The organism is Kumtagia ephedrae, assembly GCF_003012745.1.
Lineage (GTDB): Bacteria > Pseudomonadota > Alphaproteobacteria > Rhizobiales > Rhizobiaceae > Kumtagia > Kumtagia ephedrae.
Window position 1 is genome coordinate 57367 of the sequence record NZ_PXYK01000015.1, and the last position, 55899, is coordinate 113265.

At 67.1% G+C, this 55899-nt stretch carries 51 protein-coding genes and 1 pseudogene (2 of these 52 cut by a window edge); 16 read left to right on the forward strand and 36 right to left on the reverse strand.

Annotation, left to right across the window (positions count from 1 at the left end):
• The 6 genes from C7I84_RS16270 to C7I84_RS16295 all read right to left on the reverse strand — a co-directional run.
• Positions 1–897: the 5' portion of a tripartite tricarboxylate transporter substrate binding protein gene (locus tag C7I84_RS16270; RefSeq protein WP_106773259.1), read on the reverse strand. It extends 84 nt beyond the left edge of the window; 897 of the gene's 981 nt are visible here — the first part of the coding sequence; its start codon is at positions 895–897; the stop codon falls past the left edge of the window.
• A gap of 73 nt (positions 898–970) precedes the next feature.
• A complete protein-coding gene (locus tag C7I84_RS16275) occupies positions 971–2143 on the reverse strand; it encodes a mandelate racemase/muconate lactonizing enzyme family protein (protein WP_106773260.1) in 1173 nt (390 codons plus the stop codon).
• A 25-nt stretch (positions 2144–2168) separates the two neighbouring features.
• Positions 2169–2846, reverse strand: a complete 678-nt coding sequence (locus C7I84_RS16280) for a GntR family transcriptional regulator (protein WP_106773261.1) — start codon at positions 2844–2846, stop codon at positions 2169–2171.
• Entirely contained in the window at positions 2843–3964 is a 1122-nt protein-coding gene (locus C7I84_RS16285; RefSeq protein ID WP_106773262.1) for an Ldh family oxidoreductase, read from the reverse strand. Before C7I84_RS16285 ends, C7I84_RS16280 begins: the two co-directional genes overlap by 4 nt.
• A 262-nt stretch (positions 3965–4226) precedes the next feature.
• Positions 4227–7400 carry an efflux RND transporter permease subunit gene (locus C7I84_RS16290; RefSeq protein WP_106773263.1) on the reverse strand — a complete coding sequence of 1058 codons (3174 nt, stop codon included), beginning with the start codon at positions 7398–7400 and terminating at the stop codon, positions 4227–4229.
• Positions 7397–8503: an efflux RND transporter periplasmic adaptor subunit gene (locus C7I84_RS16295; RefSeq protein ID WP_106773354.1), complete on the reverse strand. Its 1107-nt coding sequence runs from the start codon at positions 8501–8503 to the stop codon at positions 7397–7399. The genes C7I84_RS16290 and C7I84_RS16295 overlap by 4 nt, the downstream gene beginning before the upstream one ends.
• A 310-nt stretch (positions 8504–8813) precedes the next feature.
• Between C7I84_RS16295 and C7I84_RS16300 the strand changes: the two are divergent.
• Positions 8814–8936 (forward strand): annotated as a pseudogene (locus tag C7I84_RS16300) (cysteine rich repeat-containing protein); the annotation flags it as partial.
• A gap of 170 nt (positions 8937–9106) precedes the next feature.
• Here the strand turns inward: C7I84_RS16300 and C7I84_RS16305 are convergent.
• The 4 genes from C7I84_RS16305 to C7I84_RS16320 form a co-directional block, all read right to left on the reverse strand.
• Entirely contained in the window at positions 9107–9337 is a 231-nt protein-coding gene (locus tag C7I84_RS16305; protein WP_106773264.1) for a hypothetical protein, read from the reverse strand.
• Between the two features lie 121 nt (positions 9338–9458).
• The gene (locus C7I84_RS16310) at positions 9459–9668 is read right to left on the reverse strand and encodes a cold-shock protein (RefSeq protein WP_106773265.1); all 210 of its coding nucleotides are present in this window, start codon (positions 9666–9668) and stop codon (positions 9459–9461) included.
• Positions 9669–9951: 283 nt separating this feature from the next.
• A complete protein-coding gene (locus tag C7I84_RS16315) occupies positions 9952–11139 on the reverse strand; it encodes a Gfo/Idh/MocA family protein (RefSeq protein ID WP_106773266.1) in 1188 nt (395 codons plus the stop codon).
• A 109-nt stretch (positions 11140–11248) separates the two neighbouring features.
• A complete protein-coding gene (locus C7I84_RS16320) occupies positions 11249–12313 on the reverse strand; it encodes a sugar phosphate isomerase/epimerase family protein (protein WP_106773267.1) in 1065 nt (354 codons plus the stop codon).
• Between the two features lie 372 nt (positions 12314–12685).
• On the opposite strand from C7I84_RS16320, the gene C7I84_RS16325 reads away from it, so the two are divergent.
• The 4 genes from C7I84_RS16325 to C7I84_RS16340 all read left to right on the forward strand — a co-directional run bounded on the left by C7I84_RS16325 (position 12686) and on the right by C7I84_RS16340 (position 16873).
• Positions 12686–13573, forward strand: a complete 888-nt coding sequence (locus C7I84_RS16325; RefSeq protein WP_106773268.1) for a sugar phosphate isomerase/epimerase family protein — start codon at positions 12686–12688, stop codon at positions 13571–13573.
• 81 nt (positions 13574–13654) lie between these two features.
• Complete coding sequence (locus C7I84_RS16330) at positions 13655–14824, forward strand: mandelate racemase/muconate lactonizing enzyme family protein (RefSeq protein WP_106773269.1); 1170 nt, start codon at positions 13655–13657, stop codon at positions 14822–14824.
• A 5-nt stretch (positions 14825–14829) separates the two neighbouring features.
• Positions 14830–15540, forward strand: coding sequence for a FadR/GntR family transcriptional regulator (locus C7I84_RS16335; protein ID WP_106773270.1), 711 nt, complete (start codon positions 14830–14832; stop codon positions 15538–15540).
• A gap of 358 nt (positions 15541–15898) precedes the next feature.
• Positions 15899–16873 carry an NAD(P)-dependent oxidoreductase gene (locus C7I84_RS16340; protein ID WP_106773271.1) on the forward strand — a complete coding sequence of 325 codons (975 nt, stop codon included), beginning with the start codon at positions 15899–15901 and terminating at the stop codon, positions 16871–16873.
• Between the two features lie 94 nt (positions 16874–16967).
• Here the strand turns inward: C7I84_RS16340 and C7I84_RS16345 are convergent, their stop codons facing one another.
• A complete protein-coding gene (locus C7I84_RS16345; protein ID WP_106773272.1) occupies positions 16968–18503 on the reverse strand; it encodes a GMC family oxidoreductase in 1536 nt (511 codons plus the stop codon).
• Between the two features lie 247 nt (positions 18504–18750).
• On the opposite strand from C7I84_RS16345, the gene C7I84_RS16350 reads away from it, so the two are divergent.
• Entirely contained in the window at positions 18751–19200 is a 450-nt protein-coding gene (locus tag C7I84_RS16350; RefSeq protein WP_106773273.1) for a DUF2214 family protein, read from the forward strand.
• Here C7I84_RS16350 and nth read toward each other — a convergent pair.
• Positions 19194–19973 (reverse strand): endonuclease III, encoded by a 780-nt coding sequence (gene nth / locus C7I84_RS16355; protein WP_106773274.1) that lies wholly within the window; start codon positions 19971–19973, stop codon positions 19194–19196. The two genes, C7I84_RS16350 and nth, sit on opposite strands and share 7 nt — an antisense overlap.
• A gap of 22 nt (positions 19974–19995) precedes the next feature.
• On the opposite strand from nth, the gene C7I84_RS16360 reads away from it, so the two are divergent.
• Positions 19996–20490 (forward strand): DUF2244 domain-containing protein, encoded by a 495-nt coding sequence (locus C7I84_RS16360; protein WP_106773275.1) that lies wholly within the window; start codon positions 19996–19998, stop codon positions 20488–20490.
• Positions 20491–20516: 26 nt separating this feature from the next.
• Here C7I84_RS16360 and C7I84_RS16365 read toward each other — a convergent pair whose 3' ends face one another.
• Positions 20517–21332 carry a class I SAM-dependent methyltransferase gene (locus C7I84_RS16365; RefSeq protein WP_106773276.1) on the reverse strand — a complete coding sequence of 272 codons (816 nt, stop codon included), beginning with the start codon at positions 21330–21332 and terminating at the stop codon, positions 20517–20519.
• 128 nt (positions 21333–21460) lie between these two features.
• Here C7I84_RS16365 and C7I84_RS16370 point away from each other — a divergent pair, with 128 nt between their 5' ends.
• Positions 21461–22357 carry a methylated-DNA--[protein]-cysteine S-methyltransferase gene (locus tag C7I84_RS16370; protein ID WP_106773277.1) on the forward strand — a complete coding sequence of 299 codons (897 nt, stop codon included), beginning with the start codon at positions 21461–21463 and terminating at the stop codon, positions 22355–22357.
• Between the two features lie 75 nt (positions 22358–22432).
• Here C7I84_RS16370 and C7I84_RS16375 read toward each other — a convergent pair whose 3' ends face one another.
• The 5 genes from C7I84_RS16375 to C7I84_RS16395 all read right to left on the reverse strand — a co-directional run bounded on the left by C7I84_RS16375 (position 22433) and on the right by C7I84_RS16395 (position 26294).
• On the reverse strand, positions 22433–22729 hold the full coding sequence (locus C7I84_RS16375; RefSeq protein ID WP_106773278.1) for an HPr family phosphocarrier protein: 297 nt from the start codon (positions 22727–22729) through the stop codon (positions 22433–22435).
• On the reverse strand, positions 22726–23127 hold the full coding sequence (locus tag C7I84_RS16380; RefSeq protein ID WP_106773279.1) for a PTS sugar transporter subunit IIA: 402 nt from the start codon (positions 23125–23127) through the stop codon (positions 22726–22728). The genes C7I84_RS16375 and C7I84_RS16380 overlap by 4 nt, the downstream gene beginning before the upstream one ends.
• A gap of 156 nt (positions 23128–23283) precedes the next feature.
• Positions 23284–23748 (reverse strand): HPr kinase/phosphorylase, encoded by a 465-nt coding sequence (locus tag C7I84_RS16385; protein WP_106773280.1) that lies wholly within the window; start codon positions 23746–23748, stop codon positions 23284–23286.
• A gap of 35 nt (positions 23749–23783) precedes the next feature.
• Positions 23784–25565: a sensor histidine kinase gene (locus tag C7I84_RS16390; protein WP_106773281.1), complete on the reverse strand. Its 1782-nt coding sequence runs from the start codon at positions 25563–25565 to the stop codon at positions 23784–23786.
• Positions 25566–25592: 27 nt separating this feature from the next.
• Positions 25593–26294, reverse strand: coding sequence for a response regulator transcription factor (locus C7I84_RS16395; protein ID WP_106773282.1), 702 nt, complete (start codon positions 26292–26294; stop codon positions 25593–25595).
• A 358-nt stretch (positions 26295–26652) separates the two neighbouring features.
• On the opposite strand from C7I84_RS16395, the gene C7I84_RS16400 reads away from it, so the two are divergent.
• Positions 26653–28263 carry a phosphoenolpyruvate carboxykinase gene (locus tag C7I84_RS16400; protein ID WP_106773283.1) on the forward strand — a complete coding sequence of 537 codons (1611 nt, stop codon included), beginning with the start codon at positions 26653–26655 and terminating at the stop codon, positions 28261–28263.
• Between the two features lie 161 nt (positions 28264–28424).
• Complete coding sequence (locus tag C7I84_RS16405) at positions 28425–29561, forward strand: flavin-containing monooxygenase (protein WP_106773284.1); 1137 nt, start codon at positions 28425–28427, stop codon at positions 29559–29561.
• Between the two features lie 60 nt (positions 29562–29621).
• On the opposite strand, the gene C7I84_RS16410 is transcribed toward C7I84_RS16405, so the two are convergent.
• From C7I84_RS16410 to dnaK, 10 genes are all read right to left on the reverse strand, one after another.
• Positions 29622–30245 (reverse strand): transglutaminase-like cysteine peptidase, encoded by a 624-nt coding sequence (locus C7I84_RS16410; protein WP_106773285.1) that lies wholly within the window; start codon positions 30243–30245, stop codon positions 29622–29624.
• Positions 30246–30423: 178 nt separating this feature from the next.
• Complete coding sequence (locus C7I84_RS16415; RefSeq protein ID WP_106773286.1) at positions 30424–31701, reverse strand: polyhydroxyalkanoate depolymerase; 1278 nt, start codon at positions 31699–31701, stop codon at positions 30424–30426.
• Positions 31702–31859: 158 nt separating this feature from the next.
• Complete coding sequence (locus tag C7I84_RS16420) at positions 31860–32147, reverse strand: DUF1330 domain-containing protein (protein WP_106773287.1); 288 nt, start codon at positions 32145–32147, stop codon at positions 31860–31862.
• A 20-nt stretch (positions 32148–32167) separates the two neighbouring features.
• Entirely contained in the window at positions 32168–32866 is a 699-nt protein-coding gene (gene pyrF, locus C7I84_RS16425; protein WP_106773355.1) for an orotidine-5'-phosphate decarboxylase, read from the reverse strand.
• A 53-nt stretch (positions 32867–32919) separates the two neighbouring features.
• Positions 32920–33513, reverse strand: coding sequence for an NADPH-dependent FMN reductase (locus C7I84_RS16430; RefSeq protein WP_106773288.1), 594 nt, complete (start codon positions 33511–33513; stop codon positions 32920–32922).
• A 38-nt stretch (positions 33514–33551) separates the two neighbouring features.
• Positions 33552–33764: a type II toxin-antitoxin system Phd/YefM family antitoxin gene (locus C7I84_RS16435; protein WP_106773289.1), complete on the reverse strand. Its 213-nt coding sequence runs from the start codon at positions 33762–33764 to the stop codon at positions 33552–33554.
• A 66-nt stretch (positions 33765–33830) separates the two neighbouring features.
• A complete protein-coding gene (pmtA, locus tag C7I84_RS16440; protein ID WP_106773290.1) occupies positions 33831–34439 on the reverse strand; it encodes a phospholipid N-methyltransferase PmtA in 609 nt (202 codons plus the stop codon).
• A gap of 130 nt (positions 34440–34569) precedes the next feature.
• Positions 34570–35700: a molecular chaperone DnaJ gene (gene dnaJ, locus C7I84_RS16445; RefSeq protein WP_106773291.1), complete on the reverse strand. Its 1131-nt coding sequence runs from the start codon at positions 35698–35700 to the stop codon at positions 34570–34572.
• Between the two features lie 160 nt (positions 35701–35860).
• Positions 35861–36973, reverse strand: coding sequence for an acyltransferase family protein (locus C7I84_RS16450; protein ID WP_106773292.1), 1113 nt, complete (start codon positions 36971–36973; stop codon positions 35861–35863).
• Positions 36974–37155: 182 nt separating this feature from the next.
• Complete coding sequence (dnaK, locus tag C7I84_RS16455) at positions 37156–39072, reverse strand: molecular chaperone DnaK (RefSeq protein ID WP_106773293.1); 1917 nt, start codon at positions 39070–39072, stop codon at positions 37156–37158.
• Positions 39073–39252: 180 nt separating this feature from the next.
• Between dnaK and C7I84_RS16460 the strand changes: the two genes are divergently transcribed.
• Positions 39253–40407, forward strand: a complete 1155-nt coding sequence (locus C7I84_RS16460; protein ID WP_245428464.1) for a zinc metalloprotease HtpX — start codon at positions 39253–39255, stop codon at positions 40405–40407.
• Between the two features lie 23 nt (positions 40408–40430).
• On the opposite strand, the gene C7I84_RS16465 is transcribed toward C7I84_RS16460, so the two are convergent.
• Positions 40431–41417, reverse strand: coding sequence for a Gfo/Idh/MocA family protein (locus C7I84_RS16465; protein WP_106773295.1), 987 nt, complete (start codon positions 41415–41417; stop codon positions 40431–40433).
• A 212-nt stretch (positions 41418–41629) separates the two neighbouring features.
• Positions 41630–42532 (reverse strand): ribokinase, encoded by a 903-nt coding sequence (locus C7I84_RS16470; protein ID WP_106773296.1) that lies wholly within the window; start codon positions 42530–42532, stop codon positions 41630–41632.
• A 323-nt stretch (positions 42533–42855) separates the two neighbouring features.
• Between C7I84_RS16470 and ahcY the strand changes: the two genes are divergently transcribed.
• From ahcY to C7I84_RS16495, 5 genes are all read left to right on the forward strand, one after another.
• A complete protein-coding gene (gene ahcY / locus C7I84_RS16475; RefSeq protein ID WP_106773297.1) occupies positions 42856–44253 on the forward strand; it encodes an adenosylhomocysteinase in 1398 nt (465 codons plus the stop codon).
• Between the two features lie 188 nt (positions 44254–44441).
• The gene (locus tag C7I84_RS16480; RefSeq protein WP_106773298.1) at positions 44442–46982 is read left to right on the forward strand and encodes a sensor histidine kinase; all 2541 of its coding nucleotides are present in this window, start codon (positions 44442–44444) and stop codon (positions 46980–46982) included.
• Between the two features lie 11 nt (positions 46983–46993).
• Entirely contained in the window at positions 46994–48490 is a 1497-nt protein-coding gene (tsaE, locus tag C7I84_RS16485) for a tRNA (adenosine(37)-N6)-threonylcarbamoyltransferase complex ATPase subunit type 1 TsaE (RefSeq protein WP_106773299.1), read from the forward strand.
• Entirely contained in the window at positions 48490–49218 is a 729-nt protein-coding gene (locus tag C7I84_RS16490) for a nucleotidyltransferase family protein (RefSeq protein ID WP_106773300.1), read from the forward strand. The genes tsaE and C7I84_RS16490 overlap by 1 nt, the downstream gene beginning before the upstream one ends.
• 181 nt (positions 49219–49399) lie before the next feature.
• Entirely contained in the window at positions 49400–50221 is an 822-nt protein-coding gene (locus tag C7I84_RS16495; protein WP_106773301.1) for a DUF1236 domain-containing protein, read from the forward strand.
• 88 nt (positions 50222–50309) lie between these two features.
• On the opposite strand, the gene C7I84_RS16500 is transcribed toward C7I84_RS16495, so the two are convergent.
• The 6 genes from C7I84_RS16500 to miaB all read right to left on the reverse strand — a co-directional run.
• Complete coding sequence (locus C7I84_RS16500) at positions 50310–50801, reverse strand: GNAT family N-acetyltransferase (protein ID WP_106773302.1); 492 nt, start codon at positions 50799–50801, stop codon at positions 50310–50312.
• Positions 50798–51559: a molybdopterin-synthase adenylyltransferase MoeB gene (moeB, locus tag C7I84_RS16505; protein ID WP_106773303.1), complete on the reverse strand. Its 762-nt coding sequence runs from the start codon at positions 51557–51559 to the stop codon at positions 50798–50800. The genes C7I84_RS16500 and moeB overlap by 4 nt, the downstream gene beginning before the upstream one ends.
• 291 nt (positions 51560–51850) lie before the next feature.
• Positions 51851–52918, reverse strand: coding sequence for a hemolysin family protein (locus C7I84_RS16510; protein ID WP_106773304.1), 1068 nt, complete (start codon positions 52916–52918; stop codon positions 51851–51853).
• Between the two features lie 28 nt (positions 52919–52946).
• The gene (gene ybeY / locus C7I84_RS16515; RefSeq protein ID WP_106773305.1) at positions 52947–53450 is read right to left on the reverse strand and encodes an rRNA maturation RNase YbeY; all 504 of its coding nucleotides are present in this window, start codon (positions 53448–53450) and stop codon (positions 52947–52949) included.
• Positions 53451–53479: 29 nt separating this feature from the next.
• Positions 53480–54475, reverse strand: coding sequence for a PhoH family protein (locus tag C7I84_RS16520; protein ID WP_106773356.1), 996 nt, complete (start codon positions 54473–54475; stop codon positions 53480–53482).
• Positions 54476–54546: 71 nt separating this feature from the next.
• A protein-coding gene (miaB, locus tag C7I84_RS16525) for a tRNA (N6-isopentenyl adenosine(37)-C2)-methylthiotransferase MiaB (RefSeq protein WP_106773306.1) crosses the window boundary here: on the reverse strand, positions 54547–55899 show its 3' portion. Its footprint extends 51 nt past the window's final position; 1353 of the gene's 1404 nt are visible here — the last part of the coding sequence; its start codon lies beyond the right edge, outside the window — the gene reads right to left on this strand; it ends in the stop codon at positions 54547–54549.

Below are 55899 nucleotides of genomic sequence, written 5' to 3' on the forward strand. Positions count from 1 at the left end.
GACGTAGTCAGGGACGTCGTAGAAGCGATCGATATACTGCTTTTTCCACTGCTCGCTGGTCGCGACTTTCTCTAGCACACCCTCCCAGTAGGTCACGACCTCCTGCGGAACGTCGGCAGGCATGACCAGCCCCCGCAACTGGGTATGGACGATGTCGCCGTAGCCCAGTTCCTTGAAGGTCGGAATGTCGGGGAAGGCCGGCGAGCGCTCGGCCGAGGTGATCGCCAGCGGCCGCAGCTTGCCGGCCGTCATCTGCGTCATCGCCTCGGACGGGTTGAGAAAGCCGACGTTGACATGGCCGCCGAGCAGCGCCGCCATCACCTCGCCCTCCCCGTCGAACGGCACCGAGTCGATCTGGATGCCGAGCGCGTTGGACGTCATCTTGGCCAGCAGCGCCGCGTCGGAGACGACGCCCGTGGTGCCGGTGGTGAAGCGTGGCGTCTTCTTCAGGTCGTCGAGCTTCTGGTACTCGCTGGAAGACGGGACGACCATGATGTAAGGCGACTGCGCGATCGCGGCGAGGGGCGTGAAGTCCTTGTAGCTTACCGGCGAGCCGCCAAGCAGCGGCGTCGTGAAGAAGCTGACGCTGACGGTCGCCAGATAATGGGGATTGCCTTTCTCCTTCGCGACGGCACTGTAGCCGATCGCGCCGGAGCCGCCGGTGCGGTTCTCGGGCAGGATCTTCACCGGGATCAGCTTCATCTCCTCGATCACGCCGGCGATGGTGCGGGCCAGCGTGTCGCTGCCGCCGCCGGCGCCGAACGGGATGATCATGGTGATGTCCCTTTCCGGATAGTCGGCCGCCGCCGCGGGGGTGACGGCAAGGGCCGCAGCCGCGAGCAGGCCGAGGCCGGCGACACGGCCGCGGCCGATAAGATTGCAGAGTCCGTAGGTCATGGTTCGTTTCCTCCCAGTTTAAATTGGATCGCGCCGGGACCGCCGGCCGTCCGGCGGCCCCGGACTGCGTTCGTCAGGCGCGCTTGTTCTCAATGGTTTCGCGCAACAGGTAGCCGTGCGCGTCACGGCCGGTGAACTGGCTGCCCTTGGGATCCTTGACCCGGCCGTCCTTCAGCGCCTCGTAGTTCGGCGTGAAGCCGAGGCCCGGCGCGTCGGGGATCGTCATCTTGCCGTTCACCGGGTCGGGGGTGCCGTGGAAGAAATGCTTGCCGGTCATCCACATGCCGTAGTGGAACTCGACCGGGCCGCCGTTCATCACGCCCGCCAGGATATGCATGTTGAAGATCGGCCAGCCGCCGCCATTAGCCAACGGCAGGTTGAAGGCCTGGGCGAGATGCGCCGCCTTGAGGGCTTCCGTGTAGCCGCCATTGTAAAGAACGTTCGGCTGCAGCACGTCGACCGCGTGGTGGACGACAAGCTCGCGGAAGCGCCAGCGATTGCCTTCCATCTGGCCGGCGGCGATCGGCACCTTGACGCGGTTGCGCAGGTCGGCCAGCGCGCGCGCGTCGTTCTGCTGGATGGGCTCTTCGAACCACTTCAGGTTCGCGTCCTCCACGGCCTTCGCCAGCATGAAGGCGTCATGCGGGTTGAAGTAGCAGTTGGCGTCGATCATGAGATCGACGTCCGGGCCGATCGCCTCGCGGGCGGCATAGACGCGGCGCACGTCGTCCTTCCAGGTGCGGGTCGGCTCGCCGCCGACGACCATCTTCAGCATGGTGTGTCCGTCGGCCAGGAACTTCCTGGCATAGTCGGCGATCTGCTGCTCGTCGAAGAACGGGTAGCCGAAGGTCGCGTAGGTGTAGGCTTCGCGGGAATAGCCGCCCAGCAGCTCCGAAACCGACTTGCCGACGATCTTGCCCTGGATATCCCACAGCGCGATGTCGATCGCCGAGAGGGCGTTGGAGATGACGCCGGTGTAGGCGCGGTTGTTGAGCTGCTTCCATATCCTGGAATGGATCGCCTCGGTGTGGAACACATCCATGCCCTTGATCAGCGGGAAGATGTGGTCCTCGATGCAGGGCATGGTCGACCAGGGCAGGAACTGGCCGGTGCAGCCAAGGCCTTTGACGCCCGTGTCGGTCTCGACCTCGACGAAGACGAACATGCGGGATTCGATGGATTCGCCGATGCCGGGCAGGTCGATCTCGTGGCGATGCAGGCTGGCGGTGATGTTTGCGATTTTCAAGTGAGGTCTCCCTGGGATGGATGAATCATGTGGCGGCCGCGACGGACGCCGCATTTTCGATGGATGCCTTCCAGCGTGCCTTGCCGTTGAGGACATGCTCGAGCCCGCGCTGCCGAGCGAGCTCGGCGTCGCCGCGCTCGATCGCCTCGGCGATGCTGCGATGCTCCAGATTGGTCTGCTCCGGCGATGACAGCGACCGCCGCAGGAAATGGGTTTCCCGGATCAGGTCGTTGTAGACGCGACGCGCGCAGGAATGGTCGGCGATGCGGCCGATCAGATCGTGAAACGCAAGGTTGATCTCGTAGTAGCGCGCGATCCTGCCGGCGGCGATCGCCGCATCCATGTCGGTGATCAGGCGGTTGAGCTTCGCCGCTTCGGCTCCGGTACGCCGTTCCGCTGCCTGCGCGCACATCAGGCCGGTGAGCAGCGAGCGCACGTCGTAGTTTTCGGCGATCTCGCGGTGGGACATTTCGCGGACGAAGACGCCGCGCGCCGGAATGAAGACGAGAAGACCGGCCTCGACCAGCGCCCGCGTCGCCTCCCGCACCGGCGCTCGGCTCACGGCCATCTGCCCGGCAAGCACCGCCTCCTTGATCCTGCTGCCGGGCTGCATGTCTCCCGTGAGGATCATCCGTTCGATTTCACTGTAGACGCGAGCGCTCAGGCTTTCGGATCGTTCAATCGGTCTTGCTGCAAATGTCACGTGTTCGCCCCCGGTTCACTGTCGCCAGTCAACTGTAAACTGTCGACAGAATCAACGGGCGAAAGCACCCAGTCGGCGCCGCATTCCTGCGCTATCCGATGGAGACGGCGGTGCACGCCGGGCCCGATGGGAATGCCGGTCTTCTCACGCTCGGCGCGGACTTTGCGCTCGGGGTCGCCGGCCACCTGGACGGGCTTCGCCGGGTCCACCGGCGGCGTTGCGCGCAGGTCGTTGCAGAAGCGGGCTACATCGGCGCGGAAATCCGCAATCGGCCGGAACAGGGCGGGATTGATGGCCATGAAGAAGTGGCCGACATCGAGGCCCCATGGCTGTTTCGAGTGGTTGGGATCGGTGATCAGCGTGGAGCCGGACAGGCACGAGGCGAGGATGTTGACCATCGCAGCCAGCCCGTAACCCTTGTAGCCGGCGCTCTCCGCCGCACCGCCCAGCGGCGACAGGAAGCCTCCCTCCATCACCGCCTTCGGGTCGAGCGTCGGCACGCCCTTGCCGTCCATGCCCCAGCCCGGCGGCATGAGTTGGCCTTCGACGATCTTGTTGCGGACCTTGCCGGACGCCACGGTCGTCGTGGCCATGTCGAGCACGAAAGGCCGGCCGGGCTCGGCGGGGGCGGCGAAGGACCACGGGTCGGTACCGAAGCGGGCCGCCGCGCCGCCGGTCGGGGGAACGCGGATGCCGAATACGCTGGTGGCGGCGATGCCGATCAGATCGTGATCGGTGGCCTTGGTGGTGAAGTAGCCCAGCGCGCCGAAATGACCGGAATTGCGGACCGACACCACCCCGACGCCGGCTGCCGTCGCCTTGGCGATCGCGGTTTCCATGGCCCGTATGGCGGGATCGTGGCCGAGGCCGCCGTCTCCGTCGAGCAGGGCGCTGACCGCCGTCTCCTGCACGAGCACGGGCTTCGACTGGAAATTGATCGGCCTCGTCTGCCGCCGTTCGTTGTATTCGACCAACAACGCGATGCCGTGGCTTTCGAGGCCATGGAGATCGGCCCAGGCCAGCACGTCCGCCGATTTCCCGGCCTTCTCCGCAGGCATGCCCCAGGCGCGGAAAATGCTCATCGCCTGACGGCGGTGCGTCTCGAAATCATGCCTCATCCTGACCTCCCGCGAAGGCTGCGACATGATCGGCAGCCATCGACGATCAAGGATAAGAATTTGACCGGTCGAAAAACAATGTCAGCTTCGATTGATTCAAACGATAGTTTTTCTTGACCTTGCGAGTCGGCGGCGCGCGATGATTTTCCTCGCGCACCAATGGCGCAAGTACCCTGTTCCCGCTGAGACAGAAGGCTGCCGGATCAGGGAGCCTCGCGGTCCAATTCGGCGGCCAGCGCAGCCCATGACCGGCCCGTCGGCGCTATCGGCCGTCCGCGGCCTCCTCGACCGCTTCGGCGCGGGGCGATGGTGCCACCGGCTGCTTGCGCGAGGCGCGCCAATCCTCAAAGCGCTGAAGGACGACGAAGAACGACGGCACGAACAGCACCGCCAGGCAGACCGATGCGGTCATGCCGCTGACCACGGTGACGCCGATCGAGCGGCGGGCGCTGGCGCCGGCGCCGGTGGCGAAAACCAGCGGCAGCACGCCGAGGATGAAGGCGAAGGAGGTCATCAGGATCGGCCGGAACCGCGCCCGAGCGGCTTCCGCCGCGGCCTCCACGACCGGCATGCCCTTGTGGCGCAGCTCGCGCGCCACCTCGACGATCAGAATGGCGTTCTTGGCCGACAGGGCAATCAGCAGGACCAGGCCGATCTGCACATAAAGGTTGATCTCGACGCCCAGCCCCAGCATCACCGCCACGGGGCCTATCAGCGACAACGGCACGGCGAGCAGGACCGAAACCGGCGCGATCCAGCTCTCATACTGCCCGGCCAGCACCAGATAGACCAGCAGCAGCGCCAGCGCGAAGACCAGGTACATCTGGTTTCCGACCAGCTTCTCCTGATAGGAAAGCGCGGTCCAGTCGAAGCCGACGCCCGGCGGCAGCGTCTTTTCGGCGATCTCCTCCATCAGCCGCATCGCCTGGCCCGACGAAAACCCCGGCGCCGGCACGCCGACCAGCGATGCCGAAGGATAGAGATTGTAGAGACTGATCAACGAAGGGCCGACGCTCGGCGTGACGGTCAGCACCGTGCCCAGCGGGATCATGTCGCCGTTCTTGTTGCGCACGGTCAGATTGCCGATGTCGTCCGGCTTCAGGCGGAACTGCGCGTCGCCCTGCACGTAGATCTGGAAGACCCGTCCGAACTTGTTGAACTGGTCGACATAGGTCGAGCCGAGATAGCTCGCCAGCGTAGAGAACACCGCGTCCGTGGTCAGGCCCAGGTTCTCGACCTTCTCGCGGTCGACCTCGACCCGGTACTGCGGCACGCTGGCGCGGAACGGCGCCGATATCCGCTGGATGCCGGACTGGGTCTCGGCGGCAAGCACCATGGCGTTCACCGAGCGCTGCAGCTTGCCGAAATCGAAGCTGCCGTCGCGGACCTCGATCTGCATGGTGAAGCCGCCTGCATTGCCGATGCCCTGGATCGGCGGCGGCGGCAGGACCAGGACGCGCGCGTCCTGGACCGCCTCCAGGCTCTTGCTCAACGTGGCATAGAGCGCCGGAAGGGACTCGGTCCTGCCGCGCTCGCTCCAGTCGTCGAACATGATGTAGGCAATGCCGGCATTGGCCAGCGTCGAGCTGTTGTCGAGCGCCGAGACGCCGGCGATGGTGATCACCTGGCGGACGCCGGGGATCGGCCTGGCGATCTGCTCGACCTGCTGCATCGCCGCTTGCGTGCGCCCGAGCGCGGCGCCGTCGGGAAGCTGCACGGCGGCCAGCACATAACCCTGATCCTCGATCGGCAGGAAGCCGGTCGCCGCCCGCGACATGCCGTAGCCGGCCGCGCCGATGATCGCCAGCGCGATGAGCACCATCGGCACGCTGTGGCGGGCCATGGAGCCGATCAGCCGGGCATAGCCGTTCTCCAGGCGCTGGTAGAGCGCGTTGAAGCCCCGATAGAAGGCGTTGCGCCGCTCCATAGGAACCGAGGGCCTGAGCCACAGGGCGCATTGGGTGGGCTTCAGCGTCGCCGCGTTGACGGCGCTGAGCAGGGCGGTGGCAGCGATGACCAGCGCGAACTGCGCATACATCTGGCCGGTGAGGCCGGGCAGGAAGGAGGCCGGCAGGAACACCGCCATCAGCACCAGCGTGATGCCGACGATCGGGGCGAACAGGGCGTCCATCGCGGCGATGGCGGCGTCGTGGCCGGACATGCCGCGATCGATGTTGTGGGCGGCTCCCTCGACGACGATGATGGCGTCGTCGACGACGATGCCGATGGCGAGCACGATGGCGAACAGCGTCGACAGGTTGATCGAAAAGCCCATTGCCGCCATCGCCGCGAAGGCGCCGATGATCGTCACCGGAACCGTCGTCGCCGGCACCAGCATGGCCCGCCAGTCCTGCAGGAACAGCAGGATGACGATCAGCACCAGGACCGCCGCTTCGATCAGCGTCTTGTAGACCTCGCCGATGGCCTGGCTGACGAACACGGTGGTGTCGAACGGGATGTCGTGGACCACGCCCTGCGGAAACTCGGCGGCGAGCTGGTCCATCTTGGCGCCGACGGCCCTGGCGACATCGAGCGCGTTGGCGTCGGGCGACTGGAAGATCGCCAGTCCGGCGGCCTGCTGGCCGTCGAGGTTGAACACCTGGCCGTAGGTCTGGGCGCCGAGCTCGACGCGGCCGATGTCGCGCACGCGCGTCAGTTCCGCATTGCCGCCGGACTTGACGATGACGCCGGCGAACTGATCGGGATCGTCGAGGCGGCTCGAAACGTCGATCGTGTACTGGAAGGACTGGCCGTCGGGGGTGGGCGGCATGCCGACCTGACCGGCCGTGACTTGCTCGCTCTGCTGCTGCAGCGCCTGCACCACATCCTGCGCGGTCAGGCTGCGCACGCGCATCTTCTCGGCGTCCAGCCAGATGCGCATGGAATACTGGCCGGCACCGAAGACGCCGACATTGCCGACGCCGGGCAGGCGGGCAATCTCGTCCTTCAGCCGGATGGTGGCATAGTTGCTGAGATACAGGCTGTCGTAGCGGCCGTCCGGCGAGGTCAGCGTCACGATCTGCAGGATGGCGGTCGACTTCTTCTGGACGTTGACGCCCTGCACCTGCACCGATTGCGGCAGCGCCGCCATGGCGCTGGAGACGCGGTTCTGCACCAGCACCTGGGCCTGGTCGAGATCGGTGCCGATGGCGAAGGTCACCGTCAACGAATAGCTGCCGTCGGCGGCCGCGTAGGACTGCATGTAGAGCATGTCCTCCACGCCGTTCACCTGCTGCTCGATCGGCAGCGCCACCGTGTCGATGACGGTGCGGGCGCTGGCGCCGGGATAGCGGGTGGTGACCTGCACGGTGGGAGGCACGACGTTCGGGTATTGCGCCACCGGCAGGTTGATGACCGATACGATGCCGATGACCACCATCAGGATGGCGATGACGTTCGCCAGCACCGGCCGCTCGATGAAGAATTTCGAGATCATTGCGCCGAACCGGCGGACTGGGCGGCGAGGGTCCGCACCTGCGGCTCGACCTTCTGGCCGGGCACGACGTCGAGCAGGCCGGAGACGAGGACGCGATCCTCGGCGGCGACGCCCGCGGTGACCACGCGCAGGTCGCCGACCAGTTGGCCGATCTGCACCGTGCGCTGCTCGACCATGTCGTCCTTGCCGGCTACCAGCACATAGCGCCCGGCCTGATCCGCGCCTATGGCGCGATCGGGAACCAGCAGCATTCCCGGCTCGTTGCCGAGCGGCACGCGGACGCGGACGAAATAGCCGGGCAGAAGCTGGCGGTCGGCATTGGCCAGGACGGCGCGGACGCCGAGCGTGCCGGTCGAGACGTCGACGCTCGGATCGGCATAGTCGAGCAGGCCCTTGTGGGGAAAGCCGGTCTCGGTCTGCAGCCCGACCTCGACCTCGACCTTCTTGAGATCGGCCGAGGTCAGTCCGCGCTGCCGCATGGCGGCGCGGATACGCAGCACGTCCTGCTCGCTGATCGTGAAGTTCACATAGATCGGATCGAGCTGGACGATGCTGGCGAGCACGGTGGCTTCCGCCCCGCCGACGAGTTGCCCCATGGAAACCTGCCGTGCGGTGACGATGCCGTCGAACGGCGCCTTCACCTGGGTATAGCTGAGGTCGAGCGCCGCCTTCTTGGTGTCCGCCTCCGTCTGCCGCTGGCGAGCGGCGTCGGCGTCGCGCTGCGCGGTCGCCTGGTCGAGCGAGGACTGCGGGGAGACGCCCTTCTTCACCAGATCCTGCTGGCGGACGAATTCGGCCTGCGAGTTCTTCGCCGTCGCTTCGGCGCTGGCCTGGGCACCCTGTGCGTCCTCCAGGGCCAGCTGATAGGGTTCCGGTTCGATGAGGAAGAGGACCGTGCCGGCCTTCACCTCGTCGCCGTCCTTGTAGTCGATTTCCTGGATGAAGCCCTGGACGCGCGCCACCAGAGTGGTCGAGTTGACGGCCGTGGTGTTGCCGGTTGCCGTCAGATAGGGCGTGACATCCTGCTTCAACGGCAATGCAACGTCCACCTTAGGCGGCGGCGGCGGCACATAGGTGTTCTGCTCGGTGCAGGCGACAAGCATCGCAGCCACTACGACGGCACAGAACCCGCGCGGACCCGCTCTCCTAGCCAGCCGCGTCAAGCCCGATGAGGGGGCTTTCTCCCGGTCCGACGCCCGATCCGCGTCTTCCGGTGCGCAATACTGCTGCGTGATGGAAGCCCCCCTACTCCGTCAATCACAGGAACGCCGAGGAGAGAACTGCTCGACCTCAGGTTTTTCGTTTGACGCTATAGCGATTCCCGTTCGAAGTATAGCTGTCCGGAGAACTCCAAAGGAGGGGTAAGGGCAGGCCAGCGCCCAGACGGCTGAGGAACGCGCCGCCTGCCAGGCTGATTTCGAGAAGTTCTGTCCGGGCGTCATCCCAGGCGGCGGCCGGGTGCTCGAGTGCCTCGCCAAGCAGATGGACAAGCTTTCGCCGGCTTGCCAGAAGGTCGTGCAGACGCACATCAAGTAGGACGCCGGATCGATCCTGGCCGACGGAGCCCGGCTATTGCGTCACCGCCGGGGCCGACACGGCCTTCGTCGGAAGGCTGCCGCGTCGATCGTCCGCGCCGGCCGCAGCCAGCGCACCGGCATCCTCTCCTCGCAGCGGAGGAGAATTCGGAAACCCGTGAACGGGACGATCTAAGCCTTCTTCTTCGCCGGCTTGCGCGAACCGCGTTTTTCCGGCGGCGCGTCGACCTGGAGTGCTTCCCTTGCCAGTCGCGCCTGGCGGAGCTTCGCCGTCTTGGCGTCGCGCTTCGCCGCTTCCGTCGCCACAATGGTCCGGGCGGCGCTGTCGGTCACCTCGGCCTTGGTCTCAGCCCTTGAGCGCGACGTCTTCAGCAGGCTCAGCCGCTCGATCGCCTTGGTCATTTTGCCCTCCGTGATGAAGGTTCGTCCTCGAAAACAAAAGGGCCGGGCGCGAGCCCGGCCTTCATCGTCGTGGCGACGATCCGTGCCAGTACATCCGTGGTCACGGATCGGTGCCGAATAGTCAGACGGCCGTGAGGTTCTCGGCCGCGCTCTTGCCAGAGCGGTTGTCCTTGACGATGTCGAAGCTGATCTTCTGCCCTTCGACGATCGTGCGCATGCCGGCGCGCTCGACGGCCGAGATGTGGACGAACACGTCGGCAGCGCCGTCGTCAGGCTGGATAAAGCCGAAGCCTTTGGTGGAATTGAAGAACTTGACGGTTCCGGTGGTCATGACGGCTTCCTTTTCAATTGGTCATGAAACTACGCTCGCCCGGCCGTATGCAGGGCGACGCAATGCAATCGATTTTGAGAGGGAAGATCGTCGGAAGCGCGTTGGCGCCAGAACAAAGTTCGACAAGCAAGATCGATGGGGCATAACTAACCCTTATTCCGATCCAAATCAAGGTATTGCGAAAATATTCCGACGGCGCCACGCCGGACAGCTCTACCCCGGGGGCGGATTCAGCCGGCCCGGGCGCCGCGGCGCCGCGGAAGAAAGCACCGGCGGAAAGGCGTTACAGCTTCGTCCAGGCACCGTTTTTCTTCGAGGATCGGACGCAGGCCTCGACGAAGGCGACGCCCTCGACGCCATCCTGCACGGTCGGGAAGATCACGTCCTTCGGCGGCTTGCCGCCCTTCTTGCGCATGGCGCGAATGGCGCGTGCCGCCTCCGCATAAATGTTGGCGAAGCCTTCGAGATAGCCTTCGGGGTGCCCGGGCGGCACGCGCGTCATCCTGGCCGCCGCCGGGCCGGAGCCGGCGCCGCCGCGGGTGATGAGCTGCTTCGGCTGGCCGAAGGGCGTCCACCACAGATAGTTCGGGTCTGCCTGCGTCCATTCGAGGCCGCCTTTGGTGCCGTAGACCCTGAGCTTCAGCCCGTTCTCGTTGCCGGGCGCCACCTGGCTCGCCCACAGCATGCCCTTGGCGCCCGGCGCCTTGCCGCGCGGCTTGAAGCGCAGCAGCACATGCGCATTGTCGTCGAGCGCCCGGCCGGGCACGAAGGCGTCGAGGTCGGCGGCCAGGCTGTCCAGCTCCAGCCCGGTGACGAAGCGCAGCAGGTTGTAGGCATGCGTGCCGATGTCGCCGGTCGAGCCGCCGGCGCCCGACTGCTTCGGGTCGGTGCGCCAGGCCGCCTGCTTGGAACCGCTGTCCTCGGCCTTTTCGGTCAGCCAGTCCTGGGGATATTCGGCCTGGACGACGCGGATGTCGCCGAGCTGTCCGGACGCCACCATCTCGCGCGCCTGCCGGATCATCGGATAGCCGGTGTAGTTGTGGGTGAGGACGAACAGCTTGCCGCTCTTTTCGGCCAGCGCCGCCAGCTTCCTGGCGTCGGCCAGGGTCGAGGTCAGCGGCTTGTCACAGATGACGTGGATGCCGGCTTCGAGGAACGCTTTTGCCGCCGGCCAGTGCATGTGGTTGGGCGTGACGATGGCGACCGCCTCGATGCCGTCCGAGCGCTTCGCCTCGGCCTTGGCCATCTCGGCGAAGGAGCCGTAGCTGCGTTCCGGATCGAGGCCGAGCTCCGCCGCGGAAGCCTTGGCTCGCTCTGGGCTGGAGGACAGCGCGCCGGCCACCAGCTCGAACTCTCCGTCGATGCGCGCGGCGATGCGGTGCACCGCGCCGATGAAGGCGCCCTGCCCGCCGCCCACCATGCCGTAGCGGATGGGCCCGGAGCCCGATTCGACCTGCCTACCGGATACCATTGGTGTCTCCCAAATGAGCGAATAGCGAAATAGCGAATAGAGAATAGCGGGTTCGATGCGCGACCGATCGGACGACGTTTCATGTTCGCTATTCGCTATTTCCTAGTCGCTACTCGCTCTCTATCCCCATCATCTTCCTGAGCGCCGCCTTGTCCGACTTGCCCTCCGCAAAATCGTCGAAGGCCCGCTCGGTCACCCGGATGATGTGATGCTGGATAAAAGGCGCGCCTTCGGCGGCGCCGTCTTCCGGGTGCTTCAGGCAGCACTCCCACTCCAGCACCGCCCAGGAATCGTAGTCGTAGGCGGCAAGTTTCGAGAAGATGCCGGAAAAATCGACCTGGCCGTCGCCGAGCGAGCGGAAGCGGCCGGCACGGTTCACCCAGCCCTGATAGCCGGAATAGACGCCCTGGCGGCCGTTCGGGTTGAACTCGGCGTCTTTCACGTGAAAGGCTTTGATGCGCTCGTGATAGATGTCGATGAAGGCGAGGTAGTCGAGCTGCTGCAGCAGGAAGTGCGAGGGGTCGTAGTTGATGTTGCAGCGCCTGTGGCCGCCGACCGCGTCCAAAAACATCTCGAAGGTGGCGCCGTCGAACACGTCCTCGCCCGGATGGATCTCGTAGCCGATGTCGACGCCCGCGTCCTCGTATCTGTCGAGGATCGGCTTCCAGCGCCGGCCGAGTTCGGCGAAGGCCTCCTCGATCAGGCCGGCCGGCCGCTGCGGCCAGGGGTAGAGATAAGGGAAGGCGAGCGCGCCGGAGAAGGAAACAGAGGTCTTCAGCCCGAGGTTCCGCGAGGCTTGCGCGCCGAACGCCATCTGCTCGACGGCCCAGGCCTGCCGCGCCTTCGGGTTGTTGTGGACCGCGGCGGGCGCGAAGCCGTCGAACTGCGCGTCATAGGCGGGGTGCACGGCGACCAACTGGCCCTGCAGATGGGTGGAGAGCTCGGTGATCTCGACGCCGGCATCGGCGCAGATGCCCTTCACCTCGTCGCAATAGGTCTTCGAGGTCGCCGCCTTCTCCAGGTCGAACAGCCTTCCGTCCCAGGTCGGGATCTGGACGCCCTTGTAGCCGAGCCCGGCCGCCCATTTGGCGATGGCGGGAAGGGAATTGAACGGGGCGGCGTCACCCGCGAACTGGGCCAGAAATATCGCCGGGCCCTTCATCGTCTTGGCCATCTGTCTCCTCCTGGATCGCGGCCGCATCCTAGGCATTTCCGCCGCAGCCGCAAGGCTTCGAGGGGAACGGCGACCGCGGTTGGTCTTCGTCGCTCTGGTCATACCAAATCTGAAAACGAGGTCAAGGCCGCGCCGGACGCATGGCAGTGCGTCACTCTTCTTGCAGATCGCCCATTTTTGTAGTGTTTTCATAAACATGTTCTGCATCTCCTTGCTCGACCTGCACCTTCTTGCGACCGGAAGGCAAATGGGCTAGAAATCTTCTAAAGCCCAATTGGTCGAACCAGTTTGCGAAAAAGACTGGACGGCCTTGCGGGAGGAAACGGCTCCGCGCGGCGGAGCGAATTCAAGGCAGGACTGGAGACCTGGATCATGCATCTTTCGACGCACAACTGGATGCGCGCCGAGCCGCTGGAGGTAACGCTGAAGCGCATCAAGCGGTTCGGCTACGAGTCGATCGAGATTTCCGGCGAGCCGGAGCAGTACAAGACCGGCGAGACGCGCGCCCTGCTCAAGGAGCACGGCATCCGCTGCTGGGGCGCGGTCACGCTGATGCTGGGCGAGCGCAATCTTGCCGCCAGGGATCAGGGTCAGCGCGAGCGCTCGGTGCAGTATGTCAAGGACGTGCTCACCATGGTGAGCGAGCTCGACGGCGAGATCATCACCCTGGTGCCGGCGACGGTGGGCAAGGTGGTGCCGGACGGCACCGAGGAGGAGGAGTGGAGCTGGGTGGTCGACGCCACCCGCGAGTGTTTCGGCCATGCCAGAAAGGTCGGGGTGCGGATCGCGGTCGAGCCGCTGAACCGCTTCGAGACTTACCTGTTCAATCGCGGCGAGCAGGCGCTGGCGCTGGCCGACGCGGTGTCGCCCGAATGCGGCGTCTGCCTCGACGCCTATCACCTCAACATGGAGGAGTTCGACGTCCACGAGGCGATCCGCAAGGTCGGCAAACGGCTGTTCGACTTCCATGTGGCCGACAACAACCGCTTCGCGGCGGGGCTCGGCACCATCGACTGGAAGCGGATCGTCGGGACGCTCAGGGAGATCGGCTATGACGGCGCGCTGACCAACGAGTTCGTGGCGCCGGTCGACCGCACCCCGGCCGCCCGCTATCCCGACATGGTCGAGCGCAACCCCGTCGACATCTCGCCGGAGCAGCTGAAGTTCATCCAGGACCACGGTTCCAGCCTGCTCACCGAGACATTCTATACCGACCAGATGCGCATCACAGCAGAGACGCTGCTGCCGCTGATCAAGTAGCGCGCGTCTCGCCGCGCCGGCCGCCACCGGGGGGCGGTGGCCGGCGCGAGCCTCTTCCTCGCAACAGGCAACGGACACCGCATGCGCATCAAGAAGACACAGGCCTGGTGGGTACGCATCCCCATAGAAGCCGCGCGCCAGCACCGCAGCGACTTCGGCCAGGTCCGGACCTTCGACGCGGCGATCCTGCGCATCGAAACCGAGGACGGCCTGGTGGGCTGGGGAGAAGGCAAGAACGCCGCCGGCAGCGCCGGCTCCTACGGCGCTCTGGTGCACATGCTCAACCATGAGATCGGGCCGATGCTGGTCGGCCGCAACGCCGGCGACATCGGACCGATCTGGGACATGCTCTACAACGGCAGCCGCGCCGAGACGGCGGCCAGGCAGGGCCACGCCATGCCGCAGATCGCGCGGCGCGGCATGACGATCGCCGCCATCAGCGCCATCGACATCGCGCTGTGGGACATTCTGGGAAAACATCTCGGCCAGCCCGTGTGGCAGCTCCTCGGCGGCCGCAAGGCCGACCGGCTGCCGGCCTATGCGTCGGGCGGCTGGGCGCCGGCCGAGGCGATCGGAGAGCAACTCAAATCCTACATCGACGCCGGCGGGTTCGGGGCGGTGAAGATGCGGGTGGGGGCGATGGACGGCGCGCCGCACATTTCCGCGGCGCGCGTCCGCGCCGCCCGGCAGGCGCTCGGCGACGGCGTCGACATCATGGTCGACGCGCACGGCACCTATACGGTGGCCGAGGCGAGGCGCTTCGTCGCGCTGATTTCCGACTGCAACCTCGCCTGGTTCGAGGAGCCGGTGATCGCCGACGACAAGGCGGGCATGGCGGAGGTGCGGGCCGCCGGCCCGGTGCCGATCGCCGCCGGCGAGAGCGAGGCCACCCGCTGGGATTTCCGCGATCTCGCCGTGCTCAAGGCCGCCGACATCTTCCAGCCCGACCCGGCCTTCTGCGGCGGCATCAGCGAGGCAATGAAGATCGGGGCATTGGCGAGTGCCTTCAACCTGCGTTTCGCACCGCATCTGTGGGCCGGCGCGCCTTGCTTTTTCGCCGGGCTGCATCTATGCGCGGCCTCGCCGGCGAGCTTCACCGTCGAATATTCGCTCGGCGCCAACCCGATGATCCACGACCTCGTCGAGGAGATGGTCGAGGCGAAGGACGGAATGGTCGCCATTCCGGACAAGCCGGGGCTCGGGTTCACCGTGTCGGAGAAATTCCTGGAGGCGCACGCCCAGCGCGGCTGATCGAAATGAAGGAAAAGGATCTCCTCGCGGAACTGGCCGCCTACCTCTACAGCTATTCCAACGCCGACACCGGCCGCACGCCCTCGGAGCGCGAGCTGGCCGAGCATTTTTGCGTGAGCCGCGGCCAGATCCGCGAGACGCTGGCCGTGCTGGAGGCGATGCGCATCGTCGAGCGGCGGGCCAAGTCCGGCATCTATCTCACCACCAACCAGGCGAGCGTCGAGGCGATGGCGCTGTTCGCCAAGGCCGGCGTGCCGCTCGATCCGATCCAGATCTACGAGACGGTCGAACTGCGCAAGATCCACGAGATCAAGGCGGCGGAGCTGGCCTGCAGCAGGGCCACAGAGGAGAATTTCGAGCGGTTGCGCGAAATTCTCGCCGCCTCCGAGGCTCGGCTGGCGGCGGGCGAGGCGCTGGCGCGCGAGGACCGGGATTTCCATCTGGAGATCGTGAGGGCAACGCAGAACAGCGTCTTCCACAAGGTCTGCAGCGTCTACTACCTGATGGGCGAGCACCGGCTGCCGGTCTATTTCAAGGATCCCGAGCGCGGCCGGCGCTCGCATGCCGAGCACCTGCAGATCTTCGACGCGCTGCTGCGCCGCGACGGCAATCTGGCGCAAGCGCTGATGAGCGCGCATCTGCAGGGCGCGGAAAGCTACTGGAAGGGCCTGATCAGCGGCACCGCAGAGCCGATCAAGACGCCGGAAACGGTGTGATGTGCCGGCTGGGGCACTTGCACATGAAACACGCTGCGAAACCGAGCCGCCTCTTACCTCCACGCCCAACCCCTCCCCACAAGGCGGACGGGGACCTTGCGGCCGCTGTGCCGGCCAGAACGGTCAACGATTGGCGCCTGGTTGAGACGAAAGCCGGCCCCCCTCGCCCTTGTGAGGAGGGGTCAGGGGTGGGAGTAGCCGTCGCCCTGGCGAGCCGGCCGGCCGATGTGAGGGTCTTGTCCATGCGTCGTTCGGAGCTCGCCCGGGCCGCTCTTGTCCTCCGCTTTCTCGGGCCTGACGAGCCTCGAAAGACGCACCTCTTCGCGCGTCGGGCGCTCCCAGTCGCGAGCAGCCGGCCATGGCGGTGATCCTGTCCACCCATGCGCTGCATCCGCGCGCCACCGCCATGCTGGAGCGGGCGGGCGAACTCAGGATCGCCTCTGCGCTCGATACCGACACGCTCGTCCGGGAAACGCGCGACGCGGCCGTGATCATCGTCAGGGCGCCGCTTCCGTCCGAAATCTTCGTCGGCACGCATGGTATCCGCGCCGCGATCCGCCACGGCGCCGGGCTCGACATGATCCCGGTTGAGGCCGCCACGGAGGCGGGCGTGCTGGTCGCCAACGTGCCCGGCGTCAACGCCCGCTCGGTCGCCGAGCATGTGCTGTTCGTCACCCTGGCGCTGCTGCGGCGTTTTCGCGCCATCGACCGCGATCTCCGCGACGGCGGCTGGCTTGCCGGCCGCGATCATGCCAACGCGGCGCGCGAGCTTGCCGGACGGACGATCGGCATCGTCGGCATGGGCGCGGTCGGGCGGCAGGTCGCGGCGATCGCGCATCACGGCTTCGGCCTTGCCGTGCTCGGCAACAGCCGCAGCGGCGCCGGTTTTCCCGATTTTGTGCGCCCCGTCGGGATCGACGAACTGGTGGTGCAGAGCGACATCGTCGTGCTTGCCTGCCCACTGACGCCGGAGACGACCGGACTGATGAGCCGCCGGCGCATTTTTTCCATGCGGCGGGACGCCATCCTGGTGAACGTGTCGCGCGGGGCGGTCGTCGACGACGAGGCACTGATCGCGGCGCTGCGCGAGGGCCGGCTCGCCGGAGCGGCGCTCGACGTGTTCAAGACCCAGCCGCTGCCCGCCGACCACCCTTACCTCGGCTTCGACAATGTGATCGTCACACCGCACCTGGCGGGGATCACCGAGGAGAGCATGATGGCGATGGGCGTCGGCGCGGCAGAGGAGGCGGTGCGGGTGCTGTCCGGCGCGCTGCCGGTCAACCTGCGCAATCCCGAGGTTTTGGAGCGCTACCGGACCCGGTTTCCCGTCTAGCCAGCCGCCGGCATAACCTCTCCGGCGTGCCGACCGACGAGCCGCGCCAGGCTAACCGGGACGGCGGGGGCGGGACCGGGTCAGATGATGGCCGTTACGGCCGGTCCGTCCATCCCGCGGCGAAGGTCTCGGCGATCGCCAGCACCGCCGCATGCACCGGGCCGGATGGGATCGTCGGAATCACCGAGGCGTCGACCACGGAGAGATTGTCGAGCCCGCTGAGCTTCAGCCCCGGGTCGACCACAGCTCCTGTGTCGGCACCCATGCGGCACGTCCCGACGGGATGGTGATGAGTGATCGCCGCCTTCGCAATGAACGCATCGATCTCGGCGGCGGTCCGTACACCCGGCCCGGGAAGCAGCTCGTCGGCTTTCCAGCCCTCGAGCGCCGGCGCCGATCCGACTTCCCGGGCGACCTCGAAGGCACGGCGGAAGGTCAGGCGGTCGTGCTCGGTCCGCATATAGGCCGGGTCGATGAGCGGCCGGTCGGAAAGTTCCGGCCCGCCGATCGCCAGAAAGCCGCGGCTGGTCGGATGGGTGACGCCGAACAGCAGGGTGTAGGCGAAGCCCGGCGCGATCGGCGCGAAGCTCTCGGAGACGGAAGGGCCGGTGACGCAGCCGAGCACGATGTCGGGCGCGCCGTCCGGCCGCGTGACGTCGGCGGCGTTGAGATACATCAGCGATTCGGAATGCTGCAGCCTCGTCGGCGGCACCGGCCGGCTCGAGCGGTAGACGTTGCCGGCGCCGAGCAGATGGTCGTGCAGGTTGCGGCCGACCTCGGGGACCGCCAGCCGGCAGGCGACGCCGGCCCGCCGCAACGTCTCGGGATCGCCGATCCCGGACCGCTGCAGCAGCAGCGGCGAGCCGATGGCACCGGCGCAAAGCACGATCTCGCCGCCCGATACGATCTCGCCGACGCCGGCGCGGGTGACGGCGACGCCGGCGGCGCGATCGCCCTCCAGCACCAGGCGGTGCACCAGCAGGCCGGTCAGGATGGCGAGGTTGGGCCGGGCGCGCACGGCGGCGGTCAGATAGGCGTCGGCGGCGCTGACACGGCGGCCGTCGCGGATGGTGAGCGCATTCGGCGCGGTGCCGTTGAGGCGCCGGCCGTTGTGGTCGCCGAGCGACGGCACGCCACGCTGCAATCCGGCTTCCATATAGGCGCGCACCACCGGATTGACCTCTTCACCGGGCAGCCAGACGGGAAGCGGGCCGTCGCCGCCATGCAGCTCGGAGCCGCCGCCGGAAAAGCGCTCGCTCCGCCGGAAAGCCGGCAGCAGCCTGTCATAGGACCAGTTGCGCGTGCCGGTCGCCTCCGCCCAGGCCTCGAAATCGTCGGGGTGGCCGCGCACATGCGCCATGGCATGCAGGCAGCTCGACCCGCCGACGACGCGGCCGCGCGGCCAGGCATGGACGCGGCCGGCCGTGCCGCCCTGCGGCACCGTCTCATAGGCCCAGTCGTAGTCGCGGCCCTGGATGAACGGCCACATGGACGGTTGGGCGATGTCCGGGTCCGTCGGCTCGAGGCCGGCCTCGATCAGCGCCACGCGGCGGTCGGGATTCTCGCTCAGCCGCGCCGCCAGCACGGACCCAGCCGATCCCCCGCCGATGATGACTACGTCGAACCGCATGCCGCATGCCCCGTCTACTGATTCCAGGGCATTGTTAGAGCCTGCCCGGCCGAAGCGCCATGCGCCATCGCGTCGGCATCGAAGCAAGGTCGCGGAATGCGGCGCAGACGCGGAGTCTCGGAGCCGGGGCGCCCGGCGAAGCAAGTCGCAGGACCCATCGATCGGGGCTCGCTGCCCTCCCGCCTTGCGCCTTGACACGCCAACGGCCGCGACTTAATCTTGACATTGTCAACATACGGAGCGCGCCATGGACGACCTGCTGCTCGACCTCGTCCTGGCGATCGCCCATCATTTCCTGGCGTTCCTGCTCGCCGCGCTCATCGCCGTCGAGTTGGCGCTTGTCCGGCCCGGTCTGGGAACGGTTGATCTTGCGCGCCTCGGCCGTGTCGATTCGGCCTATGGCGGCGTCGCCATGCTGCTGATCCTGGTGGGCATCGGCCGCGTCGTCTGGGGGCTGAAGGGCTGGGAGTACTACGTCTACTACCCAGTCTTCTGGATGAAGATGGCGGCCTTCGTGGCGATCGGGCTATTGTCCATAGGGCCGACGCGCCACATCGTCGCCTGGCGCCGCGCCGGCCTGGCCACGGTGCCCGACGCCGAGGTCTCGCGCCTGCGCGGCTGGCTCAAGGCCGAGGCGGCATTCCTGGCGCTGGTGCTGGTGTTCGCCGCGTCGATGGCGCGCGGTGTGGGCTACTGAGCGGCTTGCAACCCGCCGGTCGCCCCGATCTCGACCAGCGGTGCGGGCACCGACGTCGTCTTCTCCGGTGATTTGCACAGATCGGCGATCACGCAGCGCGGGCAATCGGGTTTGCGCGCCTTGCAGACATAGCGGCCGTGCAGGATCAGCCAGTGATGGGCATGGCGCATGTATTGCGGCGGGATGATTTTCACCAGCCCGGTCTCGACCTGCTCCGGCGTCTTGCCGGGCGCCAGCAGGATGCGGTTGCCGATGCGGAAGATATGCGTGTCGACCGCCATGGTCGGCTGGCCGAAGGCCATGTTGAGCACGACGTTCGCCGTCTTGCGGCCGACGCCGGGCAGCGCCGTTAGCGCCTCGCGGTCGTCCGGCACGGCGCCGCCATGGTCGCGGACCAGCGCCTGCGACAGCGCGATCACGTTCCTGGCCTTGCCGCGCCACAGGCCGATGGTGCGAATGTACCGTCCTACCTCCTCCTCGCCTAGCGCCACCATCTGTTCCGGCGTGTCGGCCACCGCGAACAAGGGCCGCGTCGCCTTGTTGACGCCGGCATCCGTCGCCTGCGCCGACAGCACCACGGCTACCAGCAGCGTGAAGGCGTTGACGTGCTCGAGTTCGCCCTTCGGCTCCGGCCGCTGCACCGAAAAGCGGCGGAATATCTCGTGCACCTCCTCCGGCCGGTAAGCCGGGCGAGCCCGCATCGGCCGGGACTTTGCCTTCGCCGGGCCGACCGCCGGACGCGCTGCGGCGCTTTTTGCCTTGGGGTTTTTCATGCGACCTCTATAATTGCGGGCGATGGACGACACAAACGCCATGCGGGATGCCGACGAGCCGTTCTTCCGGGCGCTGCTCACGCCGCACCGGTCGCTCGGGCGCACCGGCTTCGCGATCCTCATGGGCGCGCTGCTGTTCGGCTGGCTGGTCACCGGCGCCTTCTTCCTGTCGAAGGGCGCCTGGCCGGTGTTCGGCTTCTTCGGCCTCGACGTGCTGCTGGTCTATATCGCCTTCCGCATGAACTATCGCGCCGCCCGCGCCCGCGAGGAGGTGTCGGTGTCGCGCACCCGCCTCGACATCAGGAAGACCGCGCCCTCGGGACGCAGCGAAGCGCACCGCTTCAACCCGTTCTGGGCCCGCTTCGCGGTTGCCCGCCACCAGGAGATCGGCATCACCGGCATGGCCGTGGAGGGACAGGGCAAGAGCGTGCCTATCGGCTCCTTCCTCAACCCCGACGACCGCGAGAGCTTTGCCGCGGCGTTTTCGCGGGCGCTGGCGACCGCCAAGGCGCGCTAGTCACGGCGCGGCCTTCCATAACGACGTCAGAACTCGAACCGCAGCAGCCGGCCGATTTTCTTCAGGGGCGGGATGAGGTTCCAAACGCCGATGAACAGGCGCGCACCCAGCGTCATGCGCCTGACATGCTCGGTCTCGTAGGGAGCGATCTCCTCGACAAGCTTCAGCCCTGGGACCGCCTTCTCCAGATCGTGTGGATCGTTGATCGCCCAGAGCAATTTCGCGCCGGTCGCCCTTACCGACGGGGTCATCGCCACGATCTTCAGGCCGAGGCTGCTGTAGGCGTCGCAGACGATCTCGCCGCGGTCGAAATGCCGGACGAGGCGGGCGAACAGCTTCGGTCCCTCATCGGCCGGAAGATAGGGTGTCAGCCCCTCCGCCGCGATCATCGCCGGGCGATCCGCCGGCACGGTCTCCAGCCATTGCGGATCGGTCACCGACGATGCGACAAGGCGACAGTTTTCGCGGTCCGGGTAGAGCCTCCCGCGAAGTGCGATCACCTCGGGATAATCGACGTCGTGCCATGCAACGCCGGCCGGCGGATTCACGCGGAACACCCTGCTGTCGAGCCCGCAGCCCAGATGCAGGACCACGGCATCCGGATGCCGTGCGATGAAGGCGCGCACCCGGTCGTCGATCGCCTTTGCCCGGATCGCCAGGCCGACGCCGAGATTCCTGTCGACCTTCAGCCGCCCGAAATCATAGTCGATCTTGCCGACAGCCTCGGCGGCGAACCAGTCCTTGAGCAGCGAATCCGGCAGCCGGCTCTCCAGCGCCTTGCCGCAGAGCGTGATCAGCAGAGTTTCCTTCTCCCTGGTGAGATGCGCTTTTTCGCCCGGCATCTTCCTCCCTCCGGTGTGCAGCCCTATCTGGGTCCAGCGTCCCGCAAGGCAAGTTTCGGGTGGTTTCACGCCTCCGCTGGCCCGATATTCGGGGCCAAGGAGACATTGCCATGAACGCTCTTATGTCTATGAATTCGCCGATGCCGACGAAACCGATGCCGATCCTGCAGAAGGATATCACGCCCACCGACGGCGACTACGAGATCGTGCGCCGCGCCATCGAGAAGATCAGCCTCGACTATCGCGACCAGCCGTCGCTGGAGGAACTGGCCGCCGATGTCGGCGAGACGCCGACCGGGCTGCAGAAGCTGTTCACGCGCTGGGCCGGCCTGTCGCCGAAGGCTTTTCTCCAGGCCGTCACGCTCGACCATGCGCGAAGACTGCTCGACCAGGGCATGCCGCTGCTGGAAACCTCGTTCGAGCTCGGCATGTCCGGTCCCGGCCGCCTGCACGACCTCTTCGTCACCCATGAGGCGATGTCGCCGGGCGACTACAAGACGCGCGGCGCCGGCCTGACCATCCGCTACGGCTATCACATCTCGCCCTTCGGCATCGCGCTGGTGATGGTCACCGACCGCGGGCTTGCCGGCCTCGCCTTCTGCGATCCGGGCGAGGAGCGCGACGCCTTCGCCGACATGTCCGGCCGCTGGCCGAACGCGTCCTACGTCGAGGACATCGGCGCCACCGCGCCCTATGCGGCACGCATCTTCGACCCAGCCAACTGGCGGTCCGACCAGCCGCTGCGCGTGGTGCTGATCGGCTCCGATTTCCAGGTGCGGGTGTGGGAGGCGCTGCTGAAGATCCCGATGGGCCGCGCCCGCAACTACTCGTCCATCGCCGCCGAGATCGGCGCGCCCGCGGCGAGCCGCGCCGTCGGCGCCGCGGTCGGCGCCAACCCGGTGTCCTTCGTCGTGCCCTGCCACCGCGCGCTCGGCAAGTCCGGAGCGCTCACCGGCTATCACTGGGGTCTCACCCGCAAGCGGGCGATCCTCGGCTGGGAAGCGGGCAAGCTGGCCTGCGGATGAATGGCCCACCGGGGCAATTCGCGAGGCCGGACAAGCGGGGTGAGCCTGCCGATAGGGCAGCCCGCCGAGGGCGCCTCAGGCTTCTTCGCCGAACCTGGACGCGACCAGTTCTTCCAGCGCCGAGAGCGCCTGGCGCGCCTCGGGACCGCTGGCGGAGACGCGGATCGAGCAGCCGGGGCTGGCGGCCAGCATCATCAGCCCCATGATCGAGGTGCCGCCGACCCTCACCCCGTCCTTCTCGACCTCGATCGTCGCCTGGAAGCCGGCGGCGAGCTGCACGAACTTGGCCGAGGCGCGGGCGTGCAGGCCGCGCTGGTTGATGATGACCATGTCGCGGCTGATGGTATCCTTCGACAGCAGGGGACCGGTCATTTACCGCTCAGCACCTGGCTCGCGACGTTGATGTATTTGCGGCCGGCGCTCTGCGCCAGTTCCAGCGCCTTGGCCATGTCGTCGGCCTTGCGGGCGCTGGTCAGCTTGATCAGCATGGGCAGGTTGACGCCGGCGATCACCTCGACGCGGCCGGGCTCCATGACCGAGATCGCCAGGTTCGACGGCGTGCCGCCGAACATGTCCGTGAGCAGGATGACGCCGTTGCCCGTGTCGGTATGCGCCACCGCATCGACGATGTCGCGGCGGCGCTGCTCCATGTCGTCGTCGGCGCCGATCGAGATCGTCTCGAAGCTCTGCTGCGCCCCGACGACATGCTCGACGGCGTTGCGGAACTCTTCCGCCAACCGACCGTGCGTTACCAGCACGAGTCCGATCATTCCGCCATGGCTCCCGTCATCGCCCCTTCATACGCGTTCGGTAAAATGCCTACCGCCGGAGCGGAGCGCCATCTTGTCCAGCCACCCGCCGTTGACAAGCCCAAATCTTCGTTAGCGGCGGCCATTTTGCCGCATCCTGGCATCCATGACACAGGTTCAGCCGAACGGCGGCAGTGACAGCCGCGCGGCAATCGCGGCGAACGCGCCGGCTGCATTGCGGCGCTCGAGCGTCAGAACCGGGATGCGGCAGCCGCCGATTTCTTCGCTCTCTTCCTCACGGTAGCGCGGCGCCGCCGGCCCGTCGACCAGGCGGATCAACAGGTCGACGACGGCTGCGGCCTCGTGACCGATCGGCTGCGGCGTCGAGCCGCGAACCTCCACCAGGCCGGCGATCGCCGCGGGAGCGGTGCACACCAGCCGCCCGTTCCGACGGGCAAGCAGGAGCTGATCGTCGGCCACCAGGGTCGCGAAGCGCCCGGCGGCGCGTGCCGCGGCGATCACGGCGAGCGCCAGCGTGGTCTTGCCGGATCCGGATTCGCCGCGGATCAGGATTCCCCGGTCGCCGACGACGATCCCCGTTGCATGCAGGTTTGGAGGATACCCTGGTTCGGCTTTGGCCATGACGATGGAAGGACGCACCGTTCCTGCCGCGGCGCTCACTCGTCGGCCGGCAGTGTCATGACGAAGCGGGCGCCCTTCACCTCGCCGGGTTTCGTGCCGGAGATGTTCTCGGCGGTCAGGCGTCCGCCATGTGCCTCTGCGATCTGGCGGCTGATGGACAGGCCGAGGCCGGAATTCTGGCCGAACGCCTCGCTTGACGGCCGGTCGGTGTAGAAGCGCTCGAAGATGCGGTCGATGGCGTCGGGGCGAATGCCCGGCCCGTTGTCGTCGACGGTGACGACGTTGAACTGGCCGGCCCGCGACAGGCTTACCGTGATATGCCCATGGTCCTCCGGCACGAAGGAGCGCGCGTTCTCCACCAGATTGGTGATGACCTGGCCGATCCGCAGGTCGTGGCCCGTGACGAAATAACCCCTGGCGGGCGGCAGCTTGGCCGCCTTGAACTCGATGGTCGCCTTGCGCTTGTGGCGGCCGGTCTCCTGCGCGGCGGAGACCAGATCGGAGACCAGCTTGCGCAGGTCGACCCGGGTGGCGTCCTCGCGCGCCAGTTCGGCGTCGAGCCGCGAGGCGTCCGAAATGTCCGAGATCAGCCGGTCGAGCCGGCGCACGTCGTGCTGGATGATCTCCATCAGCCGCTCGCGCGAAGCCTCGTTCTTGGCGATCGGCAGGGTCTCGACGGCACTGCGCAGCGAGGTCAGCGGATTCTTCAGCTCATGCGACACGTCGGCGGCGAAACTCTCGATCGCCTCGATACGCGCATAGAGCGCGTTGGTCATGCCGCGCACGGCGATGGAGAGATTGCCGATCTCGTCCTGTCGGTCCGAGAAATCCGGAATCTCCTCGCGGCTCTTGACCCCGCGCCGCACCCGCACCGCCGCCGCCGAGAGCCGGCGCAGCGGATTGGCGATGGTGGAAGCGAGCAGCATCGACAGGATCGCCATGACCAGCGCCGCGACGCCAAACACCCGCAGGATGGCGTTACGCTCCGCCGACACGATCTTGTCGATGTCGCCGCCTTCGGTGGACAGCATCAGCACGCCCAGCACCGCGCGAAAACGCTGGATCGGCACGGCGACGGAGACGATCTCCTCGCCCTTCTCGCTGACGCGCACCACTGTGGACGGACTGCCGGTGAGCGCGTTCATGACTTCCGGAAAGGCCGCGCCATTGCCGCCGGGCTGCTCGCGGTAGATCGGCAGGTCGGTGTTGCGGAACAGGTTGAAGACGAATTTCTCCGCCTTCTCGAGAATGCTCGGCTCTTCCTCGTCGACCGGCGGCAGGTCGTAGCGCAGGATCTGGCCGCGCGAGTAGAGATGGCGCGAATCGAGCAGCAGATTGGCGTCGCGATCGTAGATGCGGGCGCGCGTGCGGGTAGGCGAGATCAGCCGCTTGAGCAGCGGCGCGACGCGCTCGGGATTGATGGGGAAATCCAGATTGTCGAGCTGGTCGGTGCCCGGGCCGAGGCTCTCGCCGGCCTGCAGCTCCAGAAGCTTCTCCGGATCGATGCTGATGGAATCGGTTTCGACGGTCGCCGAGGCGGAGATGGCGCCTGCGATGATCTCGCCCTGCGTCATCAGGCTCTCGACGCGGGCGTCGATCAGGCCGTCGCGGAAGGTGTTCAGATAGAGGATGCCGGCGACCAGAACGGCAAGGCCGGCAAGGTTCAGGAACAGGATGCGGCGGGTGAGGCTCGAGAAGACGTGGTGGCCGAGAAATCGCCGCAGCGGCACCGTCAGCGCCGCAAGCACGGCCGCCAGCCAGCCCCGCGGCCGCCGGGCGGCGGCCATCGGCTTGTTAAGCTGGAGGTCAATCGTCATTCAATCCCGGATCCCCGGCGGTTCGGCTCAGGCCTCCCTGAACCGGTAGCCCACGCCATACAAGGTCTCGATCATCTCGAAATCATCATCGACCGCCTTGAACTTCTTGCGAAGCCGCTTGATGTGGCTGTCGATGGTCCGATCGTCGACATAAACCTGCTCATCATAAGCCGAATCCATCAGCGCGTCACGGCTCTTGACCACGCCGGGGCGCTGCGCGAGCGAATGCAGGATCAGGAACTCGGTCACCGTCAGCGTGACCGGCTCGCCCTTCCAGGTGCAGGTGTGGCGCTCCTGGTCCATCACCAGCTGACCGCGCTCGAGCGATTTCGTCTGCTGGCTCGGCGCCTTGGCGGCCGCCTCGCGGGCGCTCGCCCGCCGCAGCACCGCGCGCACGCGCTCGACCAGCAGCCGCTGCGAGAACGGCTTGCGGATGAAATCGTCGGCACCCATCTTGAGGCCGAACAATTCGTCGATCTCGTCGTCCTTGGAGGTGAGGAAGATCACCGGCAGGTCGGACTTCTGGCGCAGCCGGCGCAGCAGCTCCATGCCGTCCATGCGCGGCATCTTGATGTCGAGGATAGCCAGGTTCGGCGGCCGGGCGGCAAAGCCCTCGAGGGCCGAGGCCCCGTCGGTATAGGTCTCGACGCGATAGCCTTCCGATTCCAGGGCGATCGACACCGAGGTCAGGATGTTGCGGTCGTCGTCGACAAGCGCGATCGTTGCCATTTCAAGCGGCTCCCTCATGATCGGGGGTCCCTTCCAATATAAGGAAGAGGCTATTGGCGGACAAATTGAGTACAAAATGTGGCACGGCGTCCGTCCATGGCATGACACGGCCGGCGGCGCAACTTCGGCCGGCCGTCCTGCAAAGCTTGGCAGCAAATGCTTAATTTGTAACGTCCGACTGCTGCACAGCTCTGCCTTATATAACCGATTTAAACGATTTCAAAATCTTTAAATCGATTAATAGTTTGATATTCTTCATCTTTTCTGGTTTCGACGGGCTTCGCTCAAGAAAAGTTGAGCGCATGGACTTCATTCCGGGCGTCACCCCGGGAGTGCCAACCCACCAGGTCGAGGCAAGATGGGCGAGATCGGTATACGCAATCCCGGCTGCGGGATCGAGCGAATCGGTGTGAGGACGTCGGGCAAGGTCCATTACAATTTCGGAAGGGCGGCGCTGTACGAGGAGGCAATCCGCCGCAACGAGGCGCAGCTTTCCGCCGACGGCGCGCTTGTCGCCTATACCGGCCAGCACACCGGCCGCTCTCCCAAGGACAAGTTCGTCGTCCGCGACGCGGCGACCGCCGACCAGGTCTGGTGGGACAACAACGCGGCGATGACGCCGGCGCGTTTCGAAACGCTGCTCGCCGATTTCCGCGCCCATGCCGCGGACAAGGATCTGTTCGTGCAGGACCTCGTCGGCGGTGCCGACGACGCGCAGGCGCTGCCGACACGCGTGATCACCGAGTTCGCCTGGCACTCGCTGTTCATCCGCAACCTGCTGATCCGCCCGGCGGAGGATGCGCTGGCGGATTTCGAGCCGCGGATGACGATCATCGACCTGCCCTCCTTCCGCGCCGATCCGGCGCGCCACGGCACGCGCACCGAGACGGTGATCGCTGTCGACCTCTCGCGCATGATCGTGCTGATCGGCGGTACCTCCTATGCCGGCGAGATGAAGAAATCGGTGTTCACCGCCCTCAACTACCTGCTGCCGGAACGCGGCGTGATGCCGATGCACTGCTCGGCCAACATGGGCCCCGCCGGCGACACGGCGGTGTTCTTCGGCCTGTCCGGCACGGGCAAAACGACGCTGTCGGCCGACGCCTCGCGCACGCTGATCGGCGACGACGAGCATGGCTGGGGCCCGGACGGCGTCTTCAATTTCGAGGGCGGCTGCTACGCCAAGACCATCCGCCTGTCGGCCGAGGCCGAGCCGGAGATTTTCGCCACCACGCGGCGCTTCGGCACGGTGCTGGAGAACGTCGTGCTGGACGGGCGCGGCGTGCCGGACTTCGATGACGGCTCGCTGACGGAGAACACCCGCTGCGCCTACCCGCTCGACTTCATTCCGAACGCCAGCCCGACGGGTCGCGCCGGGCATCCGAAGAACATCGTCATGCTGACGGCCGACGCCTTCGGGGTGATGCCGCCGATCGCCAAGCTGACGCCGGCGCAGGCCATGTACCACTTCCTCTCCGGCTACACGGCCAAGGTCGCTGGCACCGAGAAGGGCGTCAAGGAGCCGGAGGCGACCTTCTCGACCTGCTTCGGCGCGCCGTTCATGCCGCGCCATCCATCCGAATACGGCAATCTGCTGCGCTCGCTGATCGCCCAGCACGGCGTCGACTGCTGGCTGGTCAACACCGGCTGGACCGGCGGCGCCTTCGGCACCGGCAGGCGCATGCCGATCAAGGCGACGCGCGCGCTGCTCGCCGCGGCGCTCGACGGCAGCCTCAACGAGGCGGAATTCCGCACCGACCCGAATTTCGGCTTCGCCGTCCCGGTCGCCGTGCCGGGCGTCGATTCCGGCATTCTCGACCCGCGCGCCACCTGGGCGGACAGGGCCGCCTACGACCGGCAGGCCAAGCGCATCGTCGGCATGTTCATCGCCAACTTCGAGAAGTTCGAGGCGCATGTGGACGCCCACGTGGCCGATGCGGCGCCGCGCTACGGAGAAGCAGCGGAGTAGGAGCGGCCAACCTCTTTCTTTCTCCTTGAGGAAGAGAATTGCTGTCCGGCATCGGTCGTGTCCAGCGCCACGGCCCGGCCGCTTGACACTCCGGCGTCCACAGCCGATCACCTGCCGCGAAAAATCCGGTGCGGTCGCCCGGAAGCGGAAGATGGTGGCGGATGATCGACACGGAAGCACTGGTGGTCGGTGGCGGCGCGGCCGGGCTGGCGGTGGCGCAGGCGCTGGCGAAGGCAGGCATCGGGGTGCGCCTGCTGGAGGCCGCGCCCCGGCTCGGCGAGTCCTGGCGGCGGCGCCACAAGCATCTCACGCTCAATTCGCACCGCGACCTGTCCGTGCTTCCCGGCGTGACCTATCCGGCCGGTACGCCGGCGTTTCCAAAACGCGAGGCGGTGATCGACCTGTTCGAGGCTTTCGCGCGGCTGCACGGCCTGTCGATCGACCATGACACCGCCGTCGAGCGCATCGATCGCGCCGGCGATCGCTGGGAGGCGAGGGCAGCGGGACGGACTTACCGGGCGCGACACGTCGTCATCGCCACCGGCCGCGACCGCGTTCCCTTCATCCCTGCATGGCCCGGCCGCGAGACCTATACCGGCCGGTTGCTCCATTCGGCCGATTTCGGCGAGGCGGCGGATTATCGCGGCAAGAGCGTGCTGGTGAGCGGAGCGGGCAATTCCGGCTTCGACGTGCTCAACCATCTGATCCGCGCGGAGACCGGCAGGCTGTGGCTGTCGGCCCGCCACGCGCCGGCCGTGCTGCCGAAGCGGGTCGCCAACCTCGCCGTGCACAAGAACGCCACCTGGCTGGTCAAGCTGCCGGTCGGCGTCGCCGATCGCGTCATCGGCGCGACGCAGCGGCTGAGCTTCGGCGACCTTGGCAAGCTCGGCCTGCCGCCGGCGGCCGGTGGCGCGGCAAGCCGCATGAAGGCCGACAGCATCGCGATCGCCACCGACGACGGCGCGGTTGCGGCGATCAGGGCGGGCCGCGTCGCGGTCGTGCCGGTGATCGGCGGCTTCGAGGGAGGCCGCGTTCTGTTCGAGGACGGCAGCACGCTCAGCCCGGACGTGGTGATCGCCGCGACCGGCTACCGCACCGGGCTGGAAGGCATGGTCGGCCATCTCGGCGTGCTCGACCCGCGCGGCCGGCCGCGCTTCAACGGCGGCGAGAACGACCCCGCCCTGCCCGGCCTGTGGTTCACCGGCATGCGCGCCGATCTGCGCGGCTGCTTCGCCAATGCGATCGACAAGGCGCAGGCGATTGCAAGGGGCATCGCGCGGGATGGAAAGGGCGGCTGAGCGGACGCATGCAGCCCGCGCCGGTGCAAATGGACGCCGGAAATGCCGGCGCCGTGCCCGCTACTGCACCGCGCCGACCAGCGGCGCCGAGCCCTCGCGGATGGTCACCCAGCGGCCGGTATGGTTCGAGGCCTGGCGCTTGAGGAAGCGGTAGCCGGTCTGGCTCCAGTCCTTGACTTCGTTGGACAGGTTGTCGAGGACGAAGTCGCCCTTGTCTGTGCGCACGGTAAGCACCGCATGGCCCTCGCCGTCCGGCTTGCGCACCACGGTGATGAGCAGGTTCGACAGCGACAGGCCGCCAGCCTGCAACTGGCGACGCTTCTCCAGCACATAGTCCTCGCAATCGCCGACGCCGTCGTCGGGATAGGCCCAGACCTCGTCCTTGCCGTAGATGTCGAAATCGTTCATCGGCTTCACGGCGCCGTTCACGTCGGTGTTGATGCCGACCAGCAGGCTCCACAGCGCGCCGGACATGCGCTCCGGACCAGCGTCTCGCACCCGGATCGAACATTCCGCCCGATTGATCTTGCAGAACTCATAGTGGCCGATCGGCTGCGAGGTCAGGCCGCCGGTCAGCATCGGACCGGATGCCGAAGCTGCGCCGGCGATAAGACTAGCCATCGCCGAAGCCAGCACTATCCCGGTAAGCTTCGCGGCGCGGCGCGCCCGCGGAGAGGATTGCATAGCCCACTCGCCCTTTGTCGTTAAGGAAACGTTAAGGACGATTTTTCCGCCGAGTCAATTCACGCCTGACTAGACTTTCGCGTGATGGTTACCGTGATCAGCGCGGCGCGATGAATCTGCAACAGCCCGTCCGGCGTCGCCCGGAGCCTGTGCGGGTGCATCGGGACTTCGGCCAAAATCAGCCCTTGGCCGCGCGCACGAGCCGCAGTTTCGCCGGCGCGCGGTTCTCCTTGCCGTAGCTGGAGATGAAATCGACGATGCGCGGCACGATCTCGGAGCGGAAGCGCGAACCGTTGAAGACGCCGTAATGGCCGACCGCCGGCTGCATGTAGTGGGCGCGCATGTCGTTGGGGATGTTGACGCAGAGGTCGTGCGCGGCCTGCGTCTGACCGATGCCCGAGATGTCGTCATTCTCGCCCTCGACGGTCAGCAGCGCGACGTTGCGGATTGCCGACGGGTCGACCGGGGTACCGCGATGCGTCATCTCGCCCTTGGGCAAGGCATGGCGGACGAACACGGTCTCCACCGTCTGAAGGTAGAACTCGGCGGTCAGATCCATGACGGCGAGATATTCGTCGTAGAAGTCGCGATGCTTCTCGGCGTTGTCGCCGTCGTTCTTGATCAGATGCATGAAGAACTGCTTGTGCGCCGTGATGTGGCGGTCGAGATTCATGCTCATGAAGCCGGACAGCTGCAGGAAGGCCGGATAGACGTCGCGCATGAAGCCGGGCGCCGGCCACGGCACCTGCATGACGACGTTGTCGCGGAACCAGTCGATCCCCTTCTCCTCGGCCAGCAGGTTGACGGCGGTAGGGTTGCGCCGCGTGTCGATCGGGCCGCCCATGAGCGTCATGGTGGAGGGAGCGAAGCGGTCGCCGCGCGCTTCCATCAGCGCTGCGGCGGCGAGCACCGGCACGGAGGGCTGGCACACGCCCATCACATGCACCTCGGGGCCGAGCGCATGCAGCATCTCGACGATATAGTCGATGTAGTCGTCGAGATCGAAGCGGCCCTCCGACACGGGCACCATGCGGGCGTCGGCCCAGTCGGTGATGTAAACGTCGGCGTGCGGCAGCATCGCTTCCACCGTGCCGCGCAAAAGCGTCGCGTAGTGGCCGGACATCGGAGCCACGATCAGCAGCTTCGGATCGGCCTTGCGCCGCGCCGGCAGGTCGCGCACGAAATGGATGAGATTGCAGAAGGGCCGCGACCATACGACCTTCTCGACCACCCCGACTTCCTTCCAGTCGACCACCGTTCGATCGAGCCCGAAGGACGGTTTTCCGTAGCGCCGGGTCGTGCGCTCGAACAGCTCCGCGGCGGCGGCGACCGAACGGCCTACCGCGGTGTGCGACAGCGGATTGATCGGATTGGAGTAGAACAGCCTTACCGCATCCGCGAAGGCGCGGTACGGCTGCATGGCCGCATGGTTCAGTTCATAGAGCTGGTAGAACATCGAAAACTCCGCCGGTCCCGCGCTACGGCGCGGAAAAACCGCGTCCTATCGTTAGGCAGCGAAGTTAACGAACAATTGCTGCGACGCAATACGATATACGTCCGGCGGTGGCCTCATCCTTTAGTCCAATGAAGGCGGGCGATGCGCCAGGCCGGACGTCAGACCCCGTCGACCAGCACGATCTCGGCCTCGGCGTATTTCTGGCGGATCGCCTTGGCGGCCTGGTATTCGGGCGAGTGGTAGCAGTCGTGCGCGGCCTGTAGCGAGGCGAATTCGATGACCACGTTGCGCGCCCGGCCCGGCCCTTCCGCGAACTCATAGGCGCCGCCGCGCACCAGCATCGTCGCGCCGTACTTGTCGAAGGCAGGCTTCGCCGCCGCGACATAGTCTTTGTAGCCCTCGGGGTCGCGCACGTCGACGCGGGCGATCCAGTATCCCTTCGGCATTTTTTTCTCCCGTGTGAAACTCAGGCCGCGGCCATCTCGGCCAGGATTGCCTGCGCGGCCGCCCGCCTGTCAACGGCGGCGACGACCGGCCTGGCCACCACCAGGTGGCTTGAGCCGGCCCGGATGGCATCCGCCGGGGTGACGACGCGTTTCTGGTCGCCATGCTCGGTGCCGGCCGGCCGGATGCCGGGCGTGACCACGGCGAGTTCGGGGCCGACGACCTTGCGCACCGCCGCCGCCTCGCCGGCCGAGCAGACGATGCCGCCCATGCCGGTGGCGAGCGCCTGCTCGGCGCGGCGCAGCACTAGCGTGTGCGGATCGTATTCATAGCCGGCCTCGATCAGGTCGCTCTCGTCCATCGAGGTAAGCACGGTGACGGCGAGCAGGCAGAGCGGCGTGCCGCGCGCCGCTTCTACGGCGGCCCGCATCGCTTTCGGATAGGCGTGCAGCGTCAGCATCGTTACGCCCATTTTGGCGATGTTCTCGACGCCTTTCGCCACCGTGTTGTCGATGTCGAGCAGCTTCATGTCGAGGAAGACCTGCTTGCCCTCGGCGACGAGCTCGCGGGCGAAATCGAGCCCGCCGGCGAAGGCAAGTTGGTAGCCGATCTTGTAGAAGGAGACGACGCCGTCGAGCTCGCGCACAACGGCTTGGGCGATTCGCAGGTCCGGTACGTCCAGGCCGACAATGAGCCGGCTGGCGAGATTGGTCTCTGTCATGCGCATCTCCGTCGAATCGGCGCCGTCCGCCGCGTCGAGTCGAGCGGCCATTATCACGAGTCGGCCCGTGTCGACAGCATCGCGGCGCGCTCGATCAGCGTCCGGCACAGGCGCTCCATGCCGTTGCGCAGCCTCTCCTCGCGAAAACCGCCATTCTCGTCGAAGGCTTTTTCGCCATAGGGCACCGAGACCTGCGGCGCGATCACTTCCATGCCGATATGCGACAGCACGGCGCGCAGATGGTTGGCGCTGCGGATGCCGGCGAAATGGCCATCGGACGACGAGCACAGCGCCACCGGCTTGCCGGAGAACGGGCGCACCGGCGCGCCGCGATCCTTGCGCACACGGCTCACCCAGTCGATGGCGTTCTTGAGCAGCGGCGGCATCGAGCCGTTGTATTCGGGCGTCGCGATCAGCAGGCCCTCATGGTCGACGAACTGCCGAGCCAGCATCACGGCATTCTCCGGAACGCCTTTCTCCGCCTCCATATCCTGGTCCATGATCGGCAGCGGATAGTCGCCGAGCGAGATGCGGGTCACCTCCGCCCCCTGCAGCGCGAGTTCGCGCATGGCCGCGTCCGCGGTCTTGCCGCTGTAGGCGCCGGTGCGGATCGAGCCGGCGAAGACGAGGATTTTTGGATGATGCAAAGGCCGGCTTCCTTTCGGGGATCGGAGTTGGCCGGCTGTCAGTCCGGCCGCGCTTCGTCGGCATCCAGCGGCGCGTTCGCCGACAGCCACCCGAACGAGTGAGTACGCGAAAGCCGCTCGAATTCGCTGTAGCTCAGGATGACGCCTTCGCGCCTGCCGCGCCGGGTGATGATGGATGGTCTTCCGGCAATCGCCTCGTCGAGGACACGCGAAAGCGTTGCCTTCGCCTCCTTCAGTGGGATTTCGCGCATGACAGCCCCCTTGGCTTCAGAAGTCATGCATGGGGAAATCAGCGGCGACAAGCCCAGCTTGTGCCGTCAGTTCCGTCGGCCGCGTTCATAGACCCACAATTGCGTGGGCGGGATGTTGCGGATGACGAAGTCGAAATGCCGCACCGTGTAGCTGCCGAGGCCGGGCGGCACGGGCGATTTCGGCCCGTAGGTCAACTGGATGACCGGCCGGCCCTCGGAAGTGCGGTCGAGCAGGTCCTCGAGATAGGCGACGCGGCGCTCCACCGGAAAGTTCAGCAGCGGCACGCCGGAGATCACGCAGTCGAAGCGCTTCGGTGCGTCGGCCCCCAGAGTGTGGTCGAGATCGAAGGCGTCGCCCTCGATGACGTTGACGCCGGGGAAATGGCGTCTCAGGTGGCGGACGAAGTCGGCCGAGTATTCGACGGTGTAGAGCTTCGCAGCCGGGACGCCGCGGGCGAGGATGGCGCGGGTGATGACGCCGGTCCCCGGGCCGATCTCCAGCACCGGCAGGCCGGACGAGACGTCGATGACGGAGGCCATGCGCCGGGCGGTGAAGGAACTGGTCGGAATGATCGAGCCGACGGCTTTCGGCTTGTCGATCCAGCCTCGGAAGAAACGAAGTTCGTCGTCGAACTTCTCGGCCAGCGCCTTACGCAACTCCGAACCGCGTCGCATCGCGTCCACTCCCTGTCGCTGTGAGGCGATCAATACCAGCCTGACGTCCTGATGCAAGGCTTACGCAGCGGCGAAACGGGGTTCTCCCCGACTGGTTCCATCGGGCGTGACGGCGCCTCGGGCACACGCCTCAGTTGTTGCCGAACGACTCGAAGAAATCCTTCATGCGCGAGAAGAACCCGCTCGACTGCGGGGAATTCTCGGTGGAGGACAGCTTCTCGAATTCCTCCAGCAGCTCGCGCTGGCGCTTGCTCAGGTTCTGCGGCGTCTCGACCGCGGTCTGGATGTAGAGGTCGCCGATCGTCGGCTGCCGCAGGATCGGCATGCCCTTGCCCTTCAGCCGGAACTGGCGGCCGTTCTGTGTGCCTTCCGGCACCTTCACGCGGGTCTGCGAGCCGTCGAGCGTCGTCACCTCGAACGCGCCGCCCAGGGCGGCGGTGGTCATCGAGATCGGCACCTTGCAGTAGAGGTCGGCGCCGTCGCGCTGGAAGAATTCATGCGGCTTAACCGACAGGAAGATGTAGAGGTCGCCGGGCGGGCCGCCGCGCAGCCCCGCCTCGCCCTCGTTGGCGAGCCGGATGCGGGTGCCGTCCTCGATGCCGGCCGGAATGTTCACCGACAGCGAGCGCTCCTCGGTGACGCGGCCCTGGCCGGCGCATTTCGAGCAGGGGTCCTTGATGGTCTGGCCGCGGCCGTGGCACTGCGGGCAGGTCCGCTCGATCGAGAAGAAGCCTTGCGCGGCGCGCACGCGGCCGGAGCCCGAGCACAGCGAGCAGGTGACCGGCTGGGTGCCCGGCTTGGCGCCGGAGCCGCTGCAATCCGAGCAGGAGATCGAGGTCGGCACGCGGATCTGCGCCGTCCTGCCGGTATAGGCCTCCTCCAGCGTGATCTCCATGTTGTAGCGCAGGTCGGCGCCGCGCTCGCGGCCGCCGGTCGAGCGGCGGCGGCCGCCGCCCATCATCTCCCCGAAAATGTCCTCGAAGATGTCGGAGAAGCCGCCCGAGCCGAAGCCGTTCGCGCCCCCGTTCATGCCGCCATGCTCGAACGCGGCATGGCCGAAGCGGTCATAGGCCGCCCGCTTCTGCGGGTCCTTCAGGGTCTCGTAGGCTTCGTTGATTTCCTTGAACTTCTGCTCGCAGGCGTTGTCCCCGGGATTGCGGTCGGGGTGGAACTGCATGGCGAGCTTGCGGAACGCGCTCTTGAGGGCCTTTTCGTCGGCTGATTTGCCGACGCCCAGCGTTTCATAGAAATCGGCTTTCATTCTGCCTTGTGAACCGGTGGATGAGTTTCAAGCTAGGTGCACTGCTTGTCCGATCAGCGCGGGCAACTGGCACAGGATTTAGTAAACCGCAAGCCGGTATGCCATAGGGGGCGGCCGGCAAAGCGACAGTTTTCGGCAGAAAACCGGCCGTTGGAACGGATCAGGCGGTTCCAGTTGCGGCGGCACCACGCTTTTGCGCCGCCGCGCCGGCTTGCGTGCCGCCGAAACGGGCATTGAGATAGCGGCTGACCGGCCCTTCGAAATAGCGGTCCGACAGCAGCGCGGTCGCGATCACCGCCGCTGCCGGCAGATACCAGTAGGCGTAGAAGCTCATGACGCCCATCGGCTCGAGCATCTTGCGCCACACCACGGCGAGTAGGACGCTCTCGATCACCGGATGGATCATGTAGATGCCGAAGGAGACGCGGCCGATCGGATGCAGCGGCTTGAGATAGGCGGCGGCCTCGGGATCGTTGCGCTCGGCGAGCGCGGCGAGGAAGGTCGCGGCCGCCAGCAGGAGCACGATCACATAGGCGTTCTGCAGCGTCGCCATCGCCGCGACCGCCGCGATGAAGACGAGCCATCCAGGCACGAGGCTCTTCAGCCCGAACCTGCTGTCGCGTACGGCGACGGCGACCATGGCGCCGAGCGCGAAATCGGCGAAGGCGCGATAGGCGCCCCAGGTGTTGGCCTGAAGCCAGCTCGGAAACGGTATCCAGCCCATGGCCACACCGATTTCCAGCGCAACGATGGCCGCGGCCGCAACGGCGGCCAGCCCCCATATCCCGTACCGCTGATAGGCCAGGACCAGCACCGGCAGGGTGAGATAGCAGAACCATTCGGCCGAAAGCGTCCAGCCGACATAGTTGAAGGTGAGCGTGTCGGTAAGGCCCCAGGCCTGCACCAGCAGGATGTTGGCCGGCAGTGCCGACCAGGCATAACGCTCGGGCTGCTCCGACTGCACGAGGCCGAGATGCAGCGCGGCGGCGACGACGCAGAAGAACAGCAGCGTCATGAAATAAAGCGGATAGAGCCGCGCCAAGCGTCGCACGATGAAACGCCGGAACGAAACGGGCTCGGACATCAGCGTATCGGCATAGCGCAGCATGATCAGGAAGCCGGAGATCATGAAGAACATCTCCATGAGCGGCATCAGGCGGTACAGCGCGGCGCTGGCCGCCTCGTGCCCGGGCGGCGCGTAGCGCAGGAAATGCCACATCATCACCGCGAGGGCAGCCGACAGCCGCCAGATCTCGAGCGTCCTGAAATGCATCGGCCCCTGTTCCGACCCTGCCCCGGCAGCAGTGCCGCCGGCAACCCACGACAAGTGTATCTCGGGGAGAGAACGTTGGGGCGAGGTTCTTCAGGTAAGCTTAACGAAGGCCCGCGGTGCGTTCACAAAAAAGAAGCCCGGCGCGGTGGCCGGGCTCCCATGCTGTCTCCGTCCGATCGGGATCAGGCGGACTTCTTCTTGTCGTCGTTCTCGTCGATCTCCTCGAAATCGGCGTCGACCACGTCCGAATCCTTGGCGGCATCCGCCTTGGCGTCGGCCTCGGCAGCTTCCTTCTGGCTCGCCTCGTACATGGCCTGACCGAGCTTCATCGAGACTTCCATCAGCGTCTGCGACTTGGCCTGGATGTCGTCGGCGTCGTCGCCCTCGGTCGCCGTCTTCAGGGCGGCGATGGCGTCGGCGATCGCCGTACGATCGGCCTCCGAGACTTTTTCGCCATACTCCTTCAGCGACTTCTCGGACGAATGCAGCAGCGCCTCGGCCTGGTTGCGGGCTTCGACCAGCCCGCGCCGCTTCTTGTCGGCCTCGGCGTTCGCCTCGGCGTCCTTCACCATCTTCTCGATGTCGGCGTCGCTGAGGCCGCCCGAAGCCTGGATGCGGATCTGGTGCTCCTTGCCGGTGCCCTTGTCCTTGGCGGTGACGTTGACGATGCCGTTGGCGTCGATGTCGAAGGAAACCTCGATCTGCGGCACGCCGCGCGGCGCCGGCGGGATGCCGACCAGGTCGAACTGGCCGAGCGCCTTGTTGTCGGCGGCCATCTCGCGCTCACCCTGGAAGACACGGATGGTGACGGCGCCCTGGTTGTCCTCGGCGGTCGAGAACACCTGGCTCTTCTTGGTCGGGATCGTGGTGTTGCGCTCGATGAGGCGCGTGAACACACCGCCCAGCGTCTCGATGCCCAGCGACAGCGGGGTCACGTCGAGCAGCAGCACGTCCTTGACGTCGCCCTGCAGCACGCCGGCCTGGATGGCCGCGCCCAGCGCCACCACCTCGTCGGGGTTGACGCCCTTGTGCGGCTCCTTGCCGAAGAACTGCTTCACGATCTCCTGGACCTTCGGCATGCGCGTCATGCCGCCGACCAGCACCACCTCGTCGATCTCGCCCGCCTTCAGGCCGGCATCCTTCAGCGCCGCCTTGCAGGGCTCGACGGTGCGCTGGATCAGGTCGTCGACGAGCTGCTCGAACTTGGCGCGCGTCAGCTTCATCGTAAGGTGCTTCGGACCGCTCTGGTCGGCGGTGATGAAGGGCAGGTTGATCTCGGTCTGCGCCGACGATGACAGCTCGATCTTCGCCTTTTCGGCGGCCTCCTTGAGGCGCTGCAGCGCGAGCTTGTCGTTCTTCAGGTCGATGCCCTGCTCCTTCTTGAACTCGGCCGCCAGATACTCGACCAGGCGCATGTCGAAGTCCTCGCCGCCGAGGAAGGTGTCGCCGTTGGTCGACTTCACCTCGAACACGCCGTCGCCGATCTCCAGCACGGAGATGTCGAAGGTGCCGCCGCCAAGGTCGTAGACGGCGATGGTCTTGCCGTCCTTCTTGTCGAGGCCGTAGGCGAGCGCGGCCGCGGTCGGCTCGTTGATGATGCGCAGCACCTCGAGGCCGGCGATCTTGCCGGCGTCCTTGGTGGCCTGGCGCTGGGCGTCGTTGAAGTAGGCGGGAACGGTGATGACGGCCTTCTCGACCTTCTCGCCGAGATAGGCTTCCGCCGTCTCCTTCATCTTCTGCAGGATGGTCGCGGAGATCTGCGAGGGCGACTGCTTCTTGCCGCCGGCCTCGACCCAGGCGTCGCCATTGTCGCCCTTCACGATGTGATAGGGGACGAGCTTCTTGTCCTTCTCGGTCACCGGGTCGTCGTAGCGGCGGCCGATCAGGCGCTTCACCGCGAAGATGGTGTTTTCGGGATTGGTCACGGCCTGGCGCTTGGCCGGCTGGCCGACGAGCCGTTCACCGTCGCTGGTGAAGGCCACTATGGAGGGCGTCGTGCGCGCACCTTCCGCATTCTCGATGACCTTGGCGTCCTTGCCGTCCATGACGGCGACGCAGGAATTGGTCGTTCCGAGGTCGATGCCGATAACTTTTACCATTCTATATTCTCTCCGCTTAGCAGGTTTTCAGGACCCAATGAGGCGTTCCGGTGAAAACCCCTGTTCTCAAGAAATTCGCCTGACGGACCGCATCCGCGACCTGTCCGGCGGCTGTGGCGCGTATATAAGAACAGCCATTTCCGCGCGCAAGCGCCGTCCCAGCGTCAAGTCGGCGGAAATATGGGCAAAACCCGCGTCTTCCCCCATATTCAGTCGATGACCGCCACCACCACGATCAACCCGGCCGCGCTGCGCCGCCACCGTTTCGTCAACGCCCTGCACACCGGCATCCTCGCCGGCGGCAGCCTGCTGCTGCTCGCCGTCACCGCCTGGGTGTTCGGCGGGCTGAGCGGCGTCATCTTCGCCGTCATCTTCGGCGCGGTCTCGCTGGCGGCGGTGCGCCGCATCAGCCCGCAGATGGTGCTGTCCATGTACAAGGCGCGGCCGGTGACGGAGGCAAGCTTTCCGGCCGGCGTGCGCATCCTGAGGATGCTCGCCGAACGCGCCGAGCTGCCGGCGGTGCCGAAACTCTACGTCATCCCCTCGCAGATGCTGAACGCCTTCGCGGTCGGGCGGCGCGACGATTCCGTCATTGCCGTCACCGACGCGCTGGCGCGGCGGCTGACCACCCGCGAGCTCGCCGGCGTGCTCGCGCACGAGGTCAGCCACATCGCCCACGAGGACATCAAGGTGATGGCGCTGGCCGACATCGTCTCGCGCTTCACCTCGGTGATGTCGACGGTCGGCCTGTTCACGCTGCTGATCAACCTCGGCGGCCTGTTCGGCGGCGCCGGCGAGCAGGTGCCGTGGCTGGCGGTGCTGGTGCTGCTGGCGGCGCCGACCATCGGCGGCCTGCTGCAGATGGCGCTGTCGCGCACCCGCGAGTTCGACGCCGATTTCGGCGCGGCCGTGCTCACCGGCGATCCCGACGGGCTCGCCTCGGCGCTGCGGAAGCTGGAGCGGGCACGCGGCCGGCTGTGGGAAGGCATATTGCTGCCGGGCGGCCGCGTTCCCGATCCGTCGGTCCTGCGCACCCATCCGGCGACCGAGGACCGCCTGGCGCGGCTTGCAGCGCTGAAGGCCGAGATGGGGCAGGCCGCCGGCCCCGTCGTGATAGCTCTGCCGCCGACCCCGCCGCAGCCGATGCCGACGCCGCGCCGGTCGATAATCCCGTCGATCCGCGAACGACGCGGACTGCGGCCGCGCAGCCCGCTCTACGGCACGTTCTTCGCTCCGCTCGCCGATCTCGACGACCAGCCGGGTTGCGAGACGTCGCTCAATGCGCCGGACGGGATCCCGCGCATCCGGCTGACGCGCGGCGGGGTGTGGTGGTGAACGGCCGGAACCGGTGAGAACGCTCAGACCGGCTCCCAGCCGTCCTTTTCAGAGGCGCGGAAGATGGCGTCGATGACCTTCTGGTTCTTGACCGACTCCTCCAGCGTGAACACCGGATCGTCGCCGCCCAGCGCGGCGCGGGCAAAGGTCTCGACCTCCAGCCGGTATTGCCGCGTCGCCGGGAAGCGGAACACGGTCGCCTCGGTGTGGGTCTGGTTGTGCAGCTCGATGCGGTGGTGGTCGTAGTCGCCGGCGTTGAACGGCGCATGCACCTCGATGAACCCCTTTTCGCCGTGGAAGACCATGAACTGGCGCAATGCCATCTGCGTCGAGCAGTAGAAGGTGAGGTGGAAATCGCCGAAATCGGCCTTGGTGCTGGAATAGGTGTCGGTGCCGAACTTTTGGTCGCGCTCGACCGTCGACTGGATGCGCAGCGGCTCCTGGCCGGTGACGAAACGGGTCGACACCGTCGGGTAGACGCCGATGTCCGGCAGCGCGCCGCCGCCGAGCTCGGGGATGTTGCGCATGTTGGTGGCGTCTACGTTGTAATAAGAGAAGGCGCCCTGCACGTGGCGCAGCCGGCCGATGGTGCCGTCCTGCACCAGCTCTCGCACCTTCTTCCACTGCGGGTGGTAGACCACCATGAAGGCCTCGCAGACCAGCACCTTGTTGCGGTCGCGGGCGGCGATCACCTCGGCGATGTCCTTCGCGTCAAGCGCCAGCGGCTTCTCGACCAGCACATGCTTGCCGGCGTCGGCCGCCTTCACCGCCCATTCGACATGCTGCGAGGTCGGCAGCGGGATGTAGACGCCGTCGATCGTGTCGGAGGCGAGCATCTCCTCGTAGGAGCCGAAGGCATGCGGCGCACCGAAGCGGTCGGCGAGCGCGCGGGCCTTGGCCGCGTCGCGGCTCGCCACCGCCATCAGCACGCCGTTCTCGGCGTCCTGGATGGCGGGCAGCAACTGCTCGCGCCCGATCTTGGCAGTCGACAGGACACCCCAGCGGAACATTCTCATCCTCCCGTTCGTTCGCGGCGGTTATGCGCCGACCGTCGTGTTGCCTACTATGAAAGGCTGGGCAAGTCGATGACGTCCGAAGCCGCGCCATCGCTGCGTGTGGGCGACGCTTCCTGCCTCGCGCCGGCGAGATCAGCGTCCGGGTGCCCTACGGCGATCGGGCAGCGCCGTCGCTGGCTCCTAACCGCCTGCCGACGCGTCTCCCGTCAGGCCGCGCGCAGGGCCGCGTCGACGTCGCCGCGCAGCGGGATGGCCGGCTGTGCGCCCGGCTGGAGGCAGGCCAGCGAACCGGCTGCAGCGGCCCGCGCCAGCGCCTGGTCGAGCGCCAGCCCTTCGCCGAGCCCGGCCGCGAGATAGCCGCAGAACGTGTCGCCAGCGCCGACCGTATCCACCGGCGTCACCGGCAGGGCCGCCACCCGCAGCAGCCGGCCTTCGCCGACGGCGGCAACGCCGTCGGCGCCGAGCGTGACCACGATAGTGCGGCCGGTCTGCTCCGCGAAGCCGCGCATGCGATCCTCGCGGCTGTCGCCGGCCAGCGCGAGCGCCTCGGCATAAAGGTCGAACTCGGTCTCGTTGGCGACGACGAAGTCCGCCCTGGCGAGCAGGCCCGCCGCCTCGGGCCGGAACGGCGCGGTGTTGAGGATGGAGACGGCGCCGGCGGCGCGTGCAGCGTCGAGCGCCGCCTCCACGGTGTCGAGCGGGATCTCGTGCTGGAGCAGCACGATCTCGCCCCTGCTCAGCTTTGCCGCGGCCACGTCGCCGGAAGTCACCGTGCCGTTGGCACCGGGCACCACGACGATGACGTTCTCGCCCTTGCCGTCGACAAAGATCAGCGCGACGCCGGTCGCGGCATGCGTTGCGCGCACGGCCGACAGATCGACCTTGCCGTCGGAAAGCAGGGCGAGCGCCTCGGCGGCGAAGGCGTCCTTGCCGACCGCGCCGATCATGCGGGTGTCGCCGCCGGCCCTGGCCGCCGCCAGCGCCTGGTTGGCCCCCTTGCCGCCCGGCGCGGTGCGGAAAACCGAACCCGGCACCGTCTCGCCCGGCGCGGGCAGGCGCTCGACGTCGGCAACGAGATCGAGGTTTATCGAACCTATGACTGTGATCAAGGGACGCCTCCAAGCGAATTTGGCGGACCCTTAGCGAGTTTGCCCGAAGATTGGAACATGGGACCGGGCGGAAGCGGATATTGCCTCGACATCCTGCACGGGGCCTACGTTTCGAGGCTGCAAGCGGGCCGTCCCGTCCGCCGCCAGGATTCGCTTGGCCGGCACCGCCGGCCTGCCTTCGTGTCCGCCTCCGCCAGGCGCGGAAGACATGCACGAATAAAGATTTCTTTATGTCTCCATTGCCGCCCTCCGGCGTTTCTGCTAGTCAGTCGCCCGATCCGGCCCGTCGGGCACCTGCCCGGGCCTCAACTTGGAGCACTGCCATGGCGGATAAGGACTACAAGGTCGCCGACCTTGCTCTCGCGGACTGGGGCCGCAAGGAAATCGACATCGCCGAGACCGAGATGCCGGGCCTGATGGCCTGCCGCGAAGAGTTCGGCACCGCGAAGCCGCTCAAGGGCGCCCGCATCACCGGCTCGCTGCACATGACCATCCAGACGGCGGTGCTGATCGAGACGCTGAAGGCGCTCGGCGCCGAGATCCGCTGGGCGTCGTGCAACATCTTCTCGACCCAGGACCACGCCGCCGCGGCGATCGCCGCCAGCGGCATCCCGGTCTACGCCGTCAAGGGCGAGTCGCTGGATGACTATTGGGTGTACACCGACAAGATCTTCCAGTGGGCCGATGGCGGCCTGTCGAACATGATCCTCGACGACGGCGGCGACGCCACCATGTACATCCTGCTCGGCGCCCGCGCCGAGGCCGGCGAGGACGTCCTGTCGAAGCCGGGCAGCGAGGAAGAGGAGATCCTCTTCGCCCAGATCAAGAAGCGGCTGGCCGCCAGCCCGGGCTTCTTCACCAAGCAGCGCGACGCCATCCGCGGCGTCACCGAGGAGACCACCACCGGCGTCAACCGCCTCTACCAGCTGCAGAAGAAGGGCCTGCTGCCCTTCCCGGCGATCAACGTCAACGACTCGGTCACCAAGTCGAAGTTCGACAACAAATACGGCTGCAAGGAATCGCTGGTCGACGGCATCCGCCGCGGCACCGACGTGATGATGGCCGGCAAGGTCGCGGTCGTCTGCGGCTACGGCGACGTCGGAAAGGGCTCGGCCGCCTCGCTCAGCGGCGCCGGCGCCCGCGTCAAGGTGACCGAGGTGGATCCGATCTGCGCGCTGCAGGCGGCGATGGACGGTTTCGAGGTCGTCACCCTCGAGGACGCCGCCCCGACCGCCGACATCGTCATCACCACCACCGGCAACAAGGACGTGGTGACGCTCGACCACATGCGCCTGCTCAAGGACATGGCGATCGTCGGCAACATCGGCCACTTCGACAACGAGATCCAGGTTGCGGCGCTGAAGAACCTGAAATGGACCAACGTCAAGCCGCAGGTCGACATGATCACCTTCCCGGACGGCAAGCGGATGATCCTGCTGTCGGAGGGCCGGCTGCTCAATCTCGGCAACGCCACCGGCCATCCGAGCTTCGTCATGTCGGCGTCCTTCACCAACCAGGTGCTGGCGCAGATGGAGCTGTGGACCAAGCCCGGCCAGTACGAGAACAAGGTCTACGTGCTGCCGAAGCATCTCGACGAGAAGGTCGCCCGCCTGCACCTCGACAAGCTCGGCGCCCGGCTGACCGAGCTCAGCTCCGAGCAGGCCTCCTATATCGGCGTGACGCCGCAGGGACCGTTCAAGCCGGAACACTACAGGTATTGATCCCTTAACCATACAACACAATATATTGTGGCCGGGCGATTGACTTTTCGCCCGGCTTTGTTTTGCGCGGCAAACTTCTTCACGTCGATTCGCCGACCCTGTATGTTGACTGTGATTCGCGACGCTTACGGCCATCCGGTCGTCGGACCGGGGGCGGTCTTGCAGACAGGCGCGGAGAGGAACAGGACATGCCGGGGGAAGGCCCGCGACACGCGGGACAGGCCGGAACGGGCCGGCGCACCGATTCGAGGATGGAGGGTGGCGGGCTTCGCGCCGTGCTCATCCGCGCGCTGAAGGCGACCGTCGGCGGCGCCGCCCTTTCGGTGGGCCTGCCGTTCCTGCCGGCGCTGGCCCAGGCGAAAGCGATCTCGCTCACCGTCAACACGGTCGAGGTCATCCAGATCGCGGTCGTCACCGGCGTGATGGGTGCCGCGCTGATCTCGGCCATCGCGCTGATCCGCGAGCGGACCCGCACCGCCGCGGAGAATGTCGAGCTGCGCGCCCGGGTCGCCGACCTCAACGCTTCCCTCCACCGCTCCGACGCGCTGCTCAACCTGCGCGACCAGCGCCTCGTCGTATGGGCGAGCGATCGCCAGAAGGCGGAATTGCTGGGCGCGTTGCCGACCGATACCGGCGCCCCGGACGAGCGGGCCGCCTTCCTCGCCTTCGGCCGCTGGCTGATGCCGCGCTCGGCCGCCGCGCTCGACCATGCGGTCCTGGCGCTGCGCGAGAAGGCCGTCGCCTTCGACCTGACGGTCGAGACCAATACCGGCGTGCCGCTCGAGGTGCAGGGCCGCAAGACCGCCTCGCATGTGATCGTGCGTTTCACCAGCCTGTCGGAGAACCTGCGCGTGCAGGCGCGGCTGAAGCTGGAGAACCAGCGGCTCGCCGCCGACTACGACACCATGCTCGGGCTGATCGACGCGCTGAAGATGCCGTTCTGGCTGCGCGCCGCCGACGGCCGGCTGAAATGGGTCAACCGCGCCTATGCCGAGGCGGTCGAGGCCGTCGACGGCGGCGAGGCGGTGCGCGACAACAAGGAATTCCTCGGTACGATCGCGCGTGAATCGATCGCCGCGCATCATCGGCAGAGCCGCGTCTTCGACCAGACCGTCTCGACCGTGGTGGCCGGCGACCGCCGCATCTTCGCCGTGACCGATTTCTCCGGCAGCGAAGGCGCCGCCGGCCTCGCCACCGACATCAGCGCCGCTTCGACCATCCGCGAGGAGTTCGAGCGCGCGGTGCGCAGCCACGCCGACACGCTCGACCAGCTCACCACCGCGGTGGCCATTTTCGACGCCAAGGAGAAGCTGCGCTTCTTCAACCAGGCGTTCCAGAAGCTGTGGGGACTGGAGCCGAGCTTTCTCGAAAGCGCGCCCGACAACGCGCTGCTGCTCGACCGGCTGCGCAGCGACGGCAAGATCGCCGAGCAGCCGGAATGGCGGCGCTGGAAGGAGAACCTGCTCGAGGCCTATCGCGCCGTCCAGTCGCAGGAGCACTGGTGGCATCTGCCGGACGGGCGCACGGTGCGCGTCGTCGCCAATCCGCAGTCGAACGGCGGCGTCACCTGGATCTTCGAGAACCTGACCGAGCGGATGAACCTCGAGAGCCGCTACAACACGGCAGTCCGGGTGCAGGGCGAAACCCTCGACAACCTCGCCGAGGGCGTGGCGGTGTTCGGCCCGGACGGCCGCATCCGGCTCGCCAACCCGGCCTTCACAGCGCTGTGGAAGCTGCCGGCCGACGTCGTCGCCCAGTCGATGCACATCTCCGCCATCCAGGCATGGTGCGACGCCTTCGCCAACGACAATCCGTGGCGCGACTTCGTCGCGGCGGTCACCGGTTTCGACGACGAGCGGCGCGACCGTAACGGCCAGGCGGAGCTGAAGAGCGGCGTGGTGCTGCGTTACGCCGTGATCCACCTGCCCAACGGCCAGGTTATGATGACCTTCGTCGACGTCACCGACAGCGTCAATGTCGAGCGCGCGCTGATCGACAAGAACGAGGCGTTGCAGAAGGCCGACCAGCTCAAGAACGACTTCGTCCAGCACGTGTCATACGAGCTGCGCTCGCCGCTGACCAACATCATCGGCTTCACCGAGCTCCTGTCGCTGCCGGCCACCGGACCGCTGTCGCCGCGGCAGCGCGAATATGTCGAGCATATCGGCTCGTCCTCGGCGGTCCTACTGACGGTCGTCAACGACATCCTGGACCTGGCCACCGTCGATGCCGGCATCATGGAGCTTGAGATATCCGAGGTGAGGATCGGCCAGACGGTCGCGGCGGCCGCGGCGCTGGTCAGCGACCGGCTGGAAGAGCATTCGATCAAGCTGGCGATCGACACCGCGGAGGCGCCGAAAACCTTCCATGGCGACGAGATACGCATCCGCCAGGTTCTCTACAATCTGCTCAGCAATGCGGTGAACTACGCGCCGGCGGCCAGCACGATCACGCTCGCCTGCCGGACCACGGCGCAGGGCGTCGAGTTCTCCGTCCACGACGACGGTCCGGGCATGGCACCGGAGGTGCTCGACACCGTATTCCGCCGCTTCGAATCGCGCGTCAATGGCGGTCGCCGCCGCGGAGCGGGGCTCGGCTTGTCCGTGGTCAAGAGCTTCGTCGAGCTCCACGGCGGCACGGTTCGCATCGACACCGGCCCCGGCGCCGGAACGACGGTGACCTGCCTGTTCCCGCTGGTGCCGTCGCGCGTGCGCGCCGCGGCGGAGTGATATAAGGCTGCATGACCCTCGAACGTTTCCTGCCCGACGAAGCGGCGACGGCGCGGCTCGGCCAGGACCTGGCCCTGGCGCTGAAGCCTGGCGATGCGCTGGCCCTCTCCGGCGACCTCGGTGCCGGCAAGACCACATTGGCGCGCGCGCTGGTGCGCGCCAATGCCGGCGACGCCGAGCTCGAAGTGCCGAGCCCGACCTTCACGCTGGTGCAGAGCTATGACGGCCGGGTGGCGGTGAGCCATTTCGACCTCTACCGGCTGGGTGGCCCGTCGGAACTGGACGAACTCGGCTTCGACGAGGCGCTGAGCGAGGGCGCCGTCGTCGTCGAGTGGCCGGAGCAGGCCGGCGGCCGCCTGCCCGGCGGGACCGTCACGGTCGCGCTTCTGAACGAGGGCGAGGGCCGCCGCGCCATCGTCTCCGGCAGCGGACCTGCCTTCGACCGCGTGGCGCGCTCGCTGGCGATCCGCGATTTCCTGGACAGGGCCGAAGCGGAGGCTGCCGACCGCATTCCGTTTCCAGGCGACGCCTCGGCACGCGCCTACGAGACCATCCGGTCCGCCGGCGGCCCGGACCGCATCCTGATGAATTCGCCGCGCCTCGCGCTTGGACCGCCGGTCAAGGACGGCAAGCCCTATGCCGTGATCGCCCACACGGCACAGTCCGTGGCGGCCTTCGTCGCCATCGGCAAGGCCCTGCGCGAACGCGGCATCGCGGCGCCGGAGGTGCTCGCCTCCGACCTCGATCAAGGTTTTCTGCTGCTCGAGCATCTCGGCACCGGCAGTTTCCTCGATGCCGAGGGGCGGCCGGTTGCCGGGCGCTATGCGGCGGCGGCCGAACTGCTCGCGGCCCTGCACGAAAAACCCTGGCCGACGCGGCTGCGGGCGGCGCCCGGCGTGTTCCACGACATGCCGCCCTTCGATCGTGGCGCCCTGGCGATCGAGACGGAGTTGCTGCTCGACTGGTATGTGCCGTGGAAGACGGGCCGGCCGGCCGACGCCGACTTGCGCCGGCAATTCGCACGGGCCTGGAACGTCGTGTTCGAGCATCTCGACAAGGCGGAGGCCGGCCTTGTGCTGCGCGACGTCCAGGCGCCCAATTTCGTTTGGCGCGATGACCGCTCGGGGCGCGATCGCATCGGCGTCCTCGATTTCCAGGACGCGCTGATCGGCCCGCTCGCCTATGACGTCGCTTCGCTCGGCATGGACGCCCGCGTCACCATCCCCGAGGACATCGAGCAGGCGACGGTGGCCGCCTACGTGGCGGCGCGCCATGCCGCGGGCGGCTTCGACGAGGCGGCTTTTCGCGAGGCCTATGCGATCTGCGCGGCGCAGCGGAACACGAAAATCCTCGGCATCTTCGTGCGGCTGAAGGAACGCGACGGCAAGCCCGGGTATCTGAAGCACCTGCCGCGCATCCGCGCCTATGTCAGGCGAGCGCTTGCGCATCCGGCGCTGGCGCCGGTGGCGGCGCTGTACGACGCGCACGGCCTGCTGGCGGAGGACTGATGAGCGGCGCCCCGAAAACGGCGATGGTGCTGGCGGCCGGGCTCGGCGTGCGCATGCGGCCGATCACCGACACGCTGCCGAAGCCCCTGGTGAAAGTGGCCGGCAAAGCGCTGCTCGACTGGGGCCTGGACAGCCTTGCGGCCGCCAGCGTCGAGAAGGCCGTGGTCAACGTCCACTACCTGCCCGACCAGATCGTCGCCCACGTCGCCGCGCGGCCGGTGCCGGAGATCGTGATCTCCGACGAGCGCGAGGGGCTGCTGGATTCGGCCGGCGGCATAGTCAAGGCGCTGCCGGCACTCGGCGGCGAGCCGTTCTTCGTGCTCAATGCCGACACCTTCTGGATCGACGGCCCGGAGCCCAACCTGCGGCGGCTCGCGGCGCAATGGGATTCCGAGCGGATGGACATACTGCTGCTGCTCTCGGCGCTGGAGAACGCGACCGGCCATAGCGGCGGCACCGACTTCCTGCTCGCCGCGGACGGCAGGCTGGCGCGCGCCGCCGGCGCTCCGTCCGGCCTGATCTACGCCGGCGCCGGCATCCTGCACCCGCGCATCTTCGCCGGCGTGCCGGTCGCCAAGACGTCGCTCAACCGCTATTTCGACCAGGCCATCGCCGCCGGCCGGCTGTTCGGCATGCCGCTTTCCGGCAGCTGGATCACGGTCGGCACACCGGACGCGATCCAACCCGCCGAGGCGGCGGTCGCCCGCGCCCTCGGACGCAGCGAATAGCCCCGCCGCCTCCATAGCCGCCGGCCCATATTTTCCAGGTGGCAGGCTCCGATCCTGCCATCCGTTCACGCTTCGGAACATTCCGCACGCCTTGCGGAAGCGCGTCACATTTCGTGACGGAACAGCAGCACTCCACCCGGGTTAGCGCATCCGAGGGAAGTCCTTGCAATGGAGGTACCCGATGAGAACCCGACTTTCGCTGATCGCCGCGGCATTGCTGTCCTCGGCTCTCGCCTTTCCCGTCATCGCGCAGGAGGCACCGGACCCCGGAGCATCCGGCCAGGCACCGGTGGTGAAGCCGCCCCAGGCGGGCGGAGCCTCCCCTGAGGCGAGCGGGACCGTCCAGGACGGCAAGACCGGACGGGTCCAGGCTCCCGCCCAGCAGGGCGGACAGGCCCAGCCGGACGCCGCCGCGTCCGATGCCATGAAGCAGGACGACAAGGCTGCCGGCGCGACGCAGGATGAGCCCGCCTCCGAAAGCGCCGGCGCCGACGCCATGAAGAAGCCCGGCCAGGCCGGTGCAGAGAGCAACGCATCGACCAAGGCCGAGGGCACGACCAAGCAGACCGAGGGCGAAGCCGCGGCCGACAGCGGTACGAAGAAGACCGAAGGTACGGCTGCAACCGAGGAGGACAAGAGCGGAACCGAGGGTACGGCGTCGACGACCGAGGAAGGCACGAACAAGACCGAAGGCACCGCCTCCACCACCGAAGGCGAGAACGACGTCTCCAGGGAGACGACGGCCAGCGTCGACATCAATACGGAGCAGCGGACCGAGATCCGCAACATCATCGTCGAAAGCGCACCCGAGCCGGCCGACATCGATATCGACGTCAGCGTCGGCGTCGAGGTGCCGCGGACCGTGACCCTGCGGCCGCTGCCGCCGCGCGTCATCGAGATCGTGCCGCAATATGAGCGCTATCAGTTCTTCGTTCTGGCTGACGGTCGCATCATCATCGTCGATCCGAATACATACGAGATCGTCTTCATCCTGGCGGCCTAATGCCGTTCGGCCCTGGCCCCGCTCGTCGCGAGCGGGGTCCTTTTTCGAGGGCTGCCGATCAAGGTCGGAGTCAGAAATCCCTTGGCACCTACCCCAGCACCTTCCGCATGGTGAGCGAGGTCGGCCGGTCGAAGCCGGGATGCGCGCCGCGGCCGGTCTCGCGAAAGCCGAGCCGCGCGAAGGCGGCATGGTTCTCAACCAGTTCCACCCGCGTCTCCAGCACGATCGCCGGTTTGCCGGCAGCGAGCGCCAGCTCCTCCGCCGCGGCGAGCAGCGCCCGACCGATCCCCCTGCCCTGCAGGCCGGGCGCGACGGCGAGCTTGCCGAGGTAGAAATGGTCGGTCCGCTCCGCCAGGAAGGCGCAGCCGACGAGCCGCCCATCGAGAAAGGCGAGGAACGGCGTCTCGACAGTGCATTTCGCCCGCAGGCCTTCCGCCGACAGCTTGAGCGCCGAGGACGGCGGGTCGATGCGACCCTCCATCCAGGCGAAGGAGGCGAGGATCAGCGCAAGCAGCTCGTCCCAGGCGGTGAACCCGGCGGCGCCTCGGCGGATCGTCAGCGCGCCGGGCAAGGCGGTCATGCTGCCGGGCGCCTGTATCTCACCGTGTCGAAGCGGGCGCCGAGCCCGTCATAGAGCAGCAGCCGGCCGACCAGCGGCTCGCCGATGCCGGTGACCAGCTTGATCACCTCCATCGCCTGCAACGTCCCGATGACGCCGGTGAGCGCCCCGAGCACGCCGGCCTCGGCGCAGGAGGGCACCATGCCGGGCGGCGGCGGCTCCGGGAAGAGGTCGCGATAGGACGGGTTCAGCCGCCCGTCGCCATCCGCCTCGAACGGCTTCAGCACGGTGATCGAGCCGTCGAAGCGGCCGACCGCGGCATGCACCAGCGGCTTCTCCTCGGCCTCGCAGGCATCGGCCACCGCATAGCGCGTGTCGAAATTGTCGGAACCGTCGGCGACGATGTCGTAGCCGCGCACCAGCTCGCGCGCATTCCCGGTGGTGAGGCGGAGGTCATAAGCCTCCACCGTCACACCGGGATTGATGCGGGCGATCGCGCGGGCGGCGCTGGCGTTCTTCGCCTCGCCTACCGACGCGGTGTCATGGATCACCTGCCGCTGCAGGTTGGAGAGCGACACGGTATCGTCGTCGACCACGCCCAGCGTGCCGATCCCGGCGGCCGCCAGATATTGCAGCACCGGCGCGCCCAACCCGCCGGCGCCGACCACCAGCACCCGCGCCCGCTTCAGCCTCTGCTGCCCCGCCCCGCCGACCTCGGGCAGGACGATGTGGCGGGCGTAGCGTTCGAGTTCTTCAGGGGAGAGCGGGGCGGCGGTCATGGCTGGAACATAGCGTGGCGAAGGCTGGAATGAAACGCCGGACCCGGTCCGTCTTGGGCTCAGGGGACAGGTTTGCCCGCTCTACCCCACAACCCGAAATTGGCGCAGGACGTTCGCTACCGAGACGGCGCGGTATTACTTTCTTTCGGCAGAAAAGCCGCAGCGATTCAGAGCTCGCGCGGGCCGAAAAGTAACTGTCCCCTGCGCTTCCGCTTCGAGCGCCGATCTCGTACGAACGAAATTCGGCTTTCAGACAGGCCGGGCAAAATCGTTCCCGGGCGGGAACCCGGCCTAATCCTGCTCCGCCTGCTCCATCTTGGCGGCGCGGCGGCGGCGCTCCGCCTTGCCCTCGACGATGCGCACCCGCTTCACCCGGCGCGGATCCGCATCGAGCACATGGAACTCGAAGCCAGGTACAGCCTGCACCACCTCTCCGCGCGCCGGCACGCGGCCGAGCGCGTTGAAGATCAGCCCGCCGATGGTGTCGACATAGTCGCTGTGCTCGCCGGGGGCGAAATCGTCGCCGATCAGCTTGGCTACGTCGTCGATCTCGGCCTTGGCGTCGACGATGTAGACGCCGTCGCCCGCCTGGGTGATCAGCGGCTCGTCCTCGTCGTGCTCGTCCTCGATGTCGCCGACCACCGTCTCGACGATGTCCTCCAGCGAGGCCAGGCCGTCGGTTCCGCCATACTCGTCGATCACCAGCGCCATCTGGGTGCGCGCTGCCTGCATGCGTGCCATCAAATCGGAGGCGAGCATGGACGGCGGCACGAACAGCACCGAGCGGATCAGGTTGAGCTCGCCGATCGAACGGCCGAGGTCGACATTGGCGAGGTCGAGCGCCACCGCTCCGGCCGGCGGCTTGCGCGTGGCGCGCCCCTTCCTGGCGCGGGCGGAGCGGGTGATGTGGGCAAGCACGTCGCGGATGTGGACCATGCCGCGCGGATCGTCGAGCGTCTCGGCATAGACCGGCATGCGCGAATGGCCGGACTGCTCGAACACGTTGAGCAGCTCGCCCAGCGTGATCGATATCTCGACGGCCTCGATGTCGGCACGCGGTACCATCACGTCCTCGACGCGCACCTCGCGCAGCCGCAGGATGTTGTTCAGCATCGCCCGCTCGGCCGGCGAGAACGCCTCGCCGTCGGGCGCGCTCTCGGCCAGCGCGTCGGTCAGGTCCTCGCGCAGCGTGCTGCCGTTCTTTTGGCGGAACAGCGCAGACAGCCAGTCTATGAAGGAGGAGCGCTCGGCGACGGCCGACGCGGCGGTACTCGGACTGGGCGGTTCTTCTGCCGTGTCCGCGATCTTCCTGACGCTGCCCGTATCGGGGCTGGCGGCAGTCTCGGGAGTGTCGTTCATCTCGTTCCGGTCGTTTGACGCCTTCCTGTTACGCGTAGGGATCGGGAATGGCAAGCCTCGCCAGCGCCCGGCGCTCGAGCCCCTCCATCGCGTCCGCCTCCGCGTCCGTCTCGTGGTCATGCCCGATCAGGTGCAGGAGGCCATGCGCGATGAGGTGCGTAATATGGTGATCGAGCGGCTTGCCTTCCAGTTCCGCCTCGCCGCGGACCGTCTCCGCGGCCAGAACGATGTCGCCCAGCATGGGCGGCAGCGGATCGCCGACCGTCGTCGGGAAGGCCGGAAAGGACAGCACGTTGGTCGGCTTGTCCTTGCCGCGCCACTCGGCATTGAGGGTCCGGATATGCGCGTCGTCCGTGAACAGCAGGCTGAGCTCCACCGGGTGCTTCGCATGCGCGCCCGCTTCGGCAAGGGCCGCTTCGACGACATGGGCGGCGAGCGTGCCTAGCGCTTCCTGGGATGGCCAGTCGCCCGCCTCGACCGTCAGGTCGATCTCGACGGCAATCGTCTGTTCCTTCCGGGCCTTTGCAGGCATGGGTCAGCGGATTCCCGAATGCTTTTGCTTCAATCCTCGTCGACGCCCAGCCCACGCGAAAGCTTTGCGTCGCGGTCGTAGGCGCGCACGATCTCGGCGACCAGCGGATGGCGCACGATGTCGACGTCGCCGAACCGGACGATGACCGCGCCGGAAATGGCGTCGAGGATGCGCAGCGCTTCCACCAGGCCCGATTTCGTCTGCGGCGGCAGGTCGATCTGCGTGGGATCGCCGGTGACGATCATGCGCGAGTTCTCGCCGAGACGTGTCAGGAACATCTTCATCTGCATCGGCGTGGTGTTCTGCGCCTCGTCGAGGATGACAGCCGAATGCGCCAGGGTGCGGCCGCGCATGAAGGCAAGCGGGGCGATCTCGATGACGCCGGCGGTCAGCGCCCGCTCTACCTTGTCGGCGGGCATCATGTCGTAGAGCGCGTCGTAGAGCGGCCGCAGGTAGGGATCGACCTTCTCCTTCATGTCGCCGGGCAGGAAGCCCAGCCGCTCGCCCGCCTCCACCGCCGGGCGCGACAGGATGATGCGCTCGACCATGCCGCGCTCCAGCAGCATCGCCGCATGCGCCACCGCCAGGTAGGTTTTTCCCGTGCCGGCCGGGCCGACGCCGAACACCAGCTCGGCGCGCTCCAGCGCGCGCATATAGGCGTCCTGGTTGAGCGAGCGGGCATAGATGGTACGCTTGCGTGTCGAGATCTGCGCGGCCGCCACCTTGCCCTTGCGCTCCAGCGTCGGCAGCGTCAACTGGTCGTCGGCGGCGATCGCCATGCGGATGGCGCCGTCGACGTCCGACTGGGCGATCAGCGCGCCCTTCTGCAGGATGCCGTAGAGATGGTCGAGCGCCCGCCGCGCCTGCTCGGCGGCAACGGCGTCGCCCTTGATCGACACCTGGTTGCCGCGCGAACGGATGTCGACCCCGAGCTTCTGCTCGAGCCGCGCCAGGTTCTCGTCGAACTGGCCGTACAGCGCGCCGGCGTGCTTGTTGTTGTCGAAGGTCAGGACGATGTGCGCCATGTCGGACGCCCCGGAAGGCGCCTGCTTCAGATCTGCGTTGGCGACCAAACGTCTCTCCTCTTCCGTCCGCCTCAGGCGGGCTCGGCGAAAAGCGTCGAGGCTTCCGCCCTGGTGATTCGCACTGGAACAATCTCGCCGATTTCGCCGACGGTTTCATCAACGATTACCGGCTGCAGCCACGGCGACCGGCCGGCCCGCTGGCCGGCCTGGCGGCCCGGCTTCTCGATCAAAACGTCGAAGCGCATGCCGACGCGGCTCCGGGTGAAATCGTGCTGCTGCTCAAATAGGAGCGCCTGAAGGCGCTGCAAGCGCTCGTCCTTCACCTTTTCCGGGAGGTGCCCCTTCATCTCGGCGCCGGGCGTGCCGGGCCGCGGCGAATATTTGAAGGAGAAGGCCTGCGCATAGCCGACGGCGCGCACCAGATCGAGGGTGGCCTCGAAATCGGCGTCGGTCTCGCCGGGGAAGCCGACGATGAAGTCGCCGGACATGGCGATGTCTGGGCGGGCAGCGCGGATGCGGTCAAGCAGCCTCAGATAGTCCGCCGCCTTGTGGCGCCGGTTCATCGCCTTGAGGATCCGGTCGGAGCCCGCCTGCACCGGCAGGTGCAGGTAAGGCATCAGCGCCGGCAGATCGCGATGCGCGGCGATCAGCGCGTCGTCCATGTCGCGCGGATGGCTGGTGGTGTAGCGCAGCCGCGCCACGCCGGGGATCTCGGCCAGCCGGAACAGCAGGCGGCCCAGGCCCCATTCGGCGCCGTCCGGCCCCTCGCCGTGCCAGGCATTGACGTTCTGGCCGAGCAGCGTGATCTCGCGTACGCCGGCGCCGGCCAGCCGCTCGGCCTCGCCAACAATCTGCGCGACCGGCCGCGACACCTCTGAACCGCGCGTATAAGGCACCACGCAGAAGGTGCAGAACTTGTCGCAGCCTTCCTGCACGGAGAGGAAGGCGGTCACGCCGCGCTTGGCGATGTCGGCGCGGCGGGCCTGCGGCAGGTGCTCGAACTTGTCCTCGACGGCATAGTCCGTCTCGACCACCTTCTCGCCCGATCGCACCTTGCGCAGCGCCTCCGGCAAGCGGTGGTAGGTCTGCGGGCCGATCACCAGGTCGACCACCGGCGCCCGGCGGATGATCTCGCGGCCCTCCGCCTGGGCGACGCAGCCGGCGATGCCGATCGTCATCCCGGCGCCGGCCTTCTCGCGCTCGCGCTTGACCTCGCGGATGCGGCCGAGCTCGGAATAGACCTTTTCGGCCGCCTTCTCGCGGATGTGGCAGGTGTTGAGCAGGACGACGTCGGCCTCCTCCATGCGGTCGGTCGCGGCATAGCCGTCGGCCACCAGCGCATCGGTCATGCGCTGCGAGTCGTAGACATTCATCTGGCAGCCATAGGTCTTGACGAAGACCTTCTTGCCGCCCTGCGTTTGCGC

Coding starts and splice junctions, on each gene's coding strand:
- C7I84_RS16290 (WP_106773263.1), bottom strand. CDS start 7,400: ATGATCTCGAAATTCTTCATCGAGCGGCCGGTGCTGGCGAACGTCATC.
- C7I84_RS16360 (WP_106773275.1), top strand. CDS start 19,996: ATGGACGACACAAACGCCATGCGGGATGCCGACGAGCCGTTCTTCCGG.
- dnaJ (WP_106773291.1), bottom strand. CDS start 35,700: ATGAAAGCCGATTTCTATGAAACGCTGGGCGTCGGCAAATCAGCCGAC.
- C7I84_RS16340 (WP_106773271.1), top strand. CDS start 15,899: ATGGCGGTGATCCTGTCCACCCATGCGCTGCATCCGCGCGCCACCGCC.
- C7I84_RS16320 (WP_106773267.1), bottom strand. CDS start 12,313: ATGGCCAAGACGATGAAGGGCCCGGCGATATTTCTGGCCCAGTTCGCG.
- C7I84_RS16370 (WP_106773277.1), top strand. CDS start 21,461: ATGAATTCGCCGATGCCGACGAAACCGATGCCGATCCTGCAGAAGGAT.
- C7I84_RS16410 (WP_106773285.1), bottom strand. CDS start 30,245: ATGCAATCCTCTCCGCGGGCGCGCCGCGCCGCGAAGCTTACCGGGATA.
- C7I84_RS16520 (WP_106773356.1), bottom strand. CDS start 54,475: ATGGCGCACATCGTCCTGACCTTCGACAACAACAAGCACGCCGGCGCG.
- C7I84_RS16490 (WP_106773300.1), top strand. CDS start 48,490: ATGAGCGGCGCCCCGAAAACGGCGATGGTGCTGGCGGCCGGGCTCGGC.
- C7I84_RS16310 (WP_106773265.1), bottom strand. CDS start 9,668: ATGACCACCGGAACCGTCAAGTTCTTCAATTCCACCAAAGGCTTCGGC.
- C7I84_RS16330 (WP_106773269.1), top strand. CDS start 13,655: ATGCGCATCAAGAAGACACAGGCCTGGTGGGTACGCATCCCCATAGAA.
- C7I84_RS16465 (WP_106773295.1), bottom strand. CDS start 41,417: ATGTTCCGCTGGGGTGTCCTGTCGACTGCCAAGATCGGGCGCGAGCAG.
- dnaK (WP_106773293.1), bottom strand. CDS start 39,072: ATGGTAAAAGTTATCGGCATCGACCTCGGAACGACCAATTCCTGCGTC.
- moeB (WP_106773303.1), bottom strand. CDS start 51,559: ATGACCGCCGCCCCGCTCTCCCCTGAAGAACTCGAACGCTACGCCCGC.
- pyrF (WP_106773355.1), bottom strand. CDS start 32,866: ATGACAGAGACCAATCTCGCCAGCCGGCTCATTGTCGGCCTGGACGTA.
- C7I84_RS16335 (WP_106773270.1), top strand. CDS start 14,830: ATGAAGGAAAAGGATCTCCTCGCGGAACTGGCCGCCTACCTCTACAGC.
- tsaE (WP_106773299.1), top strand. CDS start 46,994: ATGACCCTCGAACGTTTCCTGCCCGACGAAGCGGCGACGGCGCGGCTC.
- C7I84_RS16420 (WP_106773287.1), bottom strand. CDS start 32,147: ATGCCGAAGGGATACTGGATCGCCCGCGTCGACGTGCGCGACCCCGAG.
- C7I84_RS16325 (WP_106773268.1), top strand. CDS start 12,686: ATGCATCTTTCGACGCACAACTGGATGCGCGCCGAGCCGCTGGAGGTA.
- C7I84_RS16285 (WP_106773262.1), bottom strand. CDS start 3,964: ATGAGGCATGATTTCGAGACGCACCGCCGTCAGGCGATGAGCATTTTC.
- C7I84_RS16350 (WP_106773273.1), top strand. CDS start 18,751: ATGGACGACCTGCTGCTCGACCTCGTCCTGGCGATCGCCCATCATTTC.
- C7I84_RS16315 (WP_106773266.1), bottom strand. CDS start 11,139: ATGGTATCCGGTAGGCAGGTCGAATCGGGCTCCGGGCCCATCCGCTAC.
- C7I84_RS16375 (WP_106773278.1), bottom strand. CDS start 22,729: ATGACCGGTCCCCTGCTGTCGAAGGATACCATCAGCCGCGACATGGTC.
- C7I84_RS16450 (WP_106773292.1), bottom strand. CDS start 36,973: ATGCATTTCAGGACGCTCGAGATCTGGCGGCTGTCGGCTGCCCTCGCG.
- C7I84_RS16405 (WP_106773284.1), top strand. CDS start 28,425: ATGATCGACACGGAAGCACTGGTGGTCGGTGGCGGCGCGGCCGGGCTG.
- C7I84_RS16400 (WP_106773283.1), top strand. CDS start 26,653: ATGGGCGAGATCGGTATACGCAATCCCGGCTGCGGGATCGAGCGAATC.
- C7I84_RS16435 (WP_106773289.1), bottom strand. CDS start 33,764: ATGCGCGAAATCCCACTGAAGGAGGCGAAGGCAACGCTTTCGCGTGTC.
- C7I84_RS16495 (WP_106773301.1), top strand. CDS start 49,400: ATGAGAACCCGACTTTCGCTGATCGCCGCGGCATTGCTGTCCTCGGCT.
- C7I84_RS16295 (WP_106773354.1), bottom strand. CDS start 8,503: ATGCTTGTCGCCTGCACCGAGCAGAACACCTATGTGCCGCCGCCGCCG.
- pmtA (WP_106773290.1), bottom strand. CDS start 34,439: ATGCGACGCGGTTCGGAGTTGCGTAAGGCGCTGGCCGAGAAGTTCGAC.
- C7I84_RS16510 (WP_106773304.1), bottom strand. CDS start 52,918: ATGAACGACACTCCCGAGACTGCCGCCAGCCCCGATACGGGCAGCGTC.
- C7I84_RS16395 (WP_106773282.1), bottom strand. CDS start 26,294: ATGGCAACGATCGCGCTTGTCGACGACGACCGCAACATCCTGACCTCG.
- C7I84_RS16380 (WP_106773279.1), bottom strand. CDS start 23,127: ATGATCGGACTCGTGCTGGTAACGCACGGTCGGTTGGCGGAAGAGTTC.
- nth (WP_106773274.1), bottom strand. CDS start 19,973: ATGAAAAACCCCAAGGCAAAAAGCGCCGCAGCGCGTCCGGCGGTCGGC.
- C7I84_RS16385 (WP_106773280.1), bottom strand. CDS start 23,748: ATGGCCAAAGCCGAACCAGGGTATCCTCCAAACCTGCATGCAACGGGG.
- C7I84_RS16415 (WP_106773286.1), bottom strand. CDS start 31,701: ATGTTCTACCAGCTCTATGAACTGAACCATGCGGCCATGCAGCCGTAC.
- ahcY (WP_106773297.1), top strand. CDS start 42,856: ATGGCGGATAAGGACTACAAGGTCGCCGACCTTGCTCTCGCGGACTGG.
- C7I84_RS16345 (WP_106773272.1), bottom strand. CDS start 18,503: ATGCGGTTCGACGTAGTCATCATCGGCGGGGGATCGGCTGGGTCCGTG.
- C7I84_RS16500 (WP_106773302.1), bottom strand. CDS start 50,801: ATGACCGCCTTGCCCGGCGCGCTGACGATCCGCCGAGGCGCCGCCGGG.
- C7I84_RS16390 (WP_106773281.1), bottom strand. CDS start 25,565: ATGACGATTGACCTCCAGCTTAACAAGCCGATGGCCGCCGCCCGGCGG.
- ybeY (WP_106773305.1), bottom strand. CDS start 53,450: ATGCCTGCAAAGGCCCGGAAGGAACAGACGATTGCCGTCGAGATCGAC.
- C7I84_RS16460 (WP_245428464.1), top strand. CDS start 39,253: ATGGGCAAAACCCGCGTCTTCCCCCATATTCAGTCGATGACCGCCACC.
- C7I84_RS16480 (WP_106773298.1), top strand. CDS start 44,442: ATGCCGGGGGAAGGCCCGCGACACGCGGGACAGGCCGGAACGGGCCGG.
- C7I84_RS16305 (WP_106773264.1), bottom strand. CDS start 9,337: ATGACCAAGGCGATCGAGCGGCTGAGCCTGCTGAAGACGTCGCGCTCA.
- C7I84_RS16365 (WP_106773276.1), bottom strand. CDS start 21,332: ATGCCGGGCGAAAAAGCGCATCTCACCAGGGAGAAGGAAACTCTGCTG.